This window comes from Kribbella catacumbae DSM 19601, assembly GCF_000372465.1.
Taxonomy (GTDB): Bacteria; Actinomycetota; Actinomycetes; order Propionibacteriales; family Kribbellaceae; genus Kribbella; species Kribbella catacumbae.
The window spans coordinates 1-51,692 of record NZ_AQUZ01000059.1; the positions used below are offsets into that span (position 1 = coordinate 1).

At 68.8% G+C, this 51,692-nt stretch carries 48 protein-coding genes and 1 pseudogene; 25 read left to right on the top strand and 24 right to left on the bottom strand.

Annotated elements, in window-relative coordinates; all coding sequences use genetic code 11:
• A partial coding sequence (locus tag A3ES_RS56470; RefSeq protein WP_040456501.1) for a transposase family protein occupies window positions 1-190 on the bottom strand: 190 nt, incomplete at its 3' end.
• Window positions 191-709: 519 nt separating this feature from the next.
• Here A3ES_RS56470 and A3ES_RS0137810 point away from each other — a divergent pair.
• Entirely contained in the window at window positions 710-1,390 is a 681-nt protein-coding gene (locus tag A3ES_RS0137810) for an alpha/beta fold hydrolase (protein ID WP_020392043.1), read from the top strand.
• A 10-nt stretch (window positions 1,391-1,400) separates the two neighbouring features.
• Here A3ES_RS0137810 and A3ES_RS0137815 read toward each other — a convergent pair whose 3' ends face one another.
• The 5 genes from A3ES_RS0137815 to A3ES_RS49860 form a co-directional block, all read right to left on the bottom strand.
• Complete coding sequence (locus A3ES_RS0137815) at window positions 1,401-1,910, bottom strand: 2'-5' RNA ligase family protein (RefSeq protein WP_020392044.1); 510 nt, start codon at window positions 1,908-1,910, stop codon at window positions 1,401-1,403.
• 150 nt (window positions 1,911-2,060) lie between these two features.
• Entirely contained in the window at window positions 2,061-2,714 is a 654-nt protein-coding gene (locus A3ES_RS0137820) for a hypothetical protein (RefSeq protein WP_020392045.1), read from the bottom strand.
• Window positions 2,715-2,877: 163 nt separating this feature from the next.
• Window positions 2,878-3,240 (bottom strand): hypothetical protein, encoded by a 363-nt coding sequence (locus tag A3ES_RS0137825; protein WP_020392046.1) that lies wholly within the window; start codon window positions 3,238-3,240, stop codon window positions 2,878-2,880.
• A gap of 455 nt (window positions 3,241-3,695) precedes the next feature.
• Window positions 3,696-5,039 (bottom strand): flavin monoamine oxidase family protein, encoded by a 1,344-nt coding sequence (locus A3ES_RS0137830; protein ID WP_040456504.1) that lies wholly within the window; start codon window positions 5,037-5,039, stop codon window positions 3,696-3,698.
• Complete coding sequence (locus A3ES_RS49860) at window positions 5,036-6,394, bottom strand: agmatine deiminase family protein (protein ID WP_157630967.1); 1,359 nt, start codon at window positions 6,392-6,394, stop codon at window positions 5,036-5,038. Before A3ES_RS49860 ends, A3ES_RS0137830 begins: the two co-directional genes overlap by 4 nt.
• 198 nt (window positions 6,395-6,592) lie before the next feature.
• Here A3ES_RS49860 and A3ES_RS0137840 point away from each other — a divergent pair, with 198 nt between their 5' ends.
• The gene (locus A3ES_RS0137840; RefSeq protein ID WP_020392049.1) at window positions 6,593-6,814 is read left to right on the top strand and encodes a hypothetical protein; all 222 of its coding nucleotides are present in this window, start codon (window positions 6,593-6,595) and stop codon (window positions 6,812-6,814) included.
• Here A3ES_RS0137840 and A3ES_RS0137845 read toward each other — a convergent pair.
• A complete protein-coding gene (locus tag A3ES_RS0137845; RefSeq protein WP_337587782.1) occupies window positions 6,806-8,332 on the bottom strand; it encodes a helix-turn-helix domain-containing protein in 1,527 nt (508 codons plus the stop codon). The two genes, A3ES_RS0137840 and A3ES_RS0137845, sit on opposite strands and share 9 nt — an antisense overlap.
• Between A3ES_RS0137845 and gabT the strand changes: the two genes are divergently transcribed.
• Together gabT and A3ES_RS0137855 are read left to right on the top strand one after the other, a co-directional pair.
• Window positions 8,331-9,674 carry a 4-aminobutyrate--2-oxoglutarate transaminase gene (gene gabT / locus A3ES_RS0137850; RefSeq protein ID WP_020392051.1) on the top strand — a complete coding sequence of 448 codons (1,344 nt, stop codon included), beginning with the start codon at window positions 8,331-8,333 and terminating at the stop codon, window positions 9,672-9,674. The genes A3ES_RS0137845 and gabT overlap by 2 nt on opposite strands.
• Window positions 9,674-11,032, top strand: coding sequence for an NAD-dependent succinate-semialdehyde dehydrogenase (locus A3ES_RS0137855; RefSeq protein WP_020392052.1), 1,359 nt, complete (start codon window positions 9,674-9,676; stop codon window positions 11,030-11,032). Before gabT ends, A3ES_RS0137855 begins: the two co-directional genes overlap by 1 nt.
• 4 nt (window positions 11,033-11,036) lie before the next feature.
• Here the strand turns inward: A3ES_RS0137855 and A3ES_RS51915 are convergent, their stop codons facing one another.
• Complete coding sequence (locus tag A3ES_RS51915) at window positions 11,037-11,981, bottom strand: agmatine deiminase family protein (protein ID WP_157630968.1); 945 nt, start codon at window positions 11,979-11,981, stop codon at window positions 11,037-11,039.
• On the bottom strand, window positions 11,927-12,454 hold the full coding sequence (locus tag A3ES_RS54595) for a hypothetical protein (RefSeq protein ID WP_169501840.1): 528 nt from the start codon (window positions 12,452-12,454) through the stop codon (window positions 11,927-11,929). Before A3ES_RS54595 ends, A3ES_RS51915 begins: the two co-directional genes overlap by 55 nt.
• 44 nt (window positions 12,455-12,498) lie before the next feature.
• On the opposite strand from A3ES_RS54595, the gene A3ES_RS0137870 reads away from it, so the two are divergent.
• Window positions 12,499-13,122, top strand: a complete 624-nt coding sequence (locus A3ES_RS0137870) for a TetR/AcrR family transcriptional regulator (protein ID WP_020392054.1) — start codon at window positions 12,499-12,501, stop codon at window positions 13,120-13,122.
• A gap of 8 nt (window positions 13,123-13,130) precedes the next feature.
• Here the strand turns inward: A3ES_RS0137870 and A3ES_RS0137875 are convergent, their stop codons facing one another.
• The 7 genes from A3ES_RS0137875 to ureA are packed head-to-tail and all read right to left on the bottom strand — an operon-like array spanning window position 13,131 to window position 20,359.
• On the bottom strand, window positions 13,131-14,402 hold the full coding sequence (locus A3ES_RS0137875) for an ATP-binding protein (protein WP_020392055.1): 1,272 nt from the start codon (window positions 14,400-14,402) through the stop codon (window positions 13,131-13,133).
• Entirely contained in the window at window positions 14,399-15,832 is a 1,434-nt protein-coding gene (locus tag A3ES_RS0137880) for an aminobutyraldehyde dehydrogenase (RefSeq protein WP_020392056.1), read from the bottom strand. Before A3ES_RS0137880 ends, A3ES_RS0137875 begins: the two co-directional genes overlap by 4 nt.
• Window positions 15,829-16,665, bottom strand: a complete 837-nt coding sequence (locus A3ES_RS0137885) for an alanine dehydrogenase (RefSeq protein WP_026163584.1) — start codon at window positions 16,663-16,665, stop codon at window positions 15,829-15,831. The genes A3ES_RS0137880 and A3ES_RS0137885 overlap by 4 nt, the downstream gene beginning before the upstream one ends.
• Window positions 16,666-16,703: 38 nt before the next feature.
• Window positions 16,704-17,279, bottom strand: a complete 576-nt coding sequence (locus A3ES_RS56475; protein ID WP_237745170.1) for an aminotransferase class III-fold pyridoxal phosphate-dependent enzyme — start codon at window positions 17,277-17,279, stop codon at window positions 16,704-16,706.
• Window positions 17,231-17,911, bottom strand: coding sequence for an aminotransferase class III-fold pyridoxal phosphate-dependent enzyme (locus A3ES_RS56480; protein ID WP_020392059.1), 681 nt, complete (start codon window positions 17,909-17,911; stop codon window positions 17,231-17,233). The genes A3ES_RS56475 and A3ES_RS56480 overlap by 49 nt, the downstream gene beginning before the upstream one ends.
• A 19-nt stretch (window positions 17,912-17,930) precedes the next feature.
• Complete coding sequence (locus A3ES_RS0137895; RefSeq protein ID WP_020392060.1) at window positions 17,931-19,604, bottom strand: urease subunit alpha; 1,674 nt, start codon at window positions 19,602-19,604, stop codon at window positions 17,931-17,933.
• Entirely contained in the window at window positions 19,601-20,359 is a 759-nt protein-coding gene (gene ureA, locus A3ES_RS0137900; protein WP_020392061.1) for an urease subunit gamma, read from the bottom strand. Before ureA ends, A3ES_RS0137895 begins: the two co-directional genes overlap by 4 nt.
• A 72-nt stretch (window positions 20,360-20,431) precedes the next feature.
• Here ureA and A3ES_RS0137905 point away from each other — a divergent pair, with 72 nt between their 5' ends.
• The 7 genes from A3ES_RS0137905 (at window position 20,432) to A3ES_RS0137935 (ending at window position 29,138) form a co-directional block, all read left to right on the top strand.
• Window positions 20,432-21,598 (top strand): agmatine deiminase family protein, encoded by a 1,167-nt coding sequence (locus A3ES_RS0137905; RefSeq protein ID WP_202806678.1) that lies wholly within the window; start codon window positions 20,432-20,434, stop codon window positions 21,596-21,598.
• Window positions 21,595-22,701: an ABC transporter ATP-binding protein gene (locus tag A3ES_RS0137910; protein ID WP_020392063.1), complete on the top strand. Its 1,107-nt coding sequence runs from the start codon at window positions 21,595-21,597 to the stop codon at window positions 22,699-22,701. Before A3ES_RS0137905 ends, A3ES_RS0137910 begins: the two co-directional genes overlap by 4 nt.
• A complete protein-coding gene (locus A3ES_RS0137915; protein WP_020392064.1) occupies window positions 22,698-23,828 on the top strand; it encodes a polyamine ABC transporter substrate-binding protein in 1,131 nt (376 codons plus the stop codon). Before A3ES_RS0137910 ends, A3ES_RS0137915 begins: the two co-directional genes overlap by 4 nt.
• Window positions 23,825-25,612, top strand: coding sequence for an ABC transporter permease subunit (locus A3ES_RS49875; RefSeq protein ID WP_020392065.1), 1,788 nt, complete (start codon window positions 23,825-23,827; stop codon window positions 25,610-25,612). Before A3ES_RS0137915 ends, A3ES_RS49875 begins: the two co-directional genes overlap by 4 nt.
• A gap of 38 nt (window positions 25,613-25,650) precedes the next feature.
• Window positions 25,651-26,226: a TetR/AcrR family transcriptional regulator gene (locus A3ES_RS0137925; RefSeq protein ID WP_020392066.1), complete on the top strand. Its 576-nt coding sequence runs from the start codon at window positions 25,651-25,653 to the stop codon at window positions 26,224-26,226.
• Window positions 26,227-26,434: 208 nt separating this feature from the next.
• Complete coding sequence (locus A3ES_RS49880) at window positions 26,435-27,964, top strand: agmatine deiminase family protein (protein WP_020392067.1); 1,530 nt, start codon at window positions 26,435-26,437, stop codon at window positions 27,962-27,964.
• Window positions 27,965-28,097: 133 nt separating this feature from the next.
• Entirely contained in the window at window positions 28,098-29,138 is a 1,041-nt protein-coding gene (locus A3ES_RS0137935) for an endonuclease/exonuclease/phosphatase family protein (protein ID WP_020392068.1), read from the top strand.
• 217 nt (window positions 29,139-29,355) lie between these two features.
• Here A3ES_RS0137935 and A3ES_RS0137945 read toward each other — a convergent pair whose 3' ends face one another.
• The 6 genes from A3ES_RS0137945 to A3ES_RS0137970 form a co-directional block, all read right to left on the bottom strand.
• Window positions 29,356-30,585: a metal-dependent hydrolase family protein gene (locus A3ES_RS0137945; RefSeq protein WP_020392070.1), complete on the bottom strand. Its 1,230-nt coding sequence runs from the start codon at window positions 30,583-30,585 to the stop codon at window positions 29,356-29,358.
• Window positions 30,582-31,661, bottom strand: coding sequence for a DUF917 domain-containing protein (locus A3ES_RS0137950; RefSeq protein WP_020392071.1), 1,080 nt, complete (start codon window positions 31,659-31,661; stop codon window positions 30,582-30,584). The genes A3ES_RS0137945 and A3ES_RS0137950 overlap by 4 nt, the downstream gene beginning before the upstream one ends.
• 2 nt (window positions 31,662-31,663) lie before the next feature.
• Entirely contained in the window at window positions 31,664-33,217 is a 1,554-nt protein-coding gene (locus A3ES_RS0137955) for a hydantoinase/oxoprolinase N-terminal domain-containing protein (protein ID WP_020392072.1), read from the bottom strand.
• Between the two features lie 61 nt (window positions 33,218-33,278).
• Complete coding sequence (locus A3ES_RS49885; RefSeq protein ID WP_020392073.1) at window positions 33,279-34,268, bottom strand: ABC transporter permease; 990 nt, start codon at window positions 34,266-34,268, stop codon at window positions 33,279-33,281.
• The gene (locus A3ES_RS0137965) at window positions 34,265-35,785 is read right to left on the bottom strand and encodes an ATP-binding cassette domain-containing protein (protein WP_020392074.1); all 1,521 of its coding nucleotides are present in this window, start codon (window positions 35,783-35,785) and stop codon (window positions 34,265-34,267) included. The genes A3ES_RS49885 and A3ES_RS0137965 overlap by 4 nt, the downstream gene beginning before the upstream one ends.
• 15 nt (window positions 35,786-35,800) lie before the next feature.
• A complete protein-coding gene (locus tag A3ES_RS0137970; RefSeq protein WP_020392075.1) occupies window positions 35,801-36,856 on the bottom strand; it encodes a sugar ABC transporter substrate-binding protein in 1,056 nt (351 codons plus the stop codon).
• Window positions 36,857-37,202: 346 nt separating this feature from the next.
• Between A3ES_RS0137970 and A3ES_RS0137975 the strand changes: the two genes are divergently transcribed.
• The 10 genes from A3ES_RS0137975 (at window position 37,203) to A3ES_RS0138020 (ending at window position 48,831) form a co-directional block, all read left to right on the top strand.
• Window positions 37,203-38,549 carry a purine-cytosine permease family protein gene (locus tag A3ES_RS0137975; protein WP_020392076.1) on the top strand — a complete coding sequence of 449 codons (1,347 nt, stop codon included), beginning with the start codon at window positions 37,203-37,205 and terminating at the stop codon, window positions 38,547-38,549.
• Between the two features lie 20 nt (window positions 38,550-38,569).
• Entirely contained in the window at window positions 38,570-40,132 is a 1,563-nt protein-coding gene (locus A3ES_RS0137980) for a hydantoinase/oxoprolinase N-terminal domain-containing protein (RefSeq protein WP_020392077.1), read from the top strand.
• On the top strand, window positions 40,125-41,189 hold the full coding sequence (locus A3ES_RS0137985) for a DUF917 domain-containing protein (protein WP_020392078.1): 1,065 nt from the start codon (window positions 40,125-40,127) through the stop codon (window positions 41,187-41,189). The genes A3ES_RS0137980 and A3ES_RS0137985 overlap by 8 nt, the downstream gene beginning before the upstream one ends.
• Before the next feature lie 18 nt (window positions 41,190-41,207).
• Window positions 41,208-42,269, top strand: coding sequence for a DUF917 domain-containing protein (locus A3ES_RS0137990; protein ID WP_020392079.1), 1,062 nt, complete (start codon window positions 41,208-41,210; stop codon window positions 42,267-42,269).
• Window positions 42,266-43,777 carry a helix-turn-helix domain-containing protein gene (locus A3ES_RS0137995; RefSeq protein WP_020392080.1) on the top strand — a complete coding sequence of 504 codons (1,512 nt, stop codon included), beginning with the start codon at window positions 42,266-42,268 and terminating at the stop codon, window positions 43,775-43,777. Before A3ES_RS0137990 ends, A3ES_RS0137995 begins: the two co-directional genes overlap by 4 nt.
• A gap of 105 nt (window positions 43,778-43,882) precedes the next feature.
• Entirely contained in the window at window positions 43,883-44,602 is a 720-nt protein-coding gene (locus A3ES_RS0138000; RefSeq protein WP_020392081.1) for an aspartate/glutamate racemase family protein, read from the top strand.
• Complete coding sequence (locus A3ES_RS49890) at window positions 44,599-45,318, top strand: HpcH/HpaI aldolase family protein (protein WP_083933956.1); 720 nt, start codon at window positions 44,599-44,601, stop codon at window positions 45,316-45,318. Before A3ES_RS0138000 ends, A3ES_RS49890 begins: the two co-directional genes overlap by 4 nt.
• The gene (locus A3ES_RS49895) at window positions 45,315-46,421 is read left to right on the top strand and encodes a threonine aldolase family protein (protein WP_202806679.1); all 1,107 of its coding nucleotides are present in this window, start codon (window positions 45,315-45,317) and stop codon (window positions 46,419-46,421) included. The genes A3ES_RS49890 and A3ES_RS49895 overlap by 4 nt, the downstream gene beginning before the upstream one ends.
• A gap of 5 nt (window positions 46,422-46,426) precedes the next feature.
• Window positions 46,427-47,479 (top strand): branched-chain amino acid aminotransferase, encoded by a 1,053-nt coding sequence (locus A3ES_RS0138015; RefSeq protein ID WP_020392084.1) that lies wholly within the window; start codon window positions 46,427-46,429, stop codon window positions 47,477-47,479.
• Window positions 47,476-48,831, top strand: coding sequence for a M20/M25/M40 family metallo-hydrolase (locus A3ES_RS0138020; RefSeq protein WP_020392085.1), 1,356 nt, complete (start codon window positions 47,476-47,478; stop codon window positions 48,829-48,831). The genes A3ES_RS0138015 and A3ES_RS0138020 overlap by 4 nt, the downstream gene beginning before the upstream one ends.
• A gap of 345 nt (window positions 48,832-49,176) precedes the next feature.
• On the opposite strand, the gene A3ES_RS55745 is transcribed toward A3ES_RS0138020, so the two are convergent.
• Both A3ES_RS55745 and A3ES_RS57310 read right to left on the bottom strand, forming a co-directional pair.
• On the bottom strand, window positions 49,177-49,380 hold the full coding sequence (locus A3ES_RS55745; RefSeq protein ID WP_020392086.1) for a dihydroxy-acid dehydratase domain-containing protein: 204 nt from the start codon (window positions 49,378-49,380) through the stop codon (window positions 49,177-49,179).
• Window positions 49,305-49,790 (bottom strand): annotated as a pseudogene (locus A3ES_RS57310) (dihydroxy-acid dehydratase domain-containing protein); the annotation flags it as partial. The pseudogene A3ES_RS57310 and the gene A3ES_RS55745, both read right to left, overlap by 76 nt.
• Before the next feature lie 415 nt (window positions 49,791-50,205).
• Between A3ES_RS57310 and A3ES_RS55755 the strand changes: the two are divergent.
• The 3 genes from A3ES_RS55755 to A3ES_RS49910 form a co-directional block, all read left to right on the top strand.
• Window positions 50,206-50,394, top strand: coding sequence for a response regulator transcription factor (locus tag A3ES_RS55755; protein WP_020392087.1), 189 nt, complete (start codon window positions 50,206-50,208; stop codon window positions 50,392-50,394).
• Between the two features lie 242 nt (window positions 50,395-50,636).
• Complete coding sequence (locus A3ES_RS57315; RefSeq protein ID WP_202806680.1) at window positions 50,637-51,035, top strand: P-loop nucleotide/nucleoside kinase family protein; 399 nt, start codon at window positions 50,637-50,639, stop codon at window positions 51,033-51,035.
• A gap of 491 nt (window positions 51,036-51,526) precedes the next feature.
• Window positions 51,527-51,692 (top strand): transposase (locus tag A3ES_RS49910; protein WP_020392089.1); only part of this gene is annotated, 166 nt, incomplete at its 3' end.

A 51,692-nucleotide genomic window follows, 5' to 3' on the forward strand; every position in this document is an offset into this window, starting at 1 on the left:
ATGCGCCACAGCACACCGCGAAGACCGCCATCGCGAGTACGACCACGAGATTGAACCGCCGCCCACGCCGTTTCCGCTGGTCTGGAACCGATTCCAATGCCCGCATCAAACCCGAGACATCGCGTCGGGCCCGAGCCTCCATCTCCGACGGCTGGTCAAGCACACCCACGAGCAACGACAATGACGACACGACAGCGGCTCCTTGCGACGCGGCAACGGTGTAGGAACCTGCAGCATCCCAACGGAGCCGCTGTCTCCACACCCGCGCCACGCACGCCGCCACCTCAAGTCAAAACCGACACGCCAGCCGCGGCCAGATCAACTTTGCAATCGCCCTGGTTGCGGACAGGGTCTTGCCTTTGCGGTAGTACTTCACCTCACCGATCACTCTGGTCTTGCCGCTTTTGCCCCAGAAGTCGGGTTTGAAGTTGCGGAGCTTTCCGTCGAGTCTGACCGGGATCTTCTTGTAGCCCTGCTCCTTGACGCCGGCCTTCTCCTCCGTCCCTTTCTTGCCTTTTTGTTCGCTGCCTTGCCGCGCTGTTGCTTCTCGATTCGGTCCTGGATGCGGTCGAGCTGCCGGGGTCGGTGAGCGCAGCGCGCCTCATCGGCGTGGATCCGGCACCTCAAACCTTCAGCTGAGGCTATGTCGGCGCAGCCCCGTAGCATCCGGAGCTGGCACGACTGTCGTCTAACCGCTGTCGGAGGTGTCATGAACGCGGTGCGCTGGAAGACTGCAGTGTTTGCGGGTCACCAGCTCCGATACGCGGTGACCGGAACCGGGCGGGCGGTGGTGCTGCCGAAGAAGGACCGCGGCTCCTACGTGCCGTTCGAGCGACTCGCCGACCGGTACACGATGGTGCAGATTGAGCCGCTCGGCTTCTGCCGGAGCGACCGGCCAGAGATCTACCCACCAGGCGGCATCCACGAGCAGATCCTCGCGGTCTGCGACCAGGAAGACATTTCCGAGTTCGCGGTATGGGGCTTATCGCAGGGTGGAGCAATGGCATGCGCGATCGCTCAAGCGACGCCTCGGGCCCGGCTAATGGTGTGCGGCGGATTCAACGTGCTCCGCGGCTTGTCCGACGCATGGCTAGCGCGGATGAACCGAGAACGCCGCGTCCCAGTCGGCAGCCGAACCTTCTGGAACTGGTTTCATAGCTACGACTGGCACGCCGAGTTTCGACACATGGCAATACCAATGCTGATCTACTGGGGCACGCTCGATGCGCAGCGAGTGTCACTCAAGGACCAGCACATCCTTCGCGGGCTTGGGATCTACGTCGCCGAGTTTCATGGCCTCGACCACGGCCGCAGCGGTCTCGGCAATCCTGAAAGCCCGGCAACCGACATGGTGGCCGAGTGGCTACAACGCCACGGGTGGACCCATTGACCCGCGAGGTTCACTCCGTGAACGAAATCTTCGCCACGCGGTACCACTCGCGCACTTCTGGGGTCGCTGCCCACAGCTCGATGGCGTCGAAACGAATCGTCAGCGGTAAGCCGATGCTAATGGAGTCGATCATGGGGCGTTTGCATTCCTCACTGATCTCCGAGTAGAGGACGCTCAGATGTGGCCGGAACTGCCAGGGATCTGGTGACCACAGCCGCCGGACGGCCTGATGAAGGGCGACGAGCTGCTCCGAAGGCTCCGGGACCAGGTATAGCGCGCGGAAGTACGTCTCCTCGCGTCCCAGCGATGCGAAGTTCAAGTCGATCGGGGTCATCGCGGCCGCCAGCGACCTTAGCGTCGCCGCCGCTGCTTCCTCTCCCGACTCGACGTTGGGAACCAGCGTGACGTGGGGTTCGAACCCAGCGGCGTCGTGCTGGCCGGCGAGCCTGTCCATCGTGGCAACCAGGTCATCGCGCTCCGGCCCAAGGGCGGGCACGAGCCAGGTCATCAGGCTTGTCATGGAGCCGCAGGCTACGCCTCGGGTCCGCCGCTCATCGCCATGAGCGCGCGGACCGCGGCAAATCAATGCGTTCTTGGTTGCTACCGGCGCAAGGTCGACGGTGGGTGGAGAGCGCCCTGGTGAGCCGCTGGTCGACGCTACGTGCGCTGCTCACGGCGTGATGGTGATCTCCATCGGCGCCGCCACCATGTTGCCGGTGTCGGTCTGGAGCGCGATGACCAGCCGCCACTGTCCGGGCGGGACGGCGTACCCCAGGTCGGGAACAACCGAGGCCGTGCCGATCAAGACGGGCACCGGACGGCTCTGGTGAGGCTGGATCGCGAACCCCACCCGGGCCAGCGAGTGCGGGCCGACGTACAGACCGACGACCGTGCCGGAGCTGTCGATCACTGCTGATGCCAGGGCGCCGTCGGTGAGGAGCACTTGCTCGTGTGCGGCTCGATTCGTGACCAGCACGTCCTGGTACGCGAACCGGCCGGTTCGGATCGTCAACGGAGACAGAGATTCCACGTCGAGCCCGACGGATTCAGCGGCAGCTCCAGGTAGCTCGTACCAGCGCTCGTACCAACTCTTCTGCAACCACATCTGTCCGGCCGGAAAAGTCATTGCCCCGACACGCAGATCCACAAGGCTCCCGTACTTCGCGTTCAGGCCGGCCGCGATGTCGGTTGCCCAGGCGGCCAACTCGATGTGGATCGGCCGCCCACACTGCTCGCTGTTGGGGTCTTGAAAGACCATGAGCGCGTCCGGTGACTCCTCGAGCAACCGGCGCAGATCAGCGCGCAGACTCTCCCAGCCAGCCATAGCCTGACGGTATCGGAACCGCGCACCCTGTTGGCCGCACGCGGGAGGGCGATCTAGTCCGCTGAGCAGATTCCTGAATTCGGCAGATCCGGTAGTTGGAGCGGCATGCGTCAGCGCACTCGGGCAAGCCTGGCGGGTCCCCTTGGGCCGCGCCGCGATTGAGTCAGTCGCTCCTGTGGACTGAACCGGTGTCAGGGGCGGAGGCGACTGCCCACACCTTCTCGGTGCCGAGGCACGAGGTCGTGTGTGCGACCGATGCGAGAACGTAGCCGCCCCCCAGTGACACCGTGTCACCCAATTTGGCAAAGGTCTGTCCTGTGGCGTCGATCAACGCGATCGAGCCGTCGCGAAGGGCGACTGACCATCCTGGCGGCCAGGCAACATCGATGTGGCGTCCGTGTTTATCGACGACCAGGCAATTTGCAGCCTCATTCAGCGCAAGGATTCCCGGCAGGCGCGCTGCCATGTTGCGGGCGGGACTCTGCTGGACGGTCAGCTGCGGGAGCTGAAAGTTATCGCTCGTCAATACGGCTCCTGGTGGCGGGTCTGTTGGTGGGTTGGAAGGGGCCCTGCACGGTGTGGCGATGGCGAATCCGGACCACAACTGATCAGGCCGAGCGCGGACACAGCGCAAAATCACAGATGACCTGGAGGCGGTGGGATCCTCGATCTCCGTCGACACCGGCGGCACCCTGGCCGCCTGGCTGTTCTCCCAACCAGGCGCCACGATAGACAACACCACGCCCGCTGACAACCCTTCAGCCGCCCACCGGGCATGTATGCGGCAGTTCTGGGCTCGATCGGCTCGGCGGCCGCCCCTCCAGGTGCACAGTGACAACGTCCGACCAGTCAAAGTTGCCCACGGCAAGAACGCGCCTTGGTGCGGGGTGATGGTCGGCAGGCTTTGTGCGACAGGCTTCCTACTCGGCGAAACGCCGCCATCAGGGACGGTCAACGCCCATGCGCTCGGGTGGTGGGCGGTCAGCGTCCGGTGAGGACGCGTCGGGCGAGGTCGGTACCGACGCGGACGGCGCCGTCGACGTGCTGGAAGCCGAGGCCGGAGACATCGCTCGTGCCGAACTCGATTGGGCCGACCGGTTCGCGCAGCACGGGCCCGTAACGGGTGAGCCCGCCGAGGTCGAAGCTCGTGCCGTAGGCACCGCCGGTCAGCTCCTGGTGCTGCCAGTCGCTCTCGACGTAGGTCTTCGGCCGCCGGGCGTCGCCACCGAGGTACGCCGCGAGTGAGTCGAGGATCTGCTCCCGACGCTCCTCGGCCGTCAGCCGACCGACTCGGTCGGCCCGCTCGTCCGAGACGAACCCAACCAACTGGCCAGTGGACGCACCGTCGGGGGTGTTGTCGTAGACCTCGTGCACGAGCTGGTAGGGCCCGAAGCCGGTGCCGCTGAGGCCGCGCTCGCGCCAGAACGGTGTCGGGTAGTCCGCCTGCACCTTGATGACCAGCCCGAACGACTGGTGGTCGCGGGCGCTGCGGTGAACCGCGGGCAGCTCGGGCGTGAACCTGATCCGACGCACCAACGGCGGCGGGACCGCGACGATGACACGACGCGAAGCGATGCGGGCGCCGTCGGCGCGGACGATGCCACCTCGGTCGTCGTACTCGATGGCGGTGACGTCCTGGCGGAGGCGGATCCGGCGGCCGAGCCGGTCGGCCAGAGCCAGCGGGACGGACGCCAGCCCGCCCTCGACCCGGCAGTCGAGGATGAAGTCGGCGTCGACCAGGTGGCGGAACGAACCGGCGCTCGAGGCCATCAGCACCGCCTGAAGCGCAGAGAACGACCACACCGGCTTGGTGAGCATCGCCGGGCCGATGAAGAGCGCGATGTTGTCACGAGCCTCGACGTCGTCGCACTCGTCCTCGAGCCACTGCTGGAAGGTCACCCGATCGAGGCGCTCGGCCTCCGGGTGGTCCCATGGCCGCTCCGGGTCGATCCCGGCAGCGAGTTCGTCCAGGACCGTGGTCATCCGTTCGATCGCCGCCGCCGTCGTGGCGCCGACAGGCAGATCCTCGCCGCTGAACCGTCGCGCCTCGCCCTCGCGGGTGAGATAGATCGACTCACCTGCACGGAAGCGGGGGTACGTCGACAGCCCGAGCTCGTCGAGCAGGTCCTTGAGCGCGTCCTGGTCCGGTGAGACCCACTGGCCCCCGATCTCGAAGAACGACCCGTCGTGCACCTCGCTGCGCAGCCGGCCGCCGACCCGGTCCCGGGCCTCGAGCACCAGCACGTCCTGCCCGGCCTCGACCAGTCGCCAGGCCGCGACCAGGCCGGTCACCCCAGCACCGATCACCACCGTGTCGCACCTCATCGGGCGCCCTCCCTCGACGTTCCCTGCGGCTGCTGCTGCGTGGCGCAGTGGATCGTCCCGCCACCGCTGGCGAGTCCGTCGGTCGTGATCTGGATGGTGACGCTGTCGGGATAGAGGCTCGAGACGAGGTCGAAGGCAGCACGATCGGCTGCGGCATCGCCGAATTGGCCCATGACCACGCAGCCGTTGGCCTCGTAGTAGCCGACGAAACCAGGTGCCGTCGTGTAGGTGAACTCCTCGAGGTCGCGCTCGGTGATCCGCAGGTCGCCAACGTTGCGTCGACGGTAGCTGGCGTAGACCTCGGCGATGTCGAGGAGCGGGAGCTCGTGGGTCCGCAAGGTCGCGCCCTCACTACCGAGCAACCTCGACCGCGTCTCGGGCGGCAGCGCGTTGACCGCATCGATGGCACCTGCCAGCGCCTTCTGGTTGCGCTGGTCCTTCGGCTCGAAGTTCTCGTCGAAGGCATACACCAGGTCGCGCGGCGAGCTGAACCGTGCCGTGAAGTCGACGTGCCAGTCCGTCAGCTCGACACCGGCGAGCCCGGGCATCCACAGCATGTGCTCGACGCCGAACAGCCGGCGTAGTTCGGCCTCAACGTCTGTCTTCGACTTCCCGGGATTGCGGTTCGGGTTGATGATGCAACTCTCCGTGGCCACCGCCAGACCGGCGCCGTTGACCTCGAGACCCCCGCCTTCCATCGTGAGCCAGGTGTCCACGACGGGCACGCTCGCCTGGTCGGCTACGGTGCCAGCGACAGTGCGGTCGCGGTCGATCGGCTGGTCGTGGACACCGTTCGCGGTCTTGCGTGGGTCCTTCCTCCAGCCCCGCAGCCCCGACGTCAGTGGCCACTGGCCCCACCCGTTGAAGTGGAGGTCCACCGCATGCGATCGGCCTGCTTCGTCCAGCACGAAGACCGGTGCCGTGTCGCGGGTCCACAGGTCGTTGACCGGAGACCGGAGGAACCGGAGCGGGTGTGTCCGGACAGGCGGCAAGTCGCTCTCCCGACCGCCGTTGCCAACGAAGATCCGGCCAGAATTGTCGAGCAAGGATCCCACCTGGTCCTTCACCTGCGTTGCCTTGACGACCTCGTCGAGGTAGCGGCCGGCCTCGGCCTCGTCCGCCGCCGAGTTCACCAGCATCGTCACCGGCTCGAACCTGGAGATTGTGGCCGCCAGCCGCACGAGATCCTGCCGCGCCACGATGCGGCTCCGCCCCAGATCCCGACCGAACGGCGTCACGGTGTCCTCACCCCACGCCCCGACCGTGGCGCCGTACGCCATCCACGTCATCGCGTGCGCCGCCCACTCCGCGGGCATGCGCAAGGCGCCGGTCTCCTGGACTCCTGCTCTTTTCACCGGGTCCTCCTGACAACCGCTGAGACTGACACCGAGTCCGGTCACCGCGGCGAGTCCTGCACTCGATCTCAAGAATGTACGACGGTTCACGGCCGCCCTCCCTGACTGAAAATTTAGTCAAGCCTAGCGGTCGGAACGTGCGCCGCCAAGCCCCTCCCGAACACGCGCGGTCGATGCTCGCCACCGAAGCCGCCCTGGGTGCTGCAAGCGCAGGCCTTCCTCGACCTCCGGGGGTACACGTTGGAGCCGCCGCGGATGATCATGTCCTTGGGAGCGGTCGACGATGTAGAAGGCACCGTCCTCGTCATCTCGCTCATCCCGACTGCGCTGATCGTCGGGTTCTTCCAGCGCCAACTCGTCTCCGGCCTGACCATGGGGGGTCAAGGGCTGACACCAGCGCGTGTGCGCGACTCACCTTGATTGCAAGGCGAACCAGGCAGTCATTCTGACCTGGGGGTCGTTCAAGGTAACACCGAGTTGGTGTTCGATCTGGTGCAGGCGGTTGCGGACGGTGTTGCGGTGGAGGCTCAGTTCTGCTGCGACCTTGAGGCGGGAGCCGTGGTGGCGGAGGAAGGACTGCAGGGTCTCGAGTTGCTCGTCGGTCAACAATCCCAGGTACGAGGCCGCGAAGGCTGCGGCCAGCTTGTCATCGACCAAGGCAGCGACACCTTCGCGGACGACGCGGGCCCACTGCACGATTGGCTTTGCGGCGGAAGTCTGGGCAAGAGCCTGAGTGGCGGTGGTCCGGCCCGGGCCAAGGTTGTCCGGTTTCGCGGTGTCGCCGACGCCGACGTACAGGCCCAGTCCGGCGAGCTCGACCGCGATGCGCTCCGCTCCCGCGGCGGGAGACACAACGAAGAGCTCACCGTTGACGAGCGCGGCGAGTGGGATCGCCTTCTCCACTATGGCCAGAGCGTCGTCGATGGCGTCTGCCGGGCCGCGGGCTGCGAGGACCTTCAGCTTGGGTGGGAAGGAGACGTCGCGCTCGAGTAGGAGTTGGGCGGTCCGGAGGTCGCCGCTCACGAGTAGATCGAAGGCGCGAGCCGCAACGCGGCGACGGCTTTCGCGCTTGTCCCGCTGCTGTTCCGAGACGAGCGCGAGCAATACGGCCGCAGTACTGACAGCGCGCCCCTGCGCCTCCGTGGGTCGTCCGGTGGTGCCGGTGACGAGATAGCTCTCCGGCCGCTGTTTCAGGCCGATCGGCTGCAAGATGGTGACGTAGCCCGGTTCGCTAAGCGTCACGGCCGCATGCATCCCCTGGGAGCGGATTGCCCTGATCCGATCACGGATCTCGCTCAGGTCGAGGTCCCCCGGCGACCCCGCCACGACCTGACCGGTCGGGGCGAGAAGACAGGTGGCGCCGGTCAGCGACTTGGCAAGCTCCTGCAGAATCGCTGCTGAAGGCTCGGGTCCCGCCGCGGCGACGGTGAGCCGACGCTGCAGCGCCAGCACAATCCGCGCCGTCCTCTCCTGCTCCTGCTCCAGCAAGTCGGCCGCCCGCCGGCTGACTGCGACGAACGCAGTGGGCCGCGGCACTTCGACGAGGTTGACGCCCAGTTCCTCGCAGGCCCGGATCAGGCCTCGGGGCGGCTTGCGATGTGTCAGCCCGGTCCCAATCCCAAGTCCAGCGACGCCGACATCACGGAGCCCTGCGACGTAGGCGATCCACTGGCTCCGCCAGCCCGTCGTCGCCAACCCGGTCGTCAGCAGCAGCTCTCCCCCTTCGAGAAAGGGCGTGGGGTCGACCAGCTCGCTGGTCGCCACCCACCGTAGCTGCGCATCGGGCCGGGGAAGATGAACGGCCGTCAGGCTAAGGCCTCGCTCTGACAAGACCGCGGATAGAGGAATCATGGGGGTCAGTTTTGCATAGCCGTCGACCATGGATTGTGCACGAATGCCATGGCTTGAGCGGGTTCGCCTGGGCCACCGTTGGCGCATGGCAGACCTACACACCGGCGGACCGGACCTTCCCCAGGAACGCCGCCTGAGCACCGAGATACCAGGCCCTCGTTCCCGCGAACTGCACGCCAGGAAGATCGCGGCCGTCGCCCAGGGCGTCGGCACCGTGCTGCCGATCTATGCCGTCGCCGCGGGAGGTGGCGTCGTGGTGGATGTGGACGGCAACTCGCTGATCGACTTCGGCTCCGGCATCGCCGTCACCACGATCGGCAACAGCGCCCCGACTCTCGTTGCCGCCGTCAACGAGCAGGTGGCCGCCTTCACGCACACCTGCTTCATGGTCACCCCTTATGACGGCTACGTCCGGGTCGCAGAGACGCTCAACCGGATCACTCCGGGCAGCCACGACAAGCGAACCGTGCTGTTCAACTCGGGCGCGGAAGCCGTCGAGAACGCTGTCAAAATCGCCCGCGCGCACACCCGGAGGCCGGCGGTGGTCGCCTTCGACCACGCGTACCACGGACGCACCAACCTGACGATGGCGATGACGGCGAAGAACCTGCCGTACAAGAGCGGCTTCGGCCCCTTCGCCGGCGAGGTGTACCGCGCACCCGTCTCCTACCCGTTCCGGGATCAGGGCGTCGAGGGCCCGGCGGCCGCCCGGCGGGCGATCGACCTGATCGAGAAGCAGGTCGGCACCGAGAACCTCGCGGCCGTCGTCATCGAGCCGATCCAGGGTGAGGGCGGCTTCGTTGTCCCCGCTCCAGGTTTCCTCACCGCGCTGGCCAGCTGGTGCCGGGCGAACGACGTGGTCTTCGTCGCCGACGAGGTGCAGACCGGATTCGCCCGGACGGGTGACCTGTTCGCCTGCGACCAGGAGGGTGTCGTGCCCGACCTGATCGTGACCGCGAAAGGCATCGCGGGCGGGCTGCCGCTGGCAGCCGTGACGGGCCGCGCGGAGATCATGGACGCTCCGCACGTCGGTGGCCTCGGCGGCACGTATGGCGGCAACCCGATCGCGTGCGCGGCCGCCCTGGCGGTCATGGAGTTGATCGAGACCGATGGACTGGTCGGCCGCGCACGCGACATCGGACTGACGATGACCGAGCGACTCAAGGCCATGCGGGCAGTGGACGAGCGGATCGGCGACGTGCGCGGGCGCGGGGCGATGATCGCGATCGAGCTGGTCGAGCCGGGCACCCGCACGCCCGACGCCGAGTTGACCCGCCGCGTCGCCGCAGGCGCTCATGCCAAGGGTCTGATCGTCCTGACCTGCGGGACCTTCGGCAACGTACTGCGTTTCCTGCCGCCGCTATCCATCCCCGACCAGCTGCTCACCGAGGGTCTCGACATCCTCGACGCCGTTCTCAAGGAGTCCTGATGCCCGTGCCGACCACCTTTCCCGTGTCCAACCCGGCAACCGGGGCGATCATCGCCGAGGTGCCGAACGGCACCGCCGTCGACGCGACCGCAGCCGTCGACGCGGCCGCGGACGCCTTTCCCCACTGGGCCGCCACCGCTCCGCGGGTCCGGGCGGAGGTACTGCGCCGCGGGTACGAACTCATCGTCGCGGACATCGATCGACTGACCTTGCTGATCACCGCCGAGAACGGTAAGTCCGAGGCGGACGCCCGGGCCGAGGTCAGCTATGCCGCCGAGTTCTTCCGTTGGTTCTCCGAGGAGGCGGTCCGTACCGAGGGTGAGTACGGCTCCTCTCCCGCGGGTGGAACCCGCACGATTGTGACCCATCGGCCGGTCGGCGTCGCAGCGCTGGTGACGCCCTGGAACTTCCCGGCCGCGATGGCGACTCGCAAGATCGCACCTGCGCTGGCCGCTGGCTGCACCGTCGTACTGAAGCCTGCCGCCGAGACTCCGCTGACCGCGCAGGCGATCGCCGGCCTGCTGACAGCGGCCGGCGTGCCCGAAGGTGTGGTCAACGTCCTACCGACCGACTCACCTAGCGAGGTGGTCACTGCCTGGCTAGAGGACGAGCGGGTCCGCAAGCTCTCGTTCACGGGCTCGACCCGCGTCGGCCAGGCGCTGCTCAGCCAGGCGGCCGGCCGGGTTCTCAACACCAGCATGGAGCTAGGCGGCAACGCAGCCTTTGTGGTCACTGCCGACGCGGACGTCGACGCCGCTGTCAACGGGGCGCTGATCGCGAAGTTCCGCAACGCCGGCCAGGCTTGTACGGCGGCGAACCGGTTCTATGTCCACGACGCGATCATCGACGAGTTCGTGGCCCGGTTCGGCGCAGCGATCGACAAGCTCGAGGTCGCCCCGCTGATCAGCGCCAAGGCAGTCACTGGAGTCAGCGGCCTGGTCGACGAAGCGGTCGGTGACGGTGCCCGGATCACCAACACCGGCCCGGTGCCCGCCACCGGCTGGTACTATCCCGCCACCCTGCTCGTCGACGTCCACCCCGGCTCCCGGATCGTCCGTGAGGAGATCTTCGGTCCGGTCGCGCCGGTGATCGGCTGGCGCGACGAACTGAAGATGCTTGCCCAGGTCAACGATTCCGAGTACGGCCTGGCCGGCTACGTGTACGCCGGCCGGCTCCAGGACGCGCTGCGGATCGCCGAGTCGATGGAGGCCGGCATGGTCGGGGTGAACCGGGGTGTGGTCTCCGATCCGGCGGCTCCGTTCGGTGGGGTCAAGCAGAGCGGGATCGGTCGCGAGGGCGCCCGCGAGGGACTGCGGGCGTTCCAGGAGACCCAGTTCTTCTCGGTCGACCTCGGATGAGGGCTCAGGACTCGATCTTCGGCTGTTGCTGGGTGGCGCAGTGGATCGTCCCACCGCCCGCACACAGGCCGTCGGTCGAGATCTGCACGACGAGCTTGTCCGGGAACTGCTCAGAGACGATGTCGAACGCTTCGGCATCCGTGGCGTTGTCGCCGTACTGACCCATCACGATGCAGTCGTTCGCCTCGTAGTACCCGACGTAGCCGGGCGCGGCGGTCAGACTGAACTCCGCCTCGGGCCGTTCGGTGAACGGTTGAGCCTGGTTCCGGGCCTTGTATGTCTTGTAGACCTCGGCGGGGTCGGGCTCGGGCAGGGTGGCGGTCGTCAGCTTTCCGCCCTTCCCGCCGAGCAACTTCTTCCGCTCACCGGCGGGAAGAGCGTTGACCTGGTCGACGGCCTTCAGCAGCGCCTTGCGGTCGCGCTTGTCTTCAGCCTCGCCGAACTCGGCCGATGCGTAGAGCAACTGACCTGGAGCGGTGAACCGGGCCAGGAAGTCGACGTGCCAGTCGGTGACCTCGAGCCCCGGGCGGCCGGGCATCCACAACATCCGCTCGACGCCGAACAGCCGCCGCAGCTCGGCCTCGACCTGTGCCTTCGACTTGCCCGGGTTGCGGTTCGGATTGAGGATGCAGCTCTCGGTGGCAACCCCCAGACCTGACCCGTTGACCTCCAGGCCACCACCCTCCATGGTCAGCCAGGTGGAGACGACCGGTACGCCGGAGTCCGCCGCGATCGCCTTCGCCACCGTACGGTCCCGCTCGATCGGCTGGTCGGTGACGCCGTTGGCGGCCTTCTTCGCGTCCTTGGTCCAGCCGGTCAATCCGGTAGTGACCGGCGCCTGACCCCAGCCGTTGAAGTTCAGGTTGACGCCATGAAGCTTGCCAGCCGCATCTGTCACGAAGACGGGGCCGGTGTCTCGGGTCCACAGATCATCAAGCGGCAACTGCACGAGGTCGAGCGGGTGCGTCTGAATCGGCGGTAGTTCACTGGCCTTGACGTCGCCGATGTAGAGGCGCCCCGAGCCATCCAGCTTCTTACCGAGCTTATCCTTGGCCGAGGTCCCGGCGACGATCGCTGCCAGAAGGCACGGGCCTCCGCCTCGTCCGCGGGCGAGTTCACCAGCAGCGCGACCGGTTCGAACCGGGAGATGGTGGCGGCCAGCCGGACCAGATCCTGCCGCGCGACGAGCCGCGCATTGGTGAGGTCACGCCCGTACGGCGTGGTCGGCTCCTCGCCCCAGACGCCGGGCGTTGCACCGTACGCCATCCAGGTCACCTCGTGCGGTTCCCCTTCGGCCGGCTGCCGATAGCCGTTCCCGGCCGGTTTCGGCTTGGCGGACGGCGCCGGTTCGTCGTCGGTGCATCCGGTCAGGCTCAGCGCCAGGCCGAAGCCGACGGTCCCGAGGAAAGTACGGCGACCCATCATCGAATCTCATCTCCTTGTGGTGATCCTATTAAGCTCCGCTTGTGGCGGATGCGGACAACGGGGTGACCAAACGGCAGGGGCGGGGCGCGGCCCGCGAGCAGCAGATCGTGACGGCTGCCGCCCAGCTCATCGCCGAGCGCGGCCTGGCCAACGTCCGCGTCACCGACGTCGCCGAGCGCGCCGGGACGAGCGCCGGTCACGTCTCCTACTACTTCCGGTCCAAGACAGTGCTGCTGATGCGGGCGATCCAGCAGTCCGAGGACGCCTTCATCGACCAGGTCGAGGCGACTGTCCACGGCATCAGGGATCCGTGGAAGCGGCTGGCCAGGTTCATCGAGCTGTCCGCCGCGAACGGGCCGCGCGATCCAGGCTGGGTGCTCTGGTTCGAGGTCTGGAGCAACGCCGCGCTGGACGACGAGGTGGCCCGGCTGCACGAGGAGCTCGACGCCCGGTCGCGCCGGATCCTGGCCGGCATCATCCGGTACGGCTGCGAGCAGGCGGCCTTCAGCAGCGATGACCCGGACCGGTCCGCCACCTTGCTCGCCGCCTCGATCGACGGCCTGTCGATCCAGCTGACGCTCGGCCGTCCGGGGCTGACCGGCAAGGGCATCGTGCAGCTGTGTCTGACCACCGCACGCGCCCTCCTCTCCCCCGCTGCACCCTGACGCCGTCACTACGTCCTCGCGAACGTGGCGATGTCCAGACCGAACTCATCCAGCAGCTCCTCAGTGACGGTCCGTCTGAGCCTGGCCAGCGCCGCCAGATAGTCCGTGGTGACCGGTCCGTTCTGATCCGCCGACGGCCCGGAGCTCAGGTCACGCTCGAACGACGCCTGCGCGGCGGCCCGGGCGACGTACTCGATCTCCGCCGGAGTAAGCCGGTCGCTGACCTCGACCAGCTGCTCGATGTCGACGCCCTCGGCCGCATAGCGCTTCCAGATCGCCTGGCGGGCGCCGTCGTCCGGCGTACCGATCGGCAGCACGTAGTCGAATCGCCCGGGTCGCAGGAAGGCCGGATCGAGGTCGGCGACAGCGTTCGTCGCGCAGACCAGCAGCCGGGTGTCGTGCTGGCGAAACGCCGGGATGAGCTTGAGCAGCTCGTTGGTCACTCCATGCTGGGCCGGCGCCGACGACCCCTCACGCGCGCCGGCGATCTCCTCCACCTCGTCGATGAAGACCAGCACCCGTTCGAGCTGGGAGACCTCGGCGAACGCGTCCCGCAGCCCGGCTGATACCCCGTGCGGACCGCCGGCCAGCGTCGACGGCAGCAGCTCGACGAACGGCCAGCAGAGCCTCGACGCGATCGCCCGAGCGAAGGTTGTCTTGCCCGTACCCGGCGGTCCGAAGAGCACGATCGCCCGCGGGGGTTCGACGCCGTGCTGCTGGGCCAGCTCGGGCTCTGCCAGCGGAAGCAGTACCCGCTTCTCGATCAGGTCCTTCTCCTGATCCATGCCTGCCAGCTCCTCCCACAGGCCGCGTGGCAGCAACTGACCGCCCAGCCGATCCAGGACGACGGCCTGGCCGGCGTCCACGGAGATGGTCTTGTCGTAGTACGCGACGGCGGGTCTTCTGCTGTAACCGGCGTTCTCCAGGCCTCGTGCCAGCAACTCCTCTTCCCGCAGTACATAGGCGATGCTTCGCACCCGTCGCTCGACGGGTTGGGTTTCGAGGGCCAGCAGCAGCGCGCTGGCGAGCCCTTGACCGCGTAGGTCGTCGGGGATCGCGATCCGGGTCACCCAGGCGCGATCACCCGAGACCATGGACAAGGCCGCCCCGACCACCCGGCCGTGGCTGAGGGCAACGACCGATGGCTGCCGGCTCCGCAGGACGCCGATGCAGTCGGCCAGCGAGAACACGGAATGCTGGCTGTTGGAAGTCGTGTCGCACAGCCGCACCACGCACTCCAGATCATCGTCGTGGTACTCACGGATCAGCCAGCGCCTCATGACGCCGACATGACGTGCTTGAGCCGCGTGTAGTCCTCGAGCCCGTACATCGACAGGTCCTTGCCCTGCCCGGAATGCTTGAACCCGCCGTGCGGCATCTCGGCCACCAGGGGCAGGTGGGTGTTGATCCACACACACCCGAAGTCGAGCCGGGCGGACACCCGCAGCGCTCGCGCGTGGTCACTGGTCCACACCGAGGAAGCCAGTGCATAGGGCAACGAGTTCGCCAGCCGCACGGCTTCGCTCTCGTCGGCAGCGCGCTGAACGCTGAGCACCGGACCGAACACCTCCTCGCGGGTGATCTCGTCGCTGTCGTTGACACCGGCAACTATCGTCGGTTGGACGTAGAAACCGCAGTTCCCCTGCCGATCGCCACCGGTGACGACGTCGGCATGGCCCGGCAATCGTGCGAGGAACCCCAGCACGCGATCCAGCTGCTGCCGATTGTTGACCGGCGGCAACATCGCTTCCTGATCAGTGGGACCTCGCTCGTACGTCGAACTCACCGCCCGGCACTGCTCGGCCAACGCAGCCACCAGGTCGTCGCACACGGCAGGAGTGGCGATCACCCGGCTGGCCGCCGTACAGTCCTGGCCCGCGTTGTAGAGACCGGCCGTCGCGATCAGTTCGGCCGCCCGGCCGACGCCCGCGTCGTCGAAGACGAGTACGGGGGCCTTGCCGCCGAGCTCGAGGTGAACCCGCTTCAGATCAGTGGCAGCGGACGCGGCGACCGCCATCCCGGCCCGGATCGAGCCGGTGATCGAAACCAGCTGGGGAAGCGGGTGACCGACCACCAGCTCGCCGGTGGCGCGGTCGCCACAGACGACGTTCAGTACGCCGGGCGGCAGGAATTCCGCGGCGAGCTCCGCCAGCAGCAGAGTCGTCACCGGCGTGGTCTCGCTGGGTTTGAGTACCACGGTGTTGCCCGCGGCAAGCGCCGGCGCCAGTTTCCAGATCGCCATCATCAGCGGGTAGTTCCACGGGGTCACCTGGCCGACCACGCCGATCGGCTCGCGCCGGATCCACGAGGTGTGCCCCCGCAGATACTCGCCTGCCGACCGGCCTTCGAGCACCCGGGCCGCGCCGGCGAAGAAGCGCAGCTGGTCGATCGCCGCCGGCAGTTCGTCCGCGGCGACCAGGTGCAGCGGCTTGCCGGTGTTCTCGGACTCAGCGCGCACGAAGTCGTCAGCGCGAGTCTCGAGCGCCGTCGCCATCCCGAGCAGTGCATGCTGCCGCTCGGCGGGTGTGGTCTCCCGCCAACTCTCGAAGGCGACCGCCGCGGTCTGGTACGCCCGGTCGACATCCTGCTCGCCCGCCACCTGCGCGTGGGCGAAGACGTCACCGGTCGAGGGATCGACCAACTCGAGTTCGCCGCCCGACGAGTCGACGTACTCGCCCCCGACGAAACCGCGCAGGATCCGCGACGTCATCCCACCGGCTCCAGGTCGGCACAGGCCATTCCATGTGCCTCCGCCACCGGGCGATGGGTGACCTGCCCCGCGTAGGTGCTGAGCCCGCCGGCCAGCGCGCGATCCCCGCGCAATGCCTCGCGCCACCCGTGATCGGCCAGGGCGGCGACGTACGGGAGGGTGACGTTGGTCAGTGCGTACGTCGAGGTGTTGGCGACCGCACCGGGCATGTTCGCGACGCAGTACAGCACCGAGTTGTGCACGGTGAACGTCGGCTCTGCATGCGTGGTCGGGCGGGAGTCCTCGAAGCAGCCACCCTGGTCGATCGCGATGTCGACCAGGACGCTGCCCGGCTTCATCCGGGCGACCAGGTCGTTCGAGATCAGCCGCGGTGCCTTGGACCCCTTCAGGTGATGCGCTCCGGCCTGCGGAGCCAACCGGCCCGCCACCTCGCTCATCGGGGCCAGCAGGGGCAGCGCGCCCGACGGGAGCTGGACCGTCTCGTAGGCGATCGCCGTGACCGACCGGTCGAGCAACGCCTCGGTACACGGCCGGGACGCCGCCAGATGGAGATAGGTGAACAGCACCTGCCCTGCCCGCATCCGCCCGTACTCCGGCTCGATTGGCTCCTTGACCTTGAGCAGCAGATCGCCCGCCGCCCACACCTCGTCGGCGCTGTCGAGGACCTTCGCCCCGGCCGCCAGGTACTCCGCGTCAGTGATGGAGGAGCCGAGCCCGGCCGCCGTCTCGACGTACACCTCGTGGCCACGCCTGGTCAGCTCGTCGACGCCGGTCGGGGTGATCGCGACGCGGTACTCGTGGTTCTTGATCTCTTTGGGCACGCCGATTCTCATTGGCGGAACCGCCTTTCTGGTTCGAAGAACGGGGTGGATCAGAGCAGCGAGCCGGCTTCGGTCAGTACCGACCGGAGGATCTGCTCGATCTCGTCGAAGTGGGTCTGGTCGCAGATCAGCGGCGGGGACAGCTGGATCACCGGGTCGCCGCGGTCGTCGGCGCGGCAGTACAGGCCGGCATCGAACAGCGCCTTGGACAGGAAGCCGCGCAGCAATCGCTCGGACTCGTCCTCGTCGAAGGTCTCCTTGGTCGCCTTGTCCCTGACCAGCTCGATCCCGAAGAAGTAGCCGTCGCCCCGGACGTCGCCGACGATCGGCAGGTCCAGCAGTCGTTCGAGGGTGGCCCGGAAGGCACCGGTGTTGTTCCGGACGTGACCCAGTATGTTCTCGTTGTCGAAGGCATCGAGATTGGCGAGCGCGACCGCGGTCGAGACGGGATGCCCGCCGAAGGTGTAGCCGTGGGCGAACATCGCCGTGTCCTTCAGGAACGGCTCCATCAGCCGCTCGGACACGATCGTGGCACCGAGCGGGGCGTAGCCCGAGGTGAGTCCCTTGGCACAGGTGATCAGGTCCGGCTGGCAGCCGTACCGCTCGGCGCCGAACAGCTCTCCCAGCGGCCGAACGCTTCGAGGTCGTCCGCGTGCTGGGGTGCGCGATAGAAGTTCGTGCTGGGCACCCGGAAGGTCGAGGGGACCAACGGCTCGAACGGCGCCTTCAAACCGGGCAGGCCGGTGATGGACAGCGCGCCGTGGGTGGTGCCGTGATACGCGATCGCCCGGCTGATCACCTTGTGCTTGGTGGGTTTGCCGGTCAGCTTGAAGTACTGCTTGGCGAGTTTCCAGGCGGTCTCGACGGCCTCGCCGCCACCGGTGCTGAAGAAGACGCGATTCAGGTCGCCCGGGGCCCGGGCTGCCAGTCGCTCGGCCAGGTCGAGCGAGCTCGGGTGGGCGTAGGACCAGATCGGGAAGAAGGCCAGCTGTGACGCCTGCCGGGCGCCCGCCTCGACCAGGTCCGTCCGGCCGTGACCAAGCTGGTTCACGAACAGCCCGGCCAGGCCGTCCAGGTAGCGCTTGCCCTGGGCATCGAAAATGTAGGCGCCCTCGCCGCGGACGATGATCGGTACGTCGGCGGTCTGGACCGCCGACATCCGGGTGAAGTGCATCCACAGGTTGTCCCGTGCCGCCTGCTGCCGGCGAGCATGACTGTCCGCGTCCATCAGGGCAGGGGTGGTCTGGAGGTCGAGCATGGTGGGTCTCCTTGAGAGATCAGAAGTGGTAGAGCTGCTGGAGCGGCGCCCGGTCGACCGGCGGCATCGTCAGCAGTTCGCCGTGGTACCGGGTCTGGCCGGTCCTCGGGTCGACGACGACAGGTCCGGTACCGCCGTGATGAGCCATCGACTCGAGGCGGACCTTGCGGCATCCGCGCACCGCCGCGAGCCGACGGCGAGTCGGCACCACAGTGGTACCAGCGGCTGCGGCCGCCGCGTTGACGAAGAGCAGGGACAACTCCGCGGCGGTCGCGCCGTGGCCGCCGAACTGGGCGCCGAGGACGAGCGGCTGCGCGCTGTCGATCGCCGCGTTCGGGTCGCCGGTCACTCCCCAGGCGGGGAAACCGGCCTTGAGGACCAGCTCGGGTTTGGCCGCGAACGAGGACGGGCGCCACAGCACGATGTCCGCCACCTTGCCCGGTTCGAGGCTGCCCACGTGCTGGTCGATGCCGTGCACGCGGGCTGGGTTGATGGTGAGCTTGGCGAGATAGCGCAGTACGCGGGCGTTGTCGTCGCCGAGCGGTTCGCGCGTGGGCCGCAGTACCGACGCCAGCCCGAAGGTGCTGCGCCAGGTCTCGCCGGCGCGGCCCATCCCCTGGGCGTCGGAGGACGTGATCGGGATGACGCCGAGGTCATGCAGCAGGTTCTCGGCGCCCATGGTGGCGCCCCGGACGCGGTCTTCGGCCAAGGCCAGGTCGCCCGGCAGATCGCTGCGCAATCCGTGCACGTGCGCGATCATCGCCCGGTGCTCCGCGATCGCGTCCCGGCCGAAGGGCAGGGTGGGATTGGTCGACGAGGCGAGCACGTGCGGGATGCCGGCCAGGCTCAGTACGTCGGGAGTGTGGCCACCGCCGCAACCCTCGACGTGGTACGCGTGGATCGCCCGGCCGTCGAGCACCGCCAAGGTGTCTGCCACGGTCAGGCCTTCGTTGAGCCCGTCGGTATGGACGGCCACCTGGACGTCGTAGTCCTCGGCCACCGACAGCGCGGTGTCGAGGGTGCGCAGGTGAGCGCCGGTGTCCTCGTGCACCTTGAAGCCGCAGACTCCGCCTTCCATTGCCTCTAGCAACGGATCGCGACGGCTGGAGGAGCCGCGGCCGAGGATGCCGATGTTCAGCGGGTAGTCGTCGAAGGAGCCGTAGCCGGTCCGCAGGATCCAGGCCGAGCCGACCCCGACGCCCCAGAACGGCCCGATCTCCTGGCCGATCACGGTCGTCACACCGGAGGCGAGCTCGGCCTCGCAGACCCGCGGCGAGAGCAGATGGACGTGGGTGTCGATGCCGCCCGGGGTGGCGATCAGGCCCTCGCCCGAGACCACCGCCGTACCGCTTCCGATCACCAGGTCGACGTCGTCCATCGTGTCGGGGTTGCCGGCCTTCCCGGCACCGACGAGCAGGCCGTTCCGGACGCCGAGATTCGTGGCCCGGACACCGAGCACCGGGTCGATCACGAGCACATTGCTGACCACCAGGTCGCAGGACTCCGTCGTCCGGACAGCTCGCATCCCGATTCCGTCGCGACCCGTCTTCCCGAAGCCAAGCAGCACCTCGTCGCGATCGGCGCCGCGGTCGTCACGATCCACCCGGACGACCAGCCCGGTGTCGCCGAGCACCACCCGATCCCCCAGCCCGGGGCCATAGGCACCGGCCCGGGACCGCGCGTCGAACGTCATCCGGTCACCGCCGCTCGGGCCGCTCGGGCCGCCGCCTGTGCTGGATCCGGCGAGGCCGTGCTTTCGGGCCGGTCGCTGTCGAGGAAGCCCCAGTCGCGAGCCCGGCCGACCGCCTGCTCGAACCTCCCCGGTTCGTCCAGCGGTCCGTCGACCAGGCCGGCGAAGCCGATCACTACCCGGTTCCCCCGGATCGGCACGAGCTCCACCCGGACCGGCTCCCCAGGCTCGAACCGCACATGCGTCCCGGCCGGGATGTCGAGGTGCCGCCCGTACGCCGCCGCGCGCGGAAACAGCAACCGGGGATTCGCCTCGAAGAAGTGGAAATGGCTGGTCACCGAGACGACGACCGATGCCGTGTTGACCACCTCGAACGCGACCCGGTCACTGGGCTCGTTCACCGCGGGTTCCGCTGCAGTGACCACCGATCCGGGCATGTCGTCACGCTCCACCACCGGCCCGAACGGCTCACCGACCACGACCAACCGCGACCCGTCGGTGAAAACGGCTTCGACGGCGACGCTGCGGACGATGTAGGGCACCTCAGCCAGTACTTCTTCGGCGGACAGGGTGGATCGGCCGATCTCGACTGCTTCGGCATGGCGGCCGCCACGGCGGGCGACCTCGCACACCTCGTCGGCGATCAGCGCGGTCGCCTCGGGCACGTTCAGCAGCACGCCGTCGGCACGGCGCCGACGGGCCAGTTCGGCTGCCGAGAACAGCAGCAGCCGATCACGTTCGGTAGGGGTGAGACGCATCGCGGGAGTCCTTGTCTGAAGCCTGGCTCGAAGCCTTGACTAAAAATTAAGTCAACCACAAACTAACTCACTATGACCACGTCCACAACGCCTCTGTCAGCTCCGGCCAGTGCCGAACCAGGCCTGGCCCCGAGCTACCCCGCCGAGTTGTCCCACCACGGCCTGACTGCCGTCAGCGCGAGCCCACCCCCGGTGGTGGACCCGCGTTTGCGGCAGTTCCGGATGCCGGCCGAGTGGGAGTTGCACGAGCGCACCCTGATCACCTGGCCGACCCGCCGCGGTCTGTGGGCCGGCGTCTTCGACGATGCGAAACGCGAGTACGCCACGGTGGCGCGGACGATCGCCGACTTCGAGCCGGTCACCGTCGTCGCCTTGCCGGGCATGGGCCAAGAGGTGCTCGACCACTGCGGTACCGCGAACATCGACGTCCTGGAAGCGCCGGTCGACGACTCGTGGATCCGCGACAACGGCCCGCTGGTGGTCCGTGATGCCCAGGGCAACAGACTTGGGGTCGACTTCGCCTTCAACTCGTGGGGACGCAAGTTCCTGCCGTACGACCAAGACGCCGCGCTGACGCCCTTGCTGCTCGACCACCTGGGGATCGAGCGGGTGCCGGTCGATCTGGTCCTGGAAGGCGGCAGCATCAGTGTCGACGGCGCCGGCAACCTGGTCTCCACCGCGCAGTGCCTCTTGCACAGCAACCGCAACGCAGGGCTGTCCCAGGCCGTGGTCGAGGACACTCTCCGCCGCGCTCTCGGGGTGGAAACCGTGCTGCTGCTGCCGTTCGGGCATCTGGACGATCGGCACACCGACGGTCATGTCGACGGCGTCTGCACCTACGTCGCGCCGGGCCGGGTGGTTGCCCAGACCTGCGGTGACACCCGCAACGTCAACCACGAGGCGATGGCCCGCAACCTGCGCTACCTGCGGGACAACACCGACCGGCAGGGCCGGAGCGTCGAGGTGCTCGGGCTGGACCTGTTCTCCTCGTTCGACCTCGCGGGCGTCACCGAGTACGTCTCCTATCCCAACTTCTACGTGGCCAACGGCGTGGTCGTCGTACCGGTCAGCGGAAACGGCGCCGATGACGAGCAAGCCCTGGAGCTGATCGGCTCACAGTTCCCCGATCGGCAGACGATCGGGCTCCCCGGCCGGGTGATCGCGTACGGCGGCGGCGGTCCGCACTGCATCACGATGCAGATCCCGGCCGCGATCGCGAAGACCGGAGAGACGACATGACCCTGCTGGCAGAACGTCCTCCCTCGCGGGGCGGTACCAGCGCCGAGGTCGAGCTGACCGGCCTGGTGAAGCGGTACGCCGGGACAGTTGCCGTCGACAACCTCTCGCTCACGGTGCCGGCCGGCGAGTTCGTCGCGCTGCTCGGGCCCTCCGGCTGTGGCAAGTCCACCACGTTGCGGATGCTGGCGGGTCTGGAGCAGCCGGACCAGGGGCAGGTCTGGTTGTCGGGTGCCGACGTGACCGGCGTACCGGCACACAGGCGCGACATCCACACCGTCTTCCAGTCCTACGCACTGTTCCCGCATCTCGATGTCGCGGACAACATCGCGTTCCCGCTGCGCCAACGCGGAATCGGCCGGGACGAGATCCGCAGCCGGGTCGCCGAAGCGCTGGCGCTGGTCCACCTCCCCGCAATCGGCAACCAAGCCGTTGCGAGCCTGTCAGGTGGTCAGCAGCAACGGATCGCGCTGGCCCGGGCGATCGTCGACCGGCCGGGTGTCCTGCTGCTGGACGAGCCGCTGTCCGCTCTCGACCGCGGCCTGCGTCAGGCCATGCAGGTGGAACTGCGGCTCCTGCAGCAAGACCTCGGAATCACCACCGTGCTCGTGACCCACGACCAGGAAGAGGCACTCAGCCTCGCCGACCGGATCGTGATCATGGCCGACGGCAGGGCCGAACAGATCGGCACGGCCGAACAGGTCTACGACCATCCCGCCAGCCTCTTCGTCGCCAGGTTCGTCGGCGAGCAGAACGAGATCGCCGGAGCCGGCGACGGTCGCGGCCGGGTGGAGCACGCGGATGTCGTGGTGGCAGGCGACCGAAGCATCGGGGCTGGTCCGGCGGTCGCCATGATCCGGCCCGAGCACCTCCGGGTCAGTGACGACCTCGCCGGTGCCGCCGGGGTCAACAGCATCGACGGGATCGTCCGCGGCGTCAGCATCGCCGGCATCTCCAGCGCCGTACTGGTGCACTGCCGTGGGCTGAACCTGCTGGCTCGCATCCCTCGCGACGGCCGGGCACTGCCCCACGTCGGCGACCAGATCCGGTGCTCGTGGGACCCGGCCCAGGTCCGGATGTTCCCCACTCCCGGAGGAGAGTCATGATCATCAAACACAGCCGCCGGTACGCCGCTCTGCTGTCGGCCGCCCTGGCGATGGGCGGGATCGCCGCCTGCGGATCGGCGGGCGACTCGGCGGTCTCCGCGCCGTCGGCGTCGTACCCGACCGCGCTGGAGAAGGGCTCCACGCTGACGATCTACTCGTGGGCGGACTACATCTCCGCCACGAACATCGCGAAGTTCGAGAAGGAGACCGGTGTCGAGGTCAAGGTCGACGCCTACGCGTCCGCCGAGGAGGCAGTCGCGAAGCTGCGCCTGACCAAGGGCACCAGTGGTTACGACCTGGTCGTGATGGACGGCTCCTACGTACCGCAGCTGGCCCAGGGCAAGGCGCTGCTTCCCTGGGACAAGAACCGGCTGCCGGGGATCGCCGGCTTGTCCCCCACCTTCGTCGGCAAGTCCTGGGACCCCACCAACACCTACGCGATCCCGAAGTCGGGCGGTTCGACCGGCTATGTGTGGGACAGCTCGATCGTCAAGACTCCGCCGTCCTCGTGGAACGACTTCTACGACGCGTTCGCCGACCCCGCGGTCAAGGGCCGTACCTCGGTGATCGACGGTGCGCCCTCCTTCGTCGGCTCCTACTTCTGGGGCAACGGCATCTCCGACCAGACCACCGAACCCGCCGACTACGAGGCTGCTCAGCAGTACTACGAGTCGAAGGTCATGCAGCACCTCAAGGCGTTCAACTCCTATCCCCGCGCGGACCTCGCCTCCGGCGACCTCGTCCTCGCCCAGGCCTTCACCGGCGACGCCCGTGGCGCGCTGATGGACGGGCCGAAGACCCTGCGGTTCGCCCTCGGCTCACCCAAGACCGATCTGTACGTCGACCATTGGGTTCTGCCCGAAGGGTCGAAGAACACCGCCGCCGCGCACGCGTTCGTCGCCTTCCTGCTCAAGCCTGACAACGCCGCCAACGAAACCGAGTTCCACGGCTACTACACCGGAGTCCAGGCCTCCCGGGCCTACCTGGCCGACAACCTCCCGTTCAAGGAGATCGTCTTCTTCGACGAAGGCGTGCCCCCGGACCGCTTCGAACCGGCCGAGGTCACCCCGGCCCGGAAGCTGGCGGTCTCCACCTTCCAGCGGCTCAAGGCGGTGGGATCGCGGTGAGTGCGCAGTTGTCCGTCAAGCATCCCCCGGCCGCCGGCGTGCGCACGGAGCGCCGACCGCACCTGCCCCGATCGCCGCTCAAGGTCCGCGGTCTGGTCCCGTCACTGCCGGCCTTCGCGTGGCTGTGTCTGTTCTTCCTGCTGCCAGGCGCCTTGGTGGCCGTCTTCAGTTTCGGCGAGTCGACGTTCTTCGGCACCAGCCCTGTCGACCTGGCCTCGCCGACCCTGGACCGGTACGGCGAAGCCGCCAGCGACACGTTCCGGATCGTCTTCCAGAACACACTTCAGCTGTCGATCGTCGGTACCGCGATCTGCCTGTTGGTGGCCTTCCCGATGGCCTACCTCATCACCACCCGGCTGACCGGAGCCTGGAAGTACGCCGCGATCGCCGCGATCGTCATTCCGTACTGGATGCCGTTCCTGCTCCGCACGTACTCCTGGCGGATCCTGCTCGGTGACCACGGGCCGCTCACCGGCCTGTTCGGCGTCAACGGATTCGGCGTACTGGACACCCTCGCCGGTGCCCAACTCGGTGTCGTCTACAACTACCTGCCACTCGCTGTCCTGCCGATCGCGGTGGCACTCGACCGGCTTGATCCAGCTCTTCGGCGGGCCGGCCGCGATCTGGGCGCCAGCCCGTGGCGGGTGTTCTGGCAGGTCACGCTGCCGGCCGCCCGGCCGGGTGTGATCAGTGCGGCGTTGCTGGTGTTCATCCCGCTGATGGGCGACTACGTGACGCCATCGGTGCTCGGCGGCGTCAAAGCGTCCGTGGTCGGCTCGCTGGTCAACAGTTCCTTCCTCGAGAGCCAGGACTGGGCGCTCGGCGCGGCCGCCGCCGTACTTCTGATCGCGTTGGTGCTCGTCGTCCTGAGCTGTGCCGCCCTGCTGCTCCGGGTCACGACCGCGATCGCCCGGATCGTTCGCCCACTCGATCTGGCCGCTCGTTTCCGCCGCACCTCGGGTTCCGCCTTCGACTTGTGGGGTCCGGCGCTTCGCATCTTCGGTGTCGCGGTGTGCGTCTTCCTCTGGCTGCCGATCCTCACGATCGCGGTCTACTCCTTCAACGGCGGCCGGACCCTGCCGGTCTGGTCGGGTTTCAGCACCCACTGGTACGCCGCCATCGGCGAGAACTCCGCACTCGTCGACGCGATCGGTGTCTCGTTGCGGGTCGCCGCCCTGTCGACGCTGATCGCCGTGCTCGTCGGAACGCTGGCAGGCGCCGCACTCGCCCGCGCTTCCCGGCCGTTGCGGTGGAGCCTGCTCAGCCTGTTGCTGGTCGTCTTCATCACGCCCGAGATCGTCTCCGCGATCGGGCTCCTGCTGCTGTACGTCGGGGCCGGACCGACGCTCGCGAACGGAACCATCCGGCTGGTGATCGCGCACTCCGTCGTCGCGATCTCGATCGTCGCCTTCGTCGTACAGGCCCGGCTCGCGAGTCTCGACCCGCGACTGTCCGACGCGGCGGCCGACCTCGGCGCTGCACCGCCGGCAGTCTTCCGGCAGGTCACCGCACCGCTGGCCGCCCCCGCTGTCATCGCTGCCGCCGTCTTGGCCTCGACCGCTTCGCTCGACGATGTCGTCGCCTCCAGCATGCTCGGCACCGTCGGGACGACCACGCTGCCGGTCTTCGTCTACTCGACGCTGCGCAATGGCCTGCGCGGAGACGCTGCGGCCGCCTCCGTGGTGATGATGCTGGGGATCGCGCTCGGCGTCGTGCTGATCGGACTGATCCTTCGTCGCAAGGGCCAGGCCAAGTCCTTCACCGACGGGCTGGTGGGCCGATGACAGCGAACCGCAAACCCGGGACAACTAGAATCGGCACCGTGACCGACCGCCGCGCTCAGCTCCTGCAGGCCACCATCGCCGTCATCGCCCGTCGTGGCGTCCGCGGAATGCGAGTCCAGGAGGTGGCTGCCGACGCGGGCGTGTCGGTGACTCTGCTGTACCACTACTTCGGCAGTCGCGAGGGTCTGCTCGAGGCGGCGCTGGTCGCGGTCAGCGATCAGGCCGGGCGCTATGCCGCCCGAGCCGCGGAGGGCGCCACGTCCGCGCGGGCCGAGCTGGTCGCGAGGCTGGTGGGCGAGCTAGTCGGCACCGAGGAGATCCAGATCAACTCGGCGGCCTGGGGCGAACTGCGCTGGGCCTCGGTGTTCGACGAGCGGCTGCGGCCCGCGGTCCACAAGCTCACCGCGGAGTGGGTCGACGAGATCGCCGAGCTGGTCGAACGCGTGCGCGCCGAGGAAGGCGGCACCGGCACGGTCGATGCCAGCGCCGTGGCCGAGCGGCTGGTCGCGCTCGTCGAGGGTCTGTCCGGCCGCTGGCTCACCGGCGCGGTGCCGCCCGAGCATCTGCAGGAGCTGCTGGCCGACGCGATCAAGATCGAGCTGCCGCTGCCCTGACGGGCTCGAGCGCAGCCGGCCGGAAATGGTGCCATGGGCAATCTTCTCCGGTACTGCCGGCCTGCCCTGAAACGGGCCAAGGGCAACATTTCGGAACACTGCGGCGGAGCTCTTGACACCACCTCGGGGCGAGCGCACAGTGGCCGCAAAACTTGGACGCCAGCCAAGTTTTTGCCGTTCGCGGCCATCGATCTGAGAGGAATTGAGGATGACCCAAGTGGAGAGTGGAGCCCCGCCGGCCGTCAGTACCGGCGGGCTTTCGCGCCGGCAGTTCGTGGTCCGGACGAGTCTCGCGGCCGCCGGACTCGCGGTGGCGGGCGGTGGCCTGCGGGCAATCAGTACCCGCGGTCCGGCGTACGCCGCCCTGCCGTACAAGGTCCCAGGCGAGGAGGCCCTGGTCCGGCGGACCTGGATGGCGTGGCCGTCCAGTACGTCGATCTGGGGCAACCTGCTCGGTGGGATCCAGACCGACATCGCCAAACTGGCCAACGAGATCGTCAAGTACAACCCGGTGGTGTTGTGCGCCGACGGCTCGTCCAACGCCACTGTCGCCCGCAGCCGGGTCGGCGCCGCGGTCACGGTGATCGGTTCGATCCCGGTCAACGACTGCTGGATCCGCGACACCGGCCCGATCTTCCGGCTCGACGGCGCGGGTGGGATGGACGCGTTCGGCCTGAACTTCAACGGCTGGGGCAACGAGCAGACGCACGCCAAGGACAGCCTCGTCGCGCAGAACATCGCGACCTACGACGGCATCGCGATGACCAAGGCCACCGTGACCGGCGAGGGTGGCGGCGTGATCTACGACGGCGACGGCACCCTGATGGCCAACAAGAGCTCCTGGCTCGACTCGGCCCGCAACCCCGGCAAGACGCTGGCCCAGATCGAGGCGGAGCTGCTCGCGCAGTACGGCGCCGGCAAGATGATCTGGGGCGAGGGCGTCTCGAACCAGGACATCACCGACGACCACATCGACAGCACCGTCATGTTCGTCCGGCCGGGCGTCGTGATCGTGCAACTCGCCAGCCCGTCCCGCCCGACGAGCGTCTGGTCCCGGGACGCGATCGCCACCAGAAACCTGTTGCTGACGGCAAAGGACGCCAAGGGCCGCAGCTTCCAGGTGATCACGATCTACGGACCGTCGACGCTGCCGCGGATCCCCAGTTCACAGTGGTCGACGTTCTTCGACGGCTATCTCAACTGTGCAGTGACCAACTCGGCGATCATCACGGCACAGTTCGGCGACGCCACGGCTGACGCGGCGGCCAAGGCGGCGCTCGAGTCGGCCTTCGGCAGGCCGGTCGTGCAGCTCAATCTGGATCGTCTGATGGGCGACGGTGGGGGCGGCGCGCACTGCGTCACCATGAACGAGCCGGTGCCGACTACCGGCGGCCCGACTCCTACTCTCACCCCGACGCCGACGCCAACTCCCACTGGGCCGACCATCACGGCAGACCAGACCACGGTACGCCGCGGAGCCCAGATCAAGGCCATCGTGACGAACGGTCCCGGCAACCCCCGGGACTGGGTCGGCCTGTACCTGGCAAGCGCCAGCAACTCAGCCGGCGGTATCGACGAGAGGTACTTGAACGGCCAGTACTCCCCGCCCTCCACAGGACTCACGTCAGCCACGATCACCTTCACCGCCCCTGGCGCCACGGGCGCGTACAACTTCCGCTTCTTCGCCAACGACGGCTACACCCGCCTGGCCGCCTCCCAGACCTTCACCGTCACCTGACCCCACGCCGTCAACCAGGCCAGCCACAGGCCAGCGAAACCTGCGCAAAACTGTTCCCATAGCCCCTTGAATGCGCACTTGTGGAGCTATACCGTCTCGAGGGCTATGCCGACGAACTGCTGGAGGAGATCTCGTGTCGTACTCACGTCGGGACCTGTTGCGTACCAGTGCCGGGGTCGCAACGGTCGCGGCCGGGGCAGGGCTGCTGTCAGCCGAGCCGGCCGTCGCGACGACTGAACAGTTCCCCAAGTCCTCGGGATCGGTCCGGGTGATGACCTGGAACATCTACAAGGGCGGACACGGCATCGGCGAGGGCAATCTGCCCCACTTGCTCGATCAACTGGTCCGCCTGCGGCCCGACATCTACCTAGCGGTCGAGACGTACGGCTCAGGTGAGGCGATCCGGCGAGCGTTGTCGCGCGGCGCGGGCCACGGATCGTACAGCGCTGTGCAGATCACCGACCGGCCGCCAGGCCGCGACAACCTGTGGATCTTCACGCACCTGCCGATCGTCCACGTGTATCCCAAGCCGACGGGCGGGCAGACCATCACCGACTTCAACCTCGGAGGCATCCGGGTCCGGCTGGCGGCCGGCGAGCAACTGAACGCGTTCGTCACCTGGATCAACTACACCGACCCATGGGTCGGCTACCTGATGGACGAGAACGCGGCCGGGATCCGGGCCGGCCTCGAGCCACGCCACCGCGTCGACGAGGTGATCAAGGCCGATCAACGCCAGACCGTCCAGCTACAGGAGATCGTCGACCAGCACCTGCCGGCCATGCTGGCGGGAAACACCGACCCCGTGGTGATCGGCGGCGACCTCAACACCGTGCCCGCCGACGACTGGAGTACGGCGTGGGCCGGCTCGGCCAACCACTTCGGCATCAGCTACCCGTTCACCGGCACGAAGGTCCTCACCGACGCGGGGTTCACCGACACGTTCCGCCAGGCGCATCCCGACGCGGCTGCCGAGGAGGGCCGGACCTGGTCGCCGCTACCGACCGAACGCCTGATCACGCCCCAGCGGATCGACATGATCTTCACCAAAGGTCCACTCCGGGTCGAGCGAGCCGCGATCGTCGACCAGCGCCTGCGGCACCACGGTCCGGGCACCTTCTACTCCGACCACGCCGCCGTGACCACGGACCTCCGCGTCGAACCTCAGCCCTGATCCGAGGGCCGATTGATCACTTGTCTGTTGAGGACATCGTGGCGCTCGATCCCGCCGCTGAGGTTGATGTTCGACCCACGCGACATCGCGGAGATCCGGATCTTCCACCGTTACGGTTCCTGTGCCGGGCGATCTGCCCGGAGCCGGCAGACCGGACAGTCAGCCTCAAAGACATCACCGCCGCCCGCGACAATGGCCGGCGCCAGCTGCGCGGAAGTCAGCCACTCGCGTTTTGTGGACCGAGGTGATTCCCGCGGAGGCGGCCGGACTTGATGACAAGGCGGAGGTTTTCGCGGAACTTCTCCAGGTCCGCCAGGTCGCCGTCGAGTACGACGAGGTCCGCGACGTGGCCCGGGGCGATCCGGCCGACGTCGGCCAGGCCGAGTAGGTCCGCTGCCGATGACGTTGCCGCCAGCAACGCTTCCTGTGGGCTGAGGCCGGCGCGGACCAGCCACGCCAGCTCAGCCGGGCTCGAACCGTGAGCGAACACTCCGGAGTCGGTGCCCATCGCTATCCGTACGCCGGCTTGGTGGGCGCGGGCGACCGCGTCGAGGTGGGTGGCCGCGATCGACCTCGCCTTCCTTTCGATCTCCGGGGTGACGTTCATGCCCGCGTCGATGGCTTCTACAAGGGAGGCCGGGGCCATCAGCGTGGGCACCAGCCAGGCATCATGCTCGAGGAACAGTTCGATGCACTCCTCGTCCAGGAAGACTCCGTGCTCGATCGAGCGCACACCGGCCCGCAGGGCCTGCCGGATCCCCGAGGCGCCGTGCGCGTGAGCCATCACCGGCAGGCCGGCCGCGGCCGCCTCCTCCACGCACACCGCGAGTTCGGCGTACGAGAACTGCGGATGCCGTGGGTCGTCGCGAGTGGACATCACGCCGCCCGAGGCGCACACCTTGATCACGTCGGCGCCGGCCCGGATCAGCTCACGGACCCGCTTGCGCATCGCATCCACGCCGTCGACCACGCAGTCCGGCCGACCAGGGTGCGGTACCAGGAGCCGCTGCAGGTCCCCGTGCACGTTCCAGCCGTCGACGTGGCCGCCGGTCTGGCTCAGGACGCTCACCGCGATCTGCATCCGTGGGCCGTCGACGATCCCGCTCTCGACGGCGGTCTTCACCCCGAGATCCGCACCACCGGCGTCCCGCACGGTGGTGACGCCGCTGTCGAGCAGCCGGCCGAGGTTGACCGACGCCTCGAAGAACTCCATCGAGAACGGCCGCGCCTGCACCCGGGCCAGGTCCATGCCGTCGAACACCGTGTGCACGTGGCAGTCGATGAGCCCCGGAGCCACCAGTGCACCGTCGATGGCGACGACCTCGTCGCCGGCCAGACCTGGACCAATTTCGACGATCCGGTCCCCCTCGATCGCGATATCGGCGACGTACGGCGGTGCGCCGGTCCCGTCGAAGACCCGGCCACCGCGCAGTACGAGCCGGCTCATCTGGCGAACTCCTCGACCGGGCGATAGTCCATCTCGTAACCGAATCGGCGGGGCCCGGCCAGTTCGATCCCGGCCGCGGTGCGCCAGTGCGGATCGGCCGGCAACCCGATCACTGCGACGCGGTAGCCGTACCGGATCTCCTCTGCCGGGATCGGCTCACCGGTGTCGAGCTCCATCGCCATGATCAGGTCGGGGCTGGTGGCCACCACGACACCGTCGCGCTCGGCGGCGAGGTTCTCGTTCTGGAAGTGGACAGTCATCGTGCGATCGCGATCACCCTCGAGTCCGCTCAGGTGTGCCCGGCCGATCGTCCACCCGCGCTCGTTGCGGCGCTCCACCTCCTCCACCTTGCCGGTGAACAGCAGGACGCCACCCTGCTTGGCGATCACCGCGTCGACCGGTGAGGTATGTGCGGCTCTGGCTTCCCGGATTGATCGGCCGAGATCCTGCGCCAGCGTGAGCGCACCACGCACCAGTCGCTGCTTGGCCTCCGCGCCGGTCATAGGGTAGAGCGCCATCGCCGCGTTCGCCCCGCTGGCCAGCACCGCGGCCCTGGCGAACGCCTCGCCCCACGAGTTGCTCGCCGACTCTAGGAACATCGTGTTGCCGTGCTCGTCGACCATCACGAAGGGGGTCGCCGACCCGCCGTACAGCGTCGGAGTCACCATCTCCAGGTGCGGGAACGCCCGGCCCATGCCGTCGGCGTCGACGACCGGCAGACCACGGGCGGCCGCGGTGGCGAACGGCGTGACGGCGTTCAGGCCACCGGCCTCGGCGGGGCAGACGAAGTCGTACTTCGTACCGGTGAACCGCTCCAGCTCCCCCAGCACCCGCTCGTACTCCGCGGCGCGGGGCAGCTTCTCGATCAGTACGCCGGGCGCGCCGATGCCCGCGATGAAAACCAGGTTCGCCGTGTCCGGGACCTCGTCTACGTCGGCCAGTTGTACCGGCCCGAACCGCCGGATGGCGTCCCGGGCCAGCAGCATCCCTACATACGGGTCGCCACCGCCACCGGATCCGAGGACGGTGGAGCCGAGGGTGATGTCGTTCAGCGCTTCCTCGTCGACGATGCGCATGGTCAGTTCCCTTCCGGGGTCGTGGTGGCGAAAGGCCCGGCGGCCTTCACCCGGACATGAACGGCCGAGCCGCCACCGAGGTGGGTCAGGGGTACGTCGTCGGCGTCGACGATGCGCACCTGGTCGGGGTCCGCGCCGGCTTCGACGGCTCGCGCGATCGCCTCCGCTCGCGCTTCGGCGAGAACGCCCGCCCGGGTGGTCTCCAGCAGGTTGTACACCCGGTCGACCTCGCCGCCCGCTTCGGCGAACGCGGCGCCCACGGCGTTCGCTACACCGGCGTGTTCGGGAATCACCAGACCGGTCAGCCCCGGGGCGACGGCCAGCAGCGGAGCACCGCCGCCGACCACGATCACTGGGGTGTCGCTGGCCTGCAGTTTGGCCTTCTCGACCGCCTGCGACACCCGATCCGCGGCCACCTCCAGCGCCCGCCGTACCGTCGCCGGGTCGAGGCCGGCCACCAGGCCCGGGTCACCCATCGGTGTCGCGCCCGCCGCGACAGCGACATCGCTGAACGTCAGCGTGCTGCCGCCGAAGACGCGGGCCTCGGTCGTGATGCGATAGCCGACGCTTTCCGGGCCGACCGTGCCGCCGTCCTCGGACACCACGGTGCCGCCACCGAGCGCCATGGACAGTACGTCGGGGATCCGGAAGTTGCTCCGTACCCCGGCCAGGCTCATCGCCACCGTGGACTCGCGCGGGAACCCGTGCTGCAGAAGTCCCACGTCACAGGTGGTCCCGCCGACGTCGACGACGACGGCGTTCTCGATCCCGGTGAGCAGCGCCGCACCACGCATCGAGTTGGTCGGACCGGAAGCGATGGTGAAGATCGGGAACTGGCGCGCTCGCTCCAGCGTCATCACCGTGCCGTCGTTCTGCGACAGCAGGATCGGCGCCCGGATCCCGGCCTGGGCGACCACCTGCTCGAGACCGTCGATGACCCGGGCAGCCAGCCCGAGCAGGGACGCGTTCAGGATGGTCGCGTTCTCGCGTTCCAGCAGGCCGACCCGCCCGACCCGGGAGGACCGGGTGACGGTGATGCCGGGCAGTTCGTCCAGCAGCAACCGCTCGGCGGCCAGCTCCGGCTCGGGGTTCACGGTCGAGAAGACCGAGCTGAGCGCGACGTGCCGTACGCCGGACTCGGCGATCTGCTTGGCGATCGCGCGCAGGCCGACCTCGTCGAACTCGCCCAGCGGCGCGCCGTCGAACTGGGCACCACCCGCGCAGACATGGAACCGGTCCCCGACCACGGACTTCAGGTGGCCGGGCCAGTCGAGCATCGGCAGCAGGCTCTGCGGCGGCGTAGCCAGCCGGACGACCGCGACCTGCTCCAGGCCGCGGGCCTGCGCGATCGCGTTGATGAAGTGCGTGGTGCCGATGAAGACCGACGACACGTCGTCGACGTCGACCTCGCGCAGTACATCGGTCAGGGCGCCGAGGATGCCGATCGTGACATCCTCGGTGGTGGGCGTCTTGGTGGCGGCGACGACCGCACGGCCGTCGAGGACGACGGCGTCGGTGTTGGTTCCACCGACATCGATACCGATCCGGACAGGCATGGTGATTTCACTCCTTCTGCGGGCCGCGCGGCGGCCGGTCAGGGGTCGGGTGGTGACGGCGTCAGACCTCGCGGCGGGCGCGATCGATGCCTACGGCAACGAGCAGGACCACGCCCTGCACCGCGCCGATCCAGAACTGCGGCATCCCGCTGAGCAGCAGGATGTTGGAAAGGACCACGAGGAAGAGCAGTCCCAGCAGGGTGCCGGCCAGGGTGCCCTGACCGCCGGAGAACCGGGTGCCGCCGAGCAGCACCGCGGTCAGTGCGAAGAACTCGTTGCCCAGTCCCGCGGTCGGGTCCGCGGCGCCGAGGGTGCCGACCAGCAGCAGGCCGGCGACACCGGCACAGAGCGCGCAGATCCCGTAGCAGGCCATGGTCACGCGATCGACGTGCACGCCGGCGAGGCGTGCGGCCTCCCGATTGCTGCCCACGGCGTACACGTTCCGGCCGAACACCGTGCGGTTCAGCAGCACCCACAGCACCGCGAACACGCCGGCCGCGATCAGGACCGGCACGCGGATCCCCAGCACGGATCCGTTGGCGAGCAGGTCGAGGGCCGGGCTGTACACGGGCTTGCTCGAACCGTCGAGCACGACCCGCAGCAGACTGGGCAGGATAGTGAAGCTCGCGAGGGTGACGATGAAGAAGTTCATCTTCGCCTTCGCGATCAGCACACCGTGCACGAACAGGCCGATCGCCAGCGCCGCGGCGAGGCAGCAGACGATCACCACGCCGTCCGGCAACCGCCAGCCGACGAGCAGGAACACCAGCCCGCCGACGAAGCCCTGCATCGCGCCGGTGGACAGGTCGAAGCCGACCTGCAGTACGACGAACGTCTGGCCGAGCGCCATGATCAGCACCGCGGCGTACGTCGCGAGCTGCACCATCAGGTACGGGCCGCTGCGGAGCTGGGAGAGGAACGGCATCGCCCCGAGGAACATCACGACGACGACGGCGAGGAACAGTCCTTGCTGCCGCACGGTTCCCGACAGCGCGCGCCGGCCGGGTTCGGCGGCAGCCGCCGGGTTGGCGCTGGTGGTGGTGAGGGTCATGACTGTGATTCCTCCACGTCCGATCCGAGCGAGGCCGCGAGAACCTCGTCCTGCGTGACGTCACCGACCGGGCGGTCGAGGACGATCCGGCCGTCGCGCAGGACGACGACGCGGTCTGAGATCTCGAACAGCTCGTCGAACTCGCTGCACACCGCCACCACCGCGCTCCCCGCGGCCGCGGCCTCGGCGAGTGCGGCGTGGATGGCGGCGCGCGCCGAGGCGTCCACTCCCTGCGTCGGCTCGTCGGCCACCACGAGCCGGGCTCCCCGGGCCAGCGCACGACCGACGACCAGCTTCTGCTGGTTGCCCCCGGACAGCAGTGCCGCCGGGCGCTCCGGCTCGGCTGGCCGGACCTCGAACCGCTCGATGAGTGCGGTACTCGCCGCACGTTCGGCGGCTCGCCGGCGGAACGGCCCCCAGCGGACTCCAGCGTCGTCGCGTCCCACGAGCAGGTTGGCCGACACCGGCAGGTTGGCGAGGATTCCCGTCTGCTGCCGGTCCTCGGGGATGTAGGCGACACCAGCAGTCTGGGCCGAGCGGATGTCACCGAGCCGCAATGGCCGGCCCTCGACGGTCACCTCGCCCGCGGCGGCCGGCCAGGCCCCCGCGAGAACCGATGCCAGCCTGGACCGACCACTGCCACTCTGCCCGGCGACGCCGACGATCTCGCCGCTGTGCGCGACCAGATGGTCGACCGCGAGACCTCGCCAGCCCCGGAGCCCGCGAGCCTCGAGCACCACGTGCCCCAGGTCGGGCCGATGGCGAGCCTGGTCGGGCCGCTCTGCCGCCGACAGCAACTGGACGACGTGCTGCTCGGTGCCCGGACCGACTGCTCCGGTGTGGCTGACTTTCCCGTTCCGCAGTACGACGACGTCGTCGGCCAGCTCCAGCACGTCACGCAGCCGGTGCGAGACGATCGCGACCGTGCCCCCGGCCCCGACGAACCGCCGGATGAGCGCGTGCAGCATCTCGACCCCGTTCTCGTCCAGGACGGCGGTGGGCTCGTCGAGCATCAGCACCTCGGGGTGCCGCGCCATCGCGGCAGCGAGCTGGACCAGCTGCCTCGCGGACTTGCTCAGGGTGGCGGTGGGCACGTTCAGTACCGAGTCGGGCAGCAGCCCGGCGAGATGCCGTGCCGCGTAAGCGCGAGCCGCCCGGTCCGCCAGGAAGGGGCCGCGTCGCGCCTCGGGCCGCCCAAGGGCGATGTTCTGCCAGACCGGCAGGTGGCCGGCCACGGTCGGCTCCTGCGGGACAAGGACGATTCCCGCCCGTTGGGCCGCGGCCAGGCCCTTCACGAGCGCCCGGCCCGGGCCGGCGACTGTCCCGCTGGTCGGGTGGACTACCCCGCAAACCACCCGGAGCAAGGTTGTCTTGCCCGATCCGTTGGCGCCGACGACCGCGGTGACCACACCCCGGCGGATCGTCAGGTCGACGTCGTCGAGTGCGACGGTGGCGCCGTACGTCATCGTCACGCCGCGGACCACGACCGCGGGATCCGATCCCTTTGCCTGATGCATCACGGACTCCCGGCCTCAGAAGGTGGACGGGATCTCGACGTAGTTCAGTCGTTTGGTCCAGGGCACGTAGTCGGCGACGTTGTCCTTGGTATAGATCCGGCCGAGCGGCGCCTGGACGATCGCGTTGTCGAGTTTCTCGCCGGTCAGTGCGCGCTGCACGAGTCCGCCCATCGCCTTGCCGTACGCCAGCCCGTCGAGGTCGTAGCTGAGCGCGAGCTGCCCGGACTTCACCTGCGCGATGGTCGTGTCCTCACCGGCCATGGTGGCGATCCGGACCTTGCCCGCGAGGCCGGCCTGCTTGGCCGCGGCGATCGCACCGATCGCGGAGGCGGAGTTGTAGACGACCAGCGCGTCCAGGTCGGGATGTTTCTGGAAGATCGCCTGTGCGACCCGCTGGGCCTCCGGGGCGTCGTCCTTGAGGTTGCGCTGGTTGTTCGGGCTGCCGACCAGCGTGAGCCCGCCCGCCTTCAGTCCCTTCACCGCACCGCGGACGGCAGCCTCGATGTTGTCGGTGGGGATGCCGGACAGCACCGTGGCGGTCCCCGATCCACCGGCCGACTCGGCCAGCGCCTTCCCAGTGGCCGCGCCGCGCGCCTCGTCGGGAAAGGCCACTTTGCCGGTGACGTCCAGACCACCGAGCGCCTGGAACGTGAAGATCGGGATGCCGGCCTTGCGGGCGGCGGCGACACCCGGCCGGATCGCGTTCGCGTCGAGCGGGAACGTCACGATCGCGTCGACATGCTGGGCGATCCCTTCGTTGATCCGCTGGCTGCCCGCGGCGAGATCGATCTGGTTCTGCGCATTGAGCTGGAAGACCCGCACCATCGACGCCCCAGCGGCATTCAGCTCCGCGGCGAGGCCTTGGGCCAGTCCGTCGAGCAGTGCGTTGCCCGGTACGCCGTCGACGTACAGGACCCGCTTGCCGGACAGTGGCCCGGCGGTGTCGACCTGGGCCTGCTTCAGGTCGGTGCCGCCTTCCTGTCCCGCGGAGCCGGTCGATCCGGTGGCGCATGCCGTGAGCGAGAGCGCGGCGAGGCCGCCCGTGACCAGGGCGGAGAGGATTCGCTTCATCTGGATCTCCGTGTCGAGGTAGGAACGAAGGGCCGCTGCAGTGGACGGGCGGGGCGCGGCACGGTGTGCGGTGCATCACAGCAGGACCGGCACCCGTACGTCATTGGGCGCTCGGCACACCGCGCCCGTCAGCACCGGGCAACTCGCCCGGTCAGCCGCTCGCGAACAAGAGGGCCGGTCGAGGTGCAGACGAGGGATCGACCATTGGCCGAGACTGGGAAGCCCAGACGGGCACCCGTGCGGAACGCCCGGATTGGGGAGGGATTCCGGGCATACTGCCCACTGACCCGGGACACAGCCGGACCTAGCGTCGGGAAGTATTCCAGCCCCACCTTGGGAGGTCCCCATGGACAACGCCACCGAGCACGACGACTTCGCGCTCAGCCGGGTCCCCGACGACCGCCGCTATCACTGGTTCTCGATCGCGGTTCAGCGCTTCGGGATGCTCAGCTCACTGGCCAGCTTCCTGATCGGCGCCACCCTCGGCTTCGGGATGTCGTTCTGGAACGCGGTGCTGGCCATCACGTTCGGCGCGGTCGTCCTCGAAGTACTCACGATCTTCACCGGCATCGCCGGCCAGCGCGAGGGACTGTCCACCTCGGTCCTGGCCCGCTGGACCGGGTTCGGCCGGGCCGGCTCCTCGCTGATCGGCCTCGCCATCAGCATCTCAGCGATCGGCTGGTTCGGCATCCAGAACGCGGTGTCGGCACGCGGCCTGAGCAGCCTCCTCGGCGGGCTGCCGACCTGGGGCTGGGCGCTGCTGTTCGGCCTGGTGGTGACCGTCATCGTGGTGTTCGGGTTCGGCTCGATGGCCTGGACGGCGTACGTGACCGTGCCGGCGTTCCTGGTCCTGGCCGGCTGGTCAATCGTCGTCGAACTGTCCCGCCACGACTTGGGCAGCCTACTCGCGGCCGCGCCCGCCGGTCCCCAACTGTCCCTGCTCCAGGGCACCTCGATCGTCGCTGGTGGCTTCATCGTCGGCGCCGTGATCACCCCCGACATGAGCCGTTTCAACCGCAGCGCCGGCGACGTCGTGAAGCAGACCGTGATCGGCATTTCGCTCGGCGAGTACGTCATCGGCCTGATCGGCGTCCTGCTGGCACTGGCCCTGCGCACGAACGACGTGATCGCGATCGTCACCTCGACGTCCGGCTTCCTCGGCACCCTGGTCATCGTCGCGGCGACGCTCAAGATCAACGACTGGAACCTGTACGCCTCCTCGCTGGGCATCGTGAACTTCGTCGACCAGGTCTTCGGCCGCCGGGTTCACCGCGGCATGGTGACCGTCGTCGTCGGCGTCGCCGGTTCGGTCCTGGGCGCCGCCGGCATCCTCGACAACTTCACCGACTTCCTGGTCCTGCTCGGCGTAGTGTTCCCGCCGATCGCGGGCATCATGGTGGCCGACTACTTCCTCACCCGCACCTGGCGGGCAGACCTCGACGCCAGTCGCGCCCACGGCGCGCTTCCCGCGACCTCACCCACCTGGGTGCCGACCGGCCTGATCGTCTGGGCGGCCGCCGCCGCGGTCGGTCACTTCGTCACCTGGGGCCTGCCGTCGATCAACTCCGTCGTCGTCGCCGTCGTGCTGTACCTCGCTGCCAACGCCCTCGGCCTGGTCCGCGGCGTTGGGCGATCCAGCACCCAGCCTCACCTCGTCCCCCACCCCTCGTCCGCGCCCTCCCGGGCCAGCTGACACCGAAGGAAGCAGAACCCATGTTGCGACTAGGCATCGACGTCGGCGGCACGAACACCGACGCGGTCCTCATCGACGGAAGCCAGGTGGTGGCTGCCACCAAGGCCCCGACCACACCCGACGTCACCGGCGGGATCGTCACCGCGATCCAGGACCTGGGATCGAGCACTGGCTTCGACCCGGCGCAGGTCGCGGCGGTGATGATCGGTACCACCCACTTCATCAACGCCCTGGTCGAGGCCGATCGGCTCGCNCCNACCGCGGCGATCCGGTTCGGGCTGCCCGCGACCAGCGCGTTACCGCCCCTGGTGGACTGGCCCGAGCGCCTGCGCGGCGCGATCGGCGGACACAGCTACCTGTGCCACGGCGGCCACGAGTACGACGGCAGCCGGATCGACGAGTTCGACGAGCAGGAGTTCCGGGCGATCCTCGACAAGGCCGTCCAGGCCGGCGCGCGGTCGTTCGCGATCTCGTCCGTCTTCTCCCCTGTCAACGCCGAGTTCGAGCAGCGGGCGGCCATGATCATCGCCGAGGAACTGCCGGGCCGGCCGATCAGCCTGTCCCACGAGATCGGCCGGATGGGCCTCCTCGGCCGGGAGAACGCCACGATCATCAACGCTGCCTTGCGCGAGCTCGCCGATCAGGTCACCACCGGACTGGCACGCAGTGTCGCCGACGCCGGAATCTCCGCGCCGGTGTTCCTGAGCCAGAACGACGGCACCCTGATGGACATCGACTACGCGCGCCGCTATCCCGTCGCCACCTTCGCCTCCGGCCCGACCAACTCGATGCGCGGAGCCGCGTTCCTGTCCGGCCGGCTCGAATGCGCGGTGGTCGACGTCGGCGGCACCACCACCGATGTCGGCGTCCTCCAGCACGGCTTCCCGCGGGAGGCGTCCACCGACGTGGCCGTCGCCGACGTCCAGACCAACTTCCGGATGCCGGACGTCCTGTCGGTCGGTATCGGCGGCGGCAGCCTGGTCACCGGCGATTCCGGCGCACCGTCGGTGGGACCGAGCAGCGTCGGTTACCGGTTGACCGAGCGCGCCTTGGTGTTCGGTGGCGACACGCTGACCGCGACCGACCTGGCCGTGGCCGCCGGCCTGACCGAGATCGGGGACCCCGGCCGCGTGGCTCGGCTGGACCGGGCCTTCGTCCGGGCCGCGCTCGACCAGGTCGCCGGCCGGATGGCGGAAGTGGTCGACCGGATGCGGATCTCGGCCGAGCCGATACCCGTCGTCGCCGTGGGCGGCGGCTCGATCCTGGTCCCCGACCAGCTCGCCGGAGCCTCCACGGTGGTCCGTCCCGAGCACTACGCGGTCGCCAACGCGATCGGCGCCGCCATCGCCGAGGTGGGCGGCGAGGTCGACCGGGTCTTCTCGGTCGCCCCGAACCAGCGCGATGCCGTACTCGACGAGGCGCGCCAGGAAGCGCTCGACCGGACCGTCGCCGCCGGCGCCAAGCCGGGCACGGTACGGATCGTCGACGTCGAGGAGGTGCCGCTCGCCTATCTGCCGGGCAACGCCACCCGGATCCGGATCAAGGCAGTCGGAGAGCTCAGCCTGGGAGGCGACGATGCGTGAGGTGAAGGTCGAAGACCTGAAGGACATGGCGCGGGGCGCCGCGGTGCTCGGCACCGGCGGCGGCGGAGACCCCTACGTCGGCCGGCTGCTGGCCCAGGAGGCGATCCGCCGGCACGGCCCCGTCAGCCTGGTCGACCCCGGCGAACTGCCGGACGACGCGGTCGTCATCCCCACCGCCTTCATGGGCGCCCCGACGGTGATGCTGGAGAAGCTGCCCTCCGGCAAGGAGCTCACCGCCGCCCTGCAGGCCCTCGAGAAGCTGATCGGAACTCGGGCCACGCACACGGTGTCGATCGAGGCCGGCGGGCTCAACTCGATGATCCCGATCGCGACCGCGGCCGAGCTGGGACTGCCGCTGGTGGACGCCGATGGCATGGGCCGGGCGTTCCCCGAGCTCCAGATGCTGCTGCCGACGCTGGGCGGGATCGCGGCCACCCCGATGGCGCTGGCCGACGAGCGCGGCAACAGCATCGGCCTGCGCACCGTCGACAACGCGTGGGCAGAACGCTTCGCCCGGTCGGCGACGATCGAGATGGGGTGCAGCTCGGCGGTCAGCCTGTACGTGCTGACCGGCCGTCAGCTCAAGGACTTCATGGTGCACGGCACCATCACCTTGTGCCGGCGGATCGGCGCGGCGATCCGGGAGGCGAGCGAGAGCCACACCGACCCGGTGGCCGCGGCGGCCGCCACCCTGGGCGGGCGGCAGGTGTTCCAGGGCAAGCTCGTCGACGTCCGGCGCGGCACCTCCGGCGGCTTCGCCCGCGGCACCGCGGTACTCGAAGGCCTCGGGATGGACCTGGGCGCCCGGATGGAGATCGCCTTCCAGAACGAGAACCTGGTCGCCCAGCGCGGTGACGAGGTGGTCGCCAGCGTGCCCGACCTGATCTGCGTCCTGGACACCGACACCGGTGAGCCGGTCACCACGGAGACGTTGCGGTACGGCCTGCGGGTTAGCGTGCTCGTCGCGCCGTGCGACCCGCGCTGGCGCAGCCCGGAGGGCCTCCAGCTGGCCGGTCCGGCGTACTTCGGCTACGACCACGCGTACGTACCGGTCTGATCCTGCCATCATCGAGGAGTGACCATCGACCCGTCCGACGACGTGCTCCCGCGGATCCGCGCGGAGCACGTCGACGCGCTCGCTGCCGGCGCCGTCCTGCTGGGTTCGGGAGGGGGCGGCGACGTATCCGTCGGCCGTCAACTGCTGCGCGGCCTGCTCCGCGACCGGTCCATCGAAATGCTGCCGGCGTCCGTGCTCGCCCCGGACACGCTGGTGGTCCACGTGGGCGTCGTCGGCGGACCTGATGTGATCTCCGAGCGACTGGTCGACCCGGGCGACCTCGCACTCGCGGCGCAGGCCGTGGTCGGCCACCTAGGCGGACGGCTCGGCGCGGTCGGGGTGATCGAGATCGGTGGCCTCAACGGGCTGATGGGCGTACTCGCCGCGGCTCGGTTGGGAGTGCCGGTCGTCGACGGAGACCTGATGGGCCGGGCTTTCCCGCTGATCGACCAGACCACCTTGGCCGTGGCCGGACATCCGATGACGCCGATGGCCCTGGTGTCACCGGCCGGCGACACCGTGCTGGTGGCCACAGGGTCGGCCCGGACGACGCAGGCACTCCTCACCTCGACGGCCGTGGCCATGGGCGGCGCCGCGGCCGTGGCGCTCTACCCGACGACCGCGGCCGTGCTCAACCAGGTCGGCGTCCACGGCAGCCTGTCGGCCTGCCTCGCTCTCGGTACGGCGTACCTCGATCCGCGAGCGGTCGACGTACGGACCATGATCGATCTGCTCGGCGGGAGGCTGCTCTTCGACGGCCGGGTCGACGAGATCCGGCCGCGACGCGGCGGCGAACTCGGCTGCGTCACCCTCGGTGACCCCGTCACCGGGGCGACGGCCCGCGTCGACCACAAGGACGAGTTCCTCGCGGTCAGCTGCGACGGTGCGACCGTGACCGCGACCCCGGATGTCGTAGTCGCGCTGGACCCGAGCAACCACACACCGCTGCGAACCGACCAACTCCGGGTCGGCCAGCCGCTGGTGGTGTTCGCGCTGCCGCCGCTGCACGACTGGCCGGCCGAGGCTGCGCCGGTCGTCGGTCTCGCCCGGTTCGGCCTCGACCTGGAGGTGACCCGGTGACCGGTCCACCGCGGATCGCGGACCTGCTGCTGGACCCGGTGCTGCAGGGTGTGCGGGTGGTCGCCGGCGCTTCGGGCACCGAGTCCGTGGTGGACGACGTGCACTGGTTCGCGGGTGATCTCGAGGGGGTGGAAGGCACTCTAGTCATCTGTGCCGAGAGCCACGTGAGCCCGCCGTACCGGCTGGACGCGTTGGTCCGGCGAGCCCAGCAGGCCGGAGCGGTAGGTCTGTTGATCGTCGCCGGTTCGGTCCACCCGCTGCTGTCGAGCATCCGCCTGGCCGACCGGCTGCGGATCCCCGTGCTATGGCTGGAGAACACGGACCCGGTGCGCCTGATGCAGGACCTGACCATCCGGGTCCGGGCGCCCGAGCAGGTGAGGGCCCGGACCGTCGAAAGGCTGCTGCGTCAGCTCAGCACCAAGCGCAACGGTTCCGACATCCTCCACGCGGCCGAGTCGGTGTTGTCGGTACGACTGTCTCTGGTGACGTCGGACGGCATCTGCATCCTGGGCGACCCGGTCGACCTCGACCCCGGCCTGCATCTGGACCAGCCGGTACCGCAGCGCTCCGACCATCTACTCGTCCACCCGGTGCTCGACCCCGACGTCAACCGGCTGGCCGCCTGGCTGGCCTGCCCGTTCGATCGCGCGGCCGACTCCCGGCTCGACGTGCTCGCGGTGGGGCTGACTATGACGGAGCCGTTCGTCCGCTCATGGCTTTCCAGCCAGCGCGCCCAGGCGGACCGGGACCAGGTGTTCCAGGCCCAGTTGCTGTCGGAGATCATCACCGGCCGCGACTCGGTCAGCCGCGACGTCGTCGAGGGCGCCGTCTCGCTCGGCTGGCGACTGCAGGACTGGCATGTGGGCCTGCACGTCATCGCCGACAGATCCGCCCTCCCGGCGGAGCGCGACCGGGTGACCAAGCAACTCATCGCAGGCCTCGACCGACAGGGGGTACCCGTCGTGACCGCGGTGAACCGAGGCGACGGCTGGGCGCTCTGGACCAGCACCAACCGCGAGCCAGCACCGGAGCACGCACGCCGGCTGCTCCGTGCGGTGCGGGTGGTCAGCGCCGCGCTGCCGCACGACTGTGGGATCGTGGCCGGGATCGGCAGGCCGCACCGTGGCCCGAGCGGTCTCGCCGACACGTTGTCAGAGGCAAGGGATGCCGCCGACCTCGCTCGCAGCCATGACTTCCGGCCGGCGGTCGAACACTCCGACGAGCTGGGGGTGGCCCGGCTGCTGGCCACCTGGCAGCGGTCCGACGTGACCCGGGCCTTCGCCGAGTCGGCACTGGCTCCGCTGCGGGACTCGACCACGCTCCTGACCACACTGCGGGCCTACCTGGAGAGCGGCGGGTCCGTCATCCTCACCGCACAGGTGTTAAAAGTGCACCGCAACACCGTCACGATTCGCGTGCAGCAGGTGCGCGAGCGGCTCGGCATCGACCTCGACGACCCCAGCCAGCGGCTCGCCCTGCAGGTAGCCTGCCGGGCGCTGGGAGTGTGACGTGGCCTACTGCACAAGTCGGGCCCGGCGACCAAGCGTTGTGCACATACCGCCCCGCCGACCGCCGTTCTAGCGTGCAGGCACACCTACCGAAGGAGATGTGAGATGCACATCCGGGTCATCCTCCCCGTCATCGGCGAGTCCCTGCTCGACCACGTCCGCAGCGAGGCCGAGTCGTGGGCCGCACCGGGCACCACGATCGACTGTGTGTCCCTCGAGCGCGGCACGGCCAGCATCGAGTCCGAGTACGACGAGGCACTCTCCGCCCCTGGCATCCTGCAGCGGATCGACGAAGCCCGCGCCGACGGGGTCGATGGTGTGTTCATCACCTGCTTCGGCGACCCCGGCGTGCACGCGGCCCGCGAGATCATCGACGCACCGGTCGTGGGGGGCTTCGAGCCGGCCATGCTCACCGCACTGAGCCTGGGCGAGAAGGCCGGCATCATCACCGTGCTGCCCAACGTCCTGCCCATGCTGCACTCGCTCGCACGCCGCTACACGATCGAGCGCCGGATCGGCACCATCCGGGTCGTCGACCTCCCCGTGCTGGGCCTGGAAGATCACGACATCCTGCTGGACCGGCTGTTCGAGCAGGCGTCCGACGCGATCAGCAAGCGTGAGGCCGACGTGATCGTCCTCGGGTGTACTGGCATGCTGGGCGTCGCAGGCGAGTTGCGGCAGCGCCTGGCCGACAAGGGCCTCGACGTACCGGTGGTGGATCCGACCGGCGCCGCGATCACCTGGCTGGAGAGCTCCGTGCGGATGGGGCTCACCCCGAGCCGTACGACGTACATGCCGCCGCCGGCGAAGGACCGCGCTGTATGACAACCCCTTTCGCCTCCCACCTCCGCATTGCGGGGGTGGGAGGCGTCCACCTTCGCGGCCTCTGGCTCACGTGCCTCACGCCGTACGCCGTGGAGCTCGCCGGGGTCGGGGCCGCGGACTGGCTGGGCGTCGACCTGCAGCACGGTGATCTCACCGCGGAGGAGTTGTCGCCGCTGCTGCGAGTCAGCCCCGTGCCTGTGCTGGCGCGGTTGGCCGGCCATGACCCCAGCCACATCGCCCGCGTTCTCGACACCGGCGTCGACGGCATCATCGTCCCCGCGGTCGAATCAGCCGACCAGGCGATGGCCCTGGTATCCGCGTCCAACCCACCGCCCGTCGGAGCCCGCAGTACGGGCGTATCGCGCGCCGGTGTCCTCGGCAATCCCCAGCCCTTGCTCTTGCCCATGGTGGAGACCGCGTCCGGTCTTGCCGCGCTGGAGGAGATCGCCGGTGTCGCCGGCATCGACGGGATCTTCGTCGGTCCGTACGACCTCGCGCTCTCACTCGGAGAGCCGAGCGTCGTAGCACCCGCGGTCGTCACGGCCATCGAGTCCGTCATCACGACCGCACATCGGCACGAACGGATCGCCGGCGTGTTCGCCGGCAACACCGAGCTCGCTGCTCGGCTCCCGGCCGCCGAACTGGTTGCCGTCGACACCGACCTCGCGGCGCTGCGGGCGGGCATCCGGCACCTGTTCGGCCCCGGTCAGTCGTGACGAGGTTGCACGACTCCGCCTGGATCGACTTCGGCAGCGACAACTGCGCGGGCGTTCACCCCGAGGTGATGGCGGCGCTGGTGGAGGCGAACGGCGGTCACCAGCCCAGCTACGGCGCCGACGTCTACACCGCGCGGCTTCGCGAAGTGGTCCGCCGCCAGTTCGGCCCCAACGCGCAGGCGTTCCCGGTGTTCAACGGGACCGGCGCCAACATCGTCGCGCTGCAGGCGATGGCCGGGAGATGGGCAGCTGTGGTCTGCGCCGAGTCCGCCCACCTGCACACCGACGAGTGCGCGGCGCCCGAACACCATGGGTTCAAGCTGCTCACGTTGCCCGCGCCCGACGGTCGGGTCAACCCGGCCGACCTCGCCTCGGTGGCGGCGTACAGGGCGAACCGGCACCGCGCCCAGCCGGGTGTGCTTTCGCTCAGCCAGGCCACCGAGCTGGGTACCTGTTACGACTTGGAGCACCTGCGCGCGCTGACCGCTGAGGCGCACCGACTCGGGCTGCCGGTCCATGTCGACGGGGCTCGCCTGGCCAGCGCGGCTGTCACTCTCGGCTGCTCCCTCGCCGATCTCACCACGGCCGCCGGGGTCGACGTACTCTCGCTCGGCGCCACCAAGAACGGCGGAATGTTCGGTGACTGCATCGTCGTGCTCGACCCTGCCGTCGTTCACGGCCTGCCGTACCTGAAGAAGGCCAGCACCCAACTGCCGTCGAAGACCCGCTTCATCTCGGCCCAACTGGTGGCGCTGTTCGACGGCGACCTGTGGGCGCGCAACGCCGAGGTCGCCAACGAGATGGCCCAGCGGCTCGCTGCCGGGCTGGCCCGTGTGCCCGGCGTAGCGGTGGTGCATCCGGTGCAGGCGAACGCGGTCTTCGTCCAAATGCCTGACGGTATGGCTCAGTCGCTGCGGAAGAGCTACTCGTTCTCGACCTGGGACGAAGCGCGCGGCGTCGTACGGCTGATGACGGCGTTCGACACGAACGCGGCAGATGTCGACGCCTTCCTGGCCGCCGCGGCGGAGGGCACCGTGCCCGCTTCGGCAGGGCGGGCTGTGCGACAGGCCCATCCCGGCCCGGCTCACGCAGACCTAGCCTGACCGCCATGTCCACCACCTCTGCCACCTCCCCCAGCACCGGGCTCGGCTTCGGCCGGGTCTTCACCGACCACCTGACCTCGATGAGCTGGACTCCCGGCGGCTGGGAGCGGCCGCAGGTCCGGCGGTTCCACAACCTATCCCTGAGCCCCGCGACGATGGTGCTCCACTACGGCCAGGCGATCTTCGAAGGGCTCAAGGCGTACCCGCACGCCGATGGCGAGATCCGGCTGTTCCGCCCGGAGCTCAACGCCCGGCGGTTCCAGCTGTCGGCGGAACGGATGGCCATGCCGGAGCTGCCCGTGGACGACTTCCTCGAATGCGTCTCGCTGCTGGTGTCCACCGACCGCGCTCAGGTGCCCGACCGGCCCGGACACAGCCTGTACCTGCGGCCGCTGATGATCGCGACCGAGGTGACCCTCGGCACGAGACCGGCCGAGGAGTACCTCTTCCTGGTGATCGGCTCCCCCTCCGGGCCGTACTTCGCCGGCGACTTCCCCGCGATCACAGTCTGGGTATCCGAGGACCTGCCGCGGGCCCATCCCGGCGGCACCGGCAACGCCAAGTGCGCCGGGAACTACGCCGCCGGTATGGCCGTCCAGCGCTCGGCCGCGGCGCACGGCGCCGACCAGGTCGTGTTCCTCGACGCCCGCGAACACCGCTACCTTGAGGAGCTCGGCGGGATGAACCTCTTCCTGGTCCGCGACGATCCGGGCGGTACCACGTTGGTGACGCCGCCCCTGTCTGACACCATCCTGCATGGCATCACCCGCGCCTCGATCCTCACCTTGGCGGCCGATCTCGGCCTGCGCGTCGAGGAGCGCCCGGTCACGCTCGCGGAGTGGCGCGACGGAAGCCGCAAGGGCTCCGTGGTCGAATCGTTCGCTTGCGGCACAGCAGCTGTGGTGACCCCGATCGGCCGGGTCCGCGACGCCGCCGGCGAGTTCGTCATCGGCGACGGTACGCCGGGACGGTGGTCGACCAGGCTGCGAACCGAGCTGCTGGCGATCCAGAAGGGCACGGCCCCTGATCGGCACGGCTGGATGCGGCCGGTCCGGTGATCGGCACGTCGCCGTCCCTCGCCGACCGCGTCGACGCCTGGCTGCCGCAGGTGCTCGCCGACCTGGTCTCGCTGGTCGGCATTCCGTCGATCAGCAGCAGCCCGGACCACGCGACCGACGTACGCCGGAGTGCCGAGGCGTCGGCCGCACTCCTGGAGTCCGCGGGTCTCGCCGCCGACATCGTCACCGCCGGCGGTCTTCCGTCGGTGATCGCCCATCGCCCGGGTCCGGCGGGCGCGCCGAGGGTCCTGCTCTACGCACATCACGACGTACAACCGATCGGTGATCCGGCACAGTGGGACAACCCGCCGTTCGAGGCGACGTACCGCGGTGACCGGCTGGTCGGACGGGGAGCGGCCGACGACAAGGCCGGACTCGCCGTCCACCTCGCGGCGGTGCTTGCCCATGGCAATGACCTTCCCGTCTCGGTCACGGTCCTGGTGGACGGCGAGGAGGAGATCGGCTCCCCCACCCTGGCCGACCTGCTCGCCATCCACCGCGACCGCCTCGCCGCTGACGTGATCGTCATCGCGGACGCCGTCAACTGGGCCGTCGGCACTCCCGCACTCACGGTGTCCCTGCGCGGCCTCATCGAGCTCGTGGTAGAAGTACGGACCCTTGACCATCCGCTGCACTCCGGCGCGTGGGGCGGCGCGGTACCCGACGCACTGATGGCTCTAATCCCCACTCTGGCGTCGCTGCACGGCCCGGATGGGTCGGTAGCCGTCGCCGGTCTGACCGACGGCCCGAACCACCCAACGGTCGACTACGACCCGGACCGGTTCCGGACCGACGCCGGGCTCCTCAACGGCGTCAGCCCGACGGGGACCGGCACCTTGGCGGACAGCCTCTGGAACCGCCCCGCGATCACGATCACCGGAATCGACGCGCCTCCCGTCGACGGCGCCGCCAACACGCTCGCGGCCGTCGCCCGCGCCAAGATCTCCGTCCGACTCGCACCAGGCGACGACCCCGACCGCGCCCAGGCCGCGCTCACCGACCACCTTCAATCCAACGTCCCGTACGGCGCCCACCTCTCCGCCAGCCGCGGCGCATCCGCCCACCCCGCCTTCGTCGATGCCCCGAGCACCATCCGGGCAGCAGCACTCGAGGCCCTACGCCTGGCCTGGAACGGCAGGGAACCGGTCGAGATCGGCTGCGGCGGCACACTCCCCCTGGTCCACCACTTCCACGAGGCGTTCCCCGAGGCCGCCATCCTCGTCACCGGAGTCGAAGACCCCGACACCCGAGCCCACGGCCCCAACGAAAGCCTCCACCTCACCGACTTCCGCAACGCCTGCGTAGCAGAAGCACTCCTACTCCGCCTGCTCGCCGACCAACCTGACACCTGAACACCCCACAAGATGCCCCCGGTCGCCAGGTCGGCATGCCGACGACCACGGCTGTACGGCGAGATCGGGCGACTGCCGCAGCCCGCCGAGGTCCTCGAAGTTCGTGGTCAACGCGGTGAATCGTGCCGTCCGCCACCGGACCGCGGCCCATCGGCGACCCGGTAGACCACTTCGAACTCTTCACCAGCGTGTCGATCTCACCGTTGGGGACCGCGCGACCGGGCGATGCGCACAATGCGCGCGACGTCCTCGCACATCACGTCCGCCTTGACCGCCCGGGCGTGCTTGCAGGTCGAGCACAGCGCTTCGCTGAGCTGAATTAGCAGTGCTGGATGGAACGCCGGATCACAGAAAATCTAGATCTGCGCCCAGATCGGCCTGTGGCACACGCTCGGCGTAGAGCCGGCGCCATCCACGCGACGCCGCCAGCTCCTCGTCGTCGACCAGAAGGTCAATCCGTTGCGCCTCGACGTTCAGCTCGATGATGTCTCCGTCGCGAACCAAGGCCAGCGGCCCACCGCGCGCGGCCTCGGGTGCGGCATGAAGCACAACCGTTTGGCCAACAGCGTGGAAGTCGTCGATGGACAGATGCCCAGCCGTCTGGCGATGGCGGTGAGGTGGATGATCGCGTTCGTCGCCCCTGAGACCGCCGACAGAGCCACCATGGCATTGTGGAACACTGCCCGTGTCATGACGGCCGATGGTCGAAGGTCCTCGTGGACAAGGTCGACAGCTCGACGTCCCGTCGCCACTCCCAAGCGGAGACGCTCGGACGAGACGGCTGGTGCGGTTCCTGCACGTGGGAGCGTCATGCCGAGCGCTTCGAGGACGCAGCCCATGGTGGAGGCGGTTCCCATCACCATGCATGTGCCTGCCGTGGGGCACAGTTCGGTGCCCACTTCGGTGATCTCGTCTTCATCGAGCACTCCGCCGCGATACTCCCCCCCACAGGCGGCGACAGTCTGTACATGCGCCGAGCCGCTCGCCGCGCCAGGTGCCGGTCATCATCGGGCCGACCACCAGAGAGATTGCCGGGATGTCCGCGGAAGCCGCTGCCATCAACTCGGCCGGACCGAGGGGGAACCTCGGCCAGATACTTCCTCACAGTTCGCCAATCACAACCGCACTCGCGGCCGATCTCGGCAAAGGTTGCACCCGCTATATGCAAGGCGCTGCGCGCGGGCGCATCCGGCTTCCTGGTCAAACGAACCCGCCCCGAGGACCTCATCGCCGCCGTCCACACCGTCCACGTCGGCGACGCCCTGCTGTCCCCCTCGGTGACCAGACTGCTGATCGACCACGTCGCCAGCTCACCGACCCTCACCGATCCCTGGCCATCGACCGGCTCGCCGCCCTGACGCCCGCGAGCGAGAGGTGTTCACCCAACTGGCCCGCGGACTCACCAACCGCGAAATCGCCACCGAACTCATCGTGGAGGAATCCACCATCCGCACCCACGTCAAACGCCTACTGATGAAACTCGGCCTCCGAGACCGCATCCAGGTCGTCATCCTCGCCTACGAATCCGGCCTCATCCGCCCCGCAACCCACCAGACGCCCTAGCTGCAACTACCCGCGAATCGCCGGCGTATAGCAAGCGCCTGTACGAGCAGCAGCGTCCCAGCGTTTGGCCGCCGACGGTGCAGTGTCAGGAGGCCAATTGGATCACCTGCACGCTTCAGCCTGACAGCGATTTGGAACCGCTGGCGGACGGCGTCGAGCAGCTTGGTTTCACCAGACGAGTGGCAGATCGTGCTGTTCGGCGATCGAAACCCGCCAGACATGCGTGACCTTGTTGAAGGCAGTTGATTGAGCTCGGCATACGGGCCGCGGAGCTCGGCACGACCGTCGTCTTCGACTTCGGCTTCTGGGGAAAGGATGAACGATCAGCGCTCCGCTGGATCGCCGCCGCCGTCGGCGCACGTAGCCAGGTTGTCTACCTGCCGATCGACCCCGATGAGCAGCGCAGGCGCGTCACCCATCGGTTCGCAACCACGCCCGATCACACCTTCCACATGAGCGCCGATGAACTCGAGCATTGGCGGACTCAGTTTCAAGCACCGGACGACGAAGAACTGCGAGGTTCTCAGATCCCACCCGTCCCACCAGAGCATGCGACATGGTCGGAGTGGGCCTCGCGGCGCTGGCCATCCTTGCCTGACCGGAACGCCGCCACCAACTCGCCTCGCCCACACGAACCGTGACCCCGGCAGGTCCATCTGCTGATGGTTCGGCCCGGCCAGGGTCGGCGCGGTTGTCGAAAAGGTTATGGGCCTTTGGTCACTGGGATCGTGGGTCGTTGAACCAGTCGGTGGAGAACTGCTGCAGGGCGGCGAGATCGAAGGTCGTACAGGTCAGTGTGTTGAAGGCGTGGATGGCTTTGAGCTGTTGCTTTTGTGACGCAGGCCCGCCGACGATGCGGGTACCCTCCGGGCTGGTGACATAGGCGCGTAGTTGGTCGAGTCCGCGGCCCGACGGTGCAGGTGCCGACCGCCGTCGTCGTGGGGGAATTCGCGCCAGTCAGCTCCAGCGCTGTCAGGGTGCCGGCCGCGAGCACACCGACGAGTACCAGCGCGGCGAAGGCGTATTGCCGCATGGCCGGCCGAGCCACCAGCCGTGTGAACGCGGGCCCTGACCCTGGTTCTTGGACACGCTGAATCCAGCCATGTGCTGGGGAAGCGAGATGATCAGGACCATGGCCCGCAAGAACTACTCCGAGGAGTTCCGTCGGCAGGCCGTCGACTTGTACGAGTCCACTCCGGGAGCGACGCTGCGTGGGATCGCAGCCGATCTCGGGATCGAGCGGGCGACCCTGGCACGCTGGGTCGACCTGTATGGGACGGGCAAGAAGACGACCGCCG

Coding starts and splice junctions, on each gene's coding strand:
- A3ES_RS0137815 (WP_020392044.1), bottom strand. CDS start 1,910: ATGACAAGCCTGATGACCTGGCTCGTGCCCGCCCTTGGGCCGGAGCGC.
- A3ES_RS0137885 (WP_026163584.1), bottom strand. CDS start 16,665: ATGAGAATCGGCGTGCCCAAAGAGATCAAGAACCACGAGTACCGCGTC.
- A3ES_RS0137895 (WP_020392060.1), bottom strand. CDS start 19,604: ATGACGTTCGACGCGCGGTCCCGGGCCGGTGCCTATGGCCCCGGGCTG.
- A3ES_RS0137845 (WP_337587782.1), bottom strand. CDS start 8,332: ATGCGCCAACGGTGGCCCAGGCGAACCCGCTCAAGCCATGGCATTCGT.
- A3ES_RS0137875 (WP_020392055.1), bottom strand. CDS start 14,402: ATGAGGCGCTGGCTGATCCGTGAGTACCACGACGATGATCTGGAGTGC.
- A3ES_RS0137910 (WP_020392063.1), top strand. CDS start 21,595: ATGACCCTGCTGGCAGAACGTCCTCCCTCGCGGGGCGGTACCAGCGCC.
- A3ES_RS0137965 (WP_020392074.1), bottom strand. CDS start 35,785: ATGCATCAGGCAAAGGGATCGGATCCCGCGGTCGTGGTCCGCGGCGTG.
- A3ES_RS0137880 (WP_020392056.1), bottom strand. CDS start 15,832: ATGACGTCGCGGATCCTGCGCGGTTTCGTCGGGGGCGAGTACGTCGAC.
- A3ES_RS0137970 (WP_020392075.1), bottom strand. CDS start 36,856: ATGAAGCGAATCCTCTCCGCCCTGGTCACGGGCGGCCTCGCCGCGCTC.
- A3ES_RS56480 (WP_020392059.1), bottom strand. CDS start 17,911: ATGCTCGACCTCCAGACCACCCCTGCCCTGATGGACGCGGACAGTCAT.
- A3ES_RS0137820 (WP_020392045.1), bottom strand. CDS start 2,714: ATGGCTGGCTGGGAGAGTCTGCGCGCTGATCTGCGCCGGTTGCTCGAG.
- gabT (WP_020392051.1), top strand. CDS start 8,331: ATGGCAGACCTACACACCGGCGGACCGGACCTTCCCCAGGAACGCCGC.
- A3ES_RS0137905 (WP_202806678.1), top strand. CDS start 20,432: ATGACCACGTCCACAACGCCTCTGTCAGCTCCGGCCAGTGCCGAACCA.
- A3ES_RS0137950 (WP_020392071.1), bottom strand. CDS start 31,661: ATGCGCATCGTCGACGAGGAAGCGCTGAACGACATCACCCTCGGCTCC.
- A3ES_RS0137945 (WP_020392070.1), bottom strand. CDS start 30,585: ATGAGCCGGCTCGTACTGCGCGGTGGCCGGGTCTTCGACGGGACCGGC.
- A3ES_RS49880 (WP_020392067.1), top strand. CDS start 26,435: ATGACCCAAGTGGAGAGTGGAGCCCCGCCGGCCGTCAGTACCGGCGGG.
- A3ES_RS0137855 (WP_020392052.1), top strand. CDS start 9,674: ATGCCCGTGCCGACCACCTTTCCCGTGTCCAACCCGGCAACCGGGGCG.
- ureA (WP_020392061.1), bottom strand. CDS start 20,359: ATGCGTCTCACCCCTACCGAACGTGATCGGCTGCTGCTGTTCTCGGCA.
- A3ES_RS0137810 (WP_020392043.1), top strand. CDS start 710: ATGAACGCGGTGCGCTGGAAGACTGCAGTGTTTGCGGGTCACCAGCTC.
- A3ES_RS49890 (WP_083933956.1), top strand. CDS start 44,599: ATGACAACCCCTTTCGCCTCCCACCTCCGCATTGCGGGGGTGGGAGGC.
- A3ES_RS0137830 (WP_040456504.1), bottom strand. CDS start 5,039: ATGAGGTGCGACACGGTGGTGATCGGTGCTGGGGTGACCGGCCTGGTC.
- A3ES_RS0137975 (WP_020392076.1), top strand. CDS start 37,203: ATGGACAACGCCACCGAGCACGACGACTTCGCGCTCAGCCGGGTCCCC.
- A3ES_RS0138000 (WP_020392081.1), top strand. CDS start 43,883: ATGCACATCCGGGTCATCCTCCCCGTCATCGGCGAGTCCCTGCTCGAC.
- A3ES_RS0137915 (WP_020392064.1), top strand. CDS start 22,698: ATGATCATCAAACACAGCCGCCGGTACGCCGCTCTGCTGTCGGCCGCC.
- A3ES_RS0137955 (WP_020392072.1), bottom strand. CDS start 33,217: ATGCCTGTCCGGATCGGTATCGATGTCGGTGGAACCAACACCGACGCC.
- A3ES_RS54595 (WP_169501840.1), bottom strand. CDS start 12,454: ATGGGTCGCCGTACTTTCCTCGGGACCGTCGGCTTCGGCCTGGCGCTG.
- A3ES_RS0138015 (WP_020392084.1), top strand. CDS start 46,427: ATGTCCACCACCTCTGCCACCTCCCCCAGCACCGGGCTCGGCTTCGGC.
- A3ES_RS0137985 (WP_020392078.1), top strand. CDS start 40,125: ATGCGTGAGGTGAAGGTCGAAGACCTGAAGGACATGGCGCGGGGCGCC.
- A3ES_RS49885 (WP_020392073.1), bottom strand. CDS start 34,268: ATGACCCTCACCACCACCAGCGCCAACCCGGCGGCTGCCGCCGAACCC.